A 57069-nucleotide genomic window follows, 5' to 3' on the forward strand; every position below is an offset into this window, starting at 1 on the left:
GAGACTGCAGAGTCGCGTGAACCCGGCAACGATATCCACATTGCACAGTCTAGGGTTTTGGCGGCTTCGCGCGGGTTGTGCACCGTATTCACGTTTTCCACAAGAAGGGTGCCCCACGATCTTGTGGTTGACACCAGTGGCAGCGCTACAGATAGTGCTCAGTACAGTTTGTGCCGCTGTGAAGGGATACGGGTGATGGCGACGAACCCACCGAAAGGCGACGGTAAGCGCAACGGTGCGGTGCGCGGACGCTCGCAGGTTCAACATCCCGATGGACGGTGGACAAAGCGAGACACAGAGACTGGCCGGTTCATGGACCGGAAGTCCGACAACAAGCCTTTCAAAGGTGTCCGGCGCGAGAAATAGGCCGACACCAACAATGGACAATCTGACTTCCTAACCGGCGGGAAATGGGTTTTCCGCGGCACGGGTGGAGTCTGTCTTTTAGACCGGGGGTACAGGAGCAATGAGGATCCAGCGCCGCTTCACCGAGGCCGGGCAGGATGTCTACGAGTCGATCGGTTTCCGCGAGACGTCGAGCGAGATTCGGAACCCGGACGGCTCGGTCGTGTTCCAGGCCGAACGTGTCGAGGTGCCCGAGCACTGGAGCCAGGTCGCCAGCGACATCCTGGCCCAGAAGTATTTCCGCAAGGCCGGCGTGCCGGCAGCCACCAAGGCGGTCGAGGAAACCTCGGTGCCGTCCTGGCTGTGGCGCCGCGTGCCGGACGAGCAGGCGCTGGAGTCCGTCCCGGCCGAGCAGCGCTACGGCGGGGAGACGAGCGCCCGCCAGGTGTTCGACCGGCTGGCCGGCACCTGGACCTACTGGGGCTGGCAGGGCGGCTATTTCGACGGCGAGGAGGACGCGCGCGCCTTCTTCGACGAGATGCGCTTCATGCTGGCCAACCAGATGGCCGCGCCGAACAGCCCGCAGTGGTTCAACACCGGTCTGCACTGGGCCTACGGCATCGACGGGCCGAGCCAGGGCCACTACTACGTCGACTACAAGACCGGTCAGGTGAAGCCCTCGGACAGCGCCTACGAGCGTCCGCAGCCGCACGCCTGCTTCATCCAGTCGGTCAACGACGATCTGGTGAACGACAACGGCATCATGGACCTGTGGGTCCGTGAGGCGCGCCTGTTCAAGTATGGCTCCGGCACCGGCACGAACTTCTCCAAGCTGCGCGGTTCCGGCGAGCGGCTGGCCGGTGGCGGCAAGTCGTCCGGTCTGATGTCCTTCCTGAAGATCGGCGACCGGGCGGCCGGCGCGATCAAGTCCGGCGGCACCACGCGCCGGGCGGCCAAGATGGTCACGGTCGACATCGATCACCCGGACATCGAGGAGTACATCGACTGGAAGGTCGTCGAGGAGCAGAAGGTCGCTGCCCTGGTCGCTGGCTCCAAGGCCGCGCGCAAGCACATGAGCGAGGTCATGGAGGCGATCAACGTCGCCCGCGACCACGGCGAGGCGGCGTTCGATCCCAAGCGCAATCCCGACCTCAAGAAGGCGATCAAGGACGCGCGCAAGTCGCACGTGCCGGAGAACTACGTCCAGCGCGTGATCCAGTTCGCGCGCCAGGGCTATACCCAGATCGCGTTCAAGACCTACGACACCGACTGGGACAGCGAGGCCTACCTGACGGTCTCCGGCCAGAACTCCAACAACTCGGTGCGCCTGACCAACGGCTTCCTGGAGGCGGTCGCGAACGACGACGACTGGCACCTGACCAACCGGGTCGACGGCTCGGTCGTGAAGACCGTCAAGGCGCGCGAGCTGTGGGAGAAGATCGGGTATAGCGCCTGGGCCTGCGCCGATCCGGGGCTGCAGTACGACAGCACGATCAACGAGTGGCACACCTGCCCGAACTCCGGGCGGATCAACGCCTCCAACCCGTGCTCGGAATACATGTTCCTGGACGATACGGCGTGCAACCTGGCGTCGCTAAACCTGATGCAGTTCCGCCACGCCGACGGCTCGTTCGACGTCGAGAGCTACGAGCATGCCGTGCGGCTGTGGACCATGGTGCTCGAGATCTCGGTGCTGATGGCGCAGTTCCCCTCCGAGGAGATCGCGCGCCTGTCCTACGAGTACCGCACCCTGGGCCTCGGCTTCGCCAACCTGGGCGGGCTGCTGATGGCCAACGGCCTGTCCTACGACAGTGACGAAGGCCGGGCGTTCGCCGGCGCGCTGTCGGCGGTGATGACCGGCGTCGCTTACCGCACCAGCGCGGAGATGGCGGGCGAGCTGGGTGCCTTCCCGGGCTATGCCCAGAACCGCGAGCCGATGCTGCGGGTGATGCGCAACCACCGCCGGGCCGCCCATGGCGAGAGCCAGGGCTACGAAGGCCTGTCGATGGCCCCGGTCGCGCTCGACCTGGCGAACGTGCCGACCGCCGATCTGGCCGAGGCGGCCAAGCGTTCCTGGGACGCGGCGGTGCAACTCGGCGAGCAGTACGGCTACCGCAACGCCCAGGCGACCGTGGTCGCGCCGACCGGCACGATCGGCCTGGTGATGGACTGCGACACCACCGGCATCGAGCCCGACTTCGCGCTGGTGAAGTTCAAGAAGCTGGCCGGCGGGGGCTACTTCAAGATCATCAACCGCACCGTGCCGGAGGCGCTGCAGACGCTGGGCTACGACGACGGCCAGGTGGAAGACATCATCCGCTACGCGGTCGGCCACGGCACGCTGCAGGACGCGCCCTACGTCAACCACGAGAGCCTGAAGCAGCTCGGCTTCACCCAGGCCGCGCTGGAGGCGGTGGAGAGCGCGCTTGCGAGCGCGTTCGACATCAAGTTCGCCTTCAACAAGTGGACCCTGGGCGAGGAGTTCTGCACCAAGGTGCTGGGCTTCGAGCAGGCGCAGCTGAACGACTTCAGCTTCGACATGCTGCAGGCGCTCGGCTTCACACGCGATCAGGTCGACGCCGCTAACACCTACTGCTGTGGCGCCATGACGCTGGAGGGTGCGCCACACCTGAAGGTCAGCCACTATTCCGTGTTCGACTGCGCCAACCCCTGTGGGCGCAAGGGCACCCGGGCGCTGTCGGTTGAGAGCCACATCCGGATGATGGCGGCGTCGCAACCGTTCATCTCGGGCGCGATCTCCAAGACGATCAACATGCCTCACAAGGCCGGCGTGGAGGATTGCAAGGACGCCTACATGCTGTCCTGGCGCCTGGGGCTGAAGGCGAACGCGCTGTACCGCGACGGCTCCAAGCTGTCGCAGCCGCTGTCCAGCGTGATGGCTGACACCGACCTCGACGACGTCGACGAGGAAGTCGAGGAGATCGCCGAGGCGCCGACCGCGCAGAAGGCCGAGCAGGTCGCCGAGCGCGTGGTCGAGCGGATCGTCGAGAAGCGCGCCCAGCGCGAGCGTCTGCCCGACCGGCGCAAGGGCTACATCCAGAAGGCGGTGGTCGGCGGCCACAAGCTCTACCTGCACACCGGCGAGTACGACGATGGCAGCCTGGGCGAGGTGTTCATCGACATGCACAAGGAGGGCGCGGCCTTCCGCTCACTGATGAACAATTTCGCGATCGCGATCTCGATCGGCCTGCAGTACGGCGTGCCACTGGAGGAGTACGTCGACGCCTACACCTTCACCCGCTTCGAGCCGGCCGGCGGCGTGCAGGGCAACGACCGGATCAAGTTCGCCACCTCGCTGCTCGACTACATCTTCCGCGAACTGGCGATCTCCTATCTGGGCCGCGACGACCTGGCCCACGTGGGCGGCGACCAGACGGCGCCGGACGAGCTCGGCCGGGGCGAGGCGGAAAGCCAGCGCGAGCAGGTGGCGGAGACGGTTCGCCGCTACGCCTCGACCGGCTACGTCCGCTCCTCGCTGCTGGTCTACGACGGCGGCCGCGGGGCCCAGGCAACCGGCACCGACGGGGCCGTGGCCGAGGCTCAGGGCGCCACGACCTACGCCGCGACCCGCGAGACGGTGAGCGCCAGCACCCAGACGGTCACCACCGCCAGCCGTGGCGCCGCCAATGCGGCACTCGTCGAGGAGCCGGTCAGCGAAGCCGGGGAGAAGAACCGCGAGCGTGCCATGCAGGCCCGCCTCAAGGGCTACGAAGGCGACGCCTGCGGTTCCTGCGGCAACTTCACCCTGGTGCGCAACGGCACCTGCATGAAGTGCGACACCTGCGGCTCGACGAGCGGGTGTAGCTGAGGCCGCTTTCGCTAGGTCCGCAACGGCGCGAGGTTTGTCCTCAAGCGGCGTTGCGGACTGCCTCACTTCACAAGTGGCGCGAGGTTTATCCGCAGCGGCATCTGAAATGTCGTCAACCGAATCTGCGGTACGGCCTAGGTCACAATCCCCCGGACATCGGCTGGTTGCTGGCCCGCTACCGCGAAGCGCGCGCGGCGTTGGAGGCGGCGGGCGTGGGCCACGTTCCCTGCATGAACGACACGTTGGCCGGCAACTTCATGCTGAACGACCGCCAGGAGATCATGCTGGTCGATTTCGAGTACGCCTCCAACAATGATCCCTTTTACGAGCTTGGGCTTTGGTTCGGCGAGATGTTCTTCCCGCCGGAGATCGAGGCGGAGCTGTTGGAGGAGTATTTCGGACGTCTCGACCCGCAGATCGAGGCGCGGGTCTGGATCGGCAAGGCGCTGGCCGACATGAAGTGGTCGACCTGGGCGATGGTGCAGAGCTGCGTCTCCAAGCTGGACTTCGATTTCCACAAGTACGGCGTCTGGAAGCACATGCGCGCCCGGCAGGTCATGCACGATCCGCGCTGGGAGAGTTGGCTGCGCGCGGTCTGAGCATGACCGGGCAAGAGGCCGCGACGCCCGTGGCCGGACTCTCTTCCGCTGCGGTCGGCAACATGCGCGGCGGCCTGAACATGGTGACCGTTGCCTCCTAGACGCTGTTCGTCGGCTGTGGGATCGGTGGTCTCGGCATTGAGCAGGCGTACGCACCATCTGGCCGTTCTATTGCGCCATCCTGGTAGCTCTGATGCTGGTCACCGACGTACCGGCAGTCTCGATGTGGTTGCTAGGTCTGATCGAATAGGGGAAAGCGATATCCGATGCTGAGCAAGCTGTTGATGACCGGCGCTGCGGGCGGCGTGGGCGCGGCGTTGCGCCCGCTGCTGGCAGAGTTCGCGACGTCCGTCGTGCTGTCGGACGTGACCGAGATCACCGACTTGGCAGCGCATGAGTCTTTTCAGCTCTGCGACTTGGGCGACAGCGGGGCCGTGGCGGCGCTGTTTGATGGGGGCGTGGATGGTGTGATCCATCTGGGCGGCGTCTCGGTCGAGAAGACGTTCGACCTGATCCTCAATGCCAACCTCGTTGGCGCCTACAACCTGTTCGAGGCTGCCCGCCATCACGGCCAGCCGCGGATCATCTTCGCCAGTTCCAACCACACGGTCGGCTACTACCGGCGCGACGAGCAGCTGGATAACACGGTGCTGCCGAAGCCGGACTCGCTCTACGGCGTTTCCAAGGTGTTCGGCGAGAGCCTCGCCAGCATGTATTTCAACAAGTTCGGTCAGGAATGCCTGTCGGTGCGCATCGGCTCCTGCTTTCCGAAGCCGGCGGACCCGCGGATGCTGGCGACCTGGCTGGCGGTCGAGGATCTGGCCGACCTGTGTGCGTGCGCCTTTGCCGCGCCCCGGCTCGGCCACACCATCGTCTATGGCGCGTCCGACAACGCCGAAAGCTGGTGGGACAACCGGAACGCCGATTTCCTGGGCTGGCGGCCGAAGCATAGTTCCGCGAAATGGCGCGCCGAAGTCCTTGCGTCGGCCAGCCGCCAGGACGCGCGCGATCCGGCGGTGATCTATCAGGGCGGTGGGTTCGTGGCTGCCGGACATCCATCCGACAAAAGTTAGAGCCGCGAGCAAGGGTATCCACCTTGCCCGCGGCTCTTACTCTCAGGTTTATCGGATAGGGCGCGTCCGCACCGCCTGGGTGGTCGGAAGGGCGCCGGTCCGGCCGCTTATCCCTGCAGCTTCTTCGCTTCTTCCAAGACCTTCTCGACGTGGCCGTCGACCTTGACCTTGCGCCAGGCCTTGCGGACCACCCCTTCGGAATCCAGCAGGAAGGTCGAGCGCTCCACGCCCATGGTCTTCTTGCCGTACATGTTCTTCTCCTTCCATACGCCGAACGCCTGGGCGAGCTCCTTGTCCTCATCGGCGATCAGCGGGAAGGGCAGCTCGTGCTTGGCCTTGAACTTGTCGTGGCTCGCAGCCGTGTCCTTGGACACGCCGACCACGTTGATTCCGGCGTCCGTGACGTCTTCCCAGGCGTCGCGGAAGCCGCAAGCCTCCTTGGTGCAGCCGGGCGTGTCGTCCTTGGGGTAGAAGTAGATCACGGTCGGCCGGCCCTTCAGGTCGGCCAGCGACAGCGTGCCGCCGCCATCGCGGGGCTTCGAGAAGTCCGGGGCGGGATCACCGACGTCGATGGTCATGGTGAGGCGTAACTCCTTGTTATTGAATGACTGATATGAACGTCTCAGGCGGGCTCGGAAGAAACGCCGGAGGGCGTCTCGACGATCTCGGCGAAGATATGGCGCACCCGTTCGGCCGTGGCCACGAGCTTGTCGCGCAAATCCGCGAAGTCGGATGCGCCGACCGCCTGGGCCAGGCGCTGACGTACGCCTTCCGGGGCGGTGTCCTCGTCCACCGCCTGGCCGGCGGTCAGGCGCTGGATGCCCTGAATCTGGCGCATGAAGCGGGTGGCGGCGATCAACTCGTCGGCCAGGTCGCGGTCGAGCTTGCCGGCCTGGGCGAGCTTGTCGAAGGCGGCTTGGGTGTTGCCGTCGATCACCTCGGCCGTGTCCTGGGCGTGGGTGAGTTGTAACGCTTGGGCGGTGAACTCCAGATCCACGATCCCGCCGCGCAGATGCTTGACCTGCCAGATCGTGCTGGCCTTGTGCTCCTGGGCGATCCGCCGGCGCATGTCGGCGGCGTCCGCCAGCAGCTTGGTGCGGTCGCGCGGGGCGGTCAGGACGCCCGTGATCGTTTCCCGCAGCCGTGCGCAGAGCGCCGGGTCGCCCAGGATCGGGCGCGCGCGGGTCAGGGCCATGTGCTCGAACGTCCAGGCCTGTTCCTGCTGGTAGCGCTGGAAGCCGTTGAAGGTGACCGCGATCGGCCCCGAGGCGCCGGACGGGCGCAGGCGCATGTCGACCTCGTACAGTTTGCCCTCGCCGGTTGGCGCGGAGATCGCGTTGATCAGCCGCTGCGCCAGACGGGCGTAATAGCGCGTCGGTTCCAGCGGCTTCGGGCCGTCGGATTCCTGGTCCTTATCCTCGGCCTCATAGACAAAGATCAGGTCCAGGTCGCTGGAGATCGTCATCTCCCGGCCGCCCAGCTTGCCCATTGCGACCACCGCCATGCCGGGGCCGGGCAGGCGGCCATGCTTCTCCGCGAAGTCCGCCTGCACATGCGGCCAGACGCCTTCCAGCGCGACCTCCGCGATCTCGCTCATCGCCCGGCCGACCTCGTCGACGTCGGCGGCGTGCTCCAGCAGGTGCACGCCGACTTGGAAGCGCCGGTCGTTCGCCCAGCGCCGGCAGATGTCGAGCACATCCTGAAAGTCGCGCGCGTCCGACAGCAGGCCGGTCAACTCGTCTGACAGGGCGTCGCGTTCCGGGATGCTCTCGAAGAAACCCGGCTGCAGCACAGCTTCCAAGAGGCCCGGATGGCGACTCAGATGGTCGGCCAGGGCCGGCGCGGCGCCCACGATCGAGGCCAGCAGTTGCAACAGCCGCGGGTTGGCGTAGAGCATCGAGAACAGCTGCACGCCGGCCGGCAGGCCCGCCAGGAACTCATCGAACTTGGTGAGCGCGCTGTCGGGATGCGACGTCTTGCCGAGTTCCTCCAACAACGCCGGGATCAACTCGGTCAGGAACTCTCGCGAGCGGCGCGAGCGGGTCGCCTTGTAGCGGCCGCGATGCCAGGTGGCGACGACGTGGAACACCTTCTCGCCGTCCTGGAAACCCAGGGTGGCGAGCGTTTTGAGCGTTTCCGGGTCAGGCTCGCCGCCGGTGAATACCAGGTTGCCCGGCCCGGACAGCGACGGCTCCTCCTCGAACAGGGCGGCGTAGCGGTCCTCCACCGTATGCAGGTGGCCCAGCAGTTCCCGTCGGAAGGAGTCGCTCTCGGGATAGTTCATGAACCCTGCGATCTCGTCCAAACCCGCATCGTCCTCGGGCAGGCTTTGCGTCTGCTGGTCTTCGACCATCTGCAGCCGGTGTTCCAGCCGGCGCAGGTAGGCGTAGGCATCGGATAGCGCACGGGCGTCGTCGGGATCGATGTGCCCGGCCTTGGCCAGCGCCGCCAACGCCTCCTGCGTGCGGGGGCTGCGCAGGCGCTGTTCCCGTCCGCCCCAGATCAGCTGCTGGGTCTGGGCGTAGAACTCGATCTCCCGAATGCCGCCCCGGCCGAGCTTCACGTTGTGGCCGGCGACCGTGACCGTGCTGCCGCCCTTGTGCGCGTAGATCTGCCGCTTGATCGAATGGACGTCCTGGATCGCCCAGAAGTCGAGGTGTTTGCGCCAGACGAACGGGCGCAGCACCTGCAGGAACTGTTGTCCGAGCGCGATGTCACCGGCGTGGGCGCGCGCCTTGATCATCGCCGCGCGTTCCCAGTTCTGGCCCAGGCTTTCGTAGTAGGTCTCCGCCGCGTCGAACGACAGCGCCAGCGGCGTCGCCGACGGGTCGGGGCGCAGCCGCAGATCGCAGCGGAAGACGAAGCCATCCTTGGTCCGCTCCTCGAGCAGACGCACCAGTTCGCGCGTGATGCGCACTGCGACGTCGTGGAAATCCTTACTCCCAGTATAGGGCGCGCGGTCGGGATCGTGGATCACGATCAAGTCGATGTCGGAGGAGTAGTTGAGCTCTCCCGCGCCCAGTTTGCCCATCGCCAGCACTGCGATGCCGCAGCCCTGCGTCGGATTGTCCGGGTCGGCGATCTCCCATTGGCCGCGTTCGGCGTACTTGCGTATCTGGCTGGCAAGCGCGGTGTCGACGGCCGCGTCCGCGAAAGCGCTCAGCGCCGCCGTCACCTGGTCCAGATCCCACAGCCCGGCGATGTCGGCCAGGGCCACACCCAGCGCGGTCAGGCGCCGGCACTGGCGTAGCACACGCATGCAGGTTGCGGGGTCGTCGGTATCCGCTTCCGTGCGCACGCGCGTTAGCTGCTCGGCGAGCACCGCGTCCGGTCCCCGTTGCAGCAGGTCGCGGAAGCCCGCGAGGTCCGCCATGGCACAGTCGCTCAGGAAGGGCGAGTTGGAGAAGATGCCCTCCAGGAGCGCGCGGCCGTCCGGGTCGTTGGCAAGTGCGCGACAGAACTCTGCGAGTTCGGTGTCGTCCAGCCGGGCGACACGCTCCTGCCAGTGCTGGAAGCCGAGGTCGACCTGCTGCTGGTTGGTGGCGCGGGGCAGGTTGTCGGCGCGGTAAGGAAGGGGGTGGCCAGCGGTCATCTGGGGGTCCGGCGTGTGGCATCGTAAGGGGAGAGCGTGCGAAGGCCGTGACGTGGGGTCAAGGCATCTAGGCGACGATGTATGCGTCATGCGAACCTAAGAGGGATGGTTAAGCGTACGACCCGCATTTTTCTCGACCTCATCGGCGGCCTGGCCGCGCTCACCCTGATCGTGGGCGGCGTATTGGTGTGGCGTTTGGCGCAGGGCCCGGTGCAGCTTGATTTTCTGACCCCCCGCATCGAGACGGCGCTGAGCGAGGGCAGCGGCGATTTCGACATCGACGTCGGCACCACGGTTCTGGCGTGGGAGGGCTGGCCCGAGACGTTCGTTTTGCGGGTGCGTGACGTACAGGCGAGTCGCGATGGGCAGCCGGTGGCCAGCCTGCCGGCATTGGACCTACGGCTCAGCCTGCCGGCCCTGGCCCAGGGGACGGTGGCGCCGACGGCCGTGACCGGCCGCGGGGCGACTCTCACGATCGTGCGCGATGCCGAGGGGGTGCGCTTCGGCGGGGATGCGCCGACGGCGGAACGGCGTTCGACAGGTCAGGGTGTTTCAGCCGTCGTGCCGGCGCTGCTGACCGACCTGATGGCGGAGCCGGGCCCGGACCGGCCGCTCAGCTATCTGCAAAGCCTGCGCGTCGTGGGCACGCGAATTATCCTGCGCGACGAGACTCTGGGCGTGGTCTGGGTTGCGCCCGATGCGTCCGTGCAACTGCGCCGGACGGAGGCCGGACTCGACGGACAAGCCGATCTCGCGGTGGCGCTTGGTCGCGAGGACCTGCACGCGCAGGCAGAGATCGCTTACGTGCGCGGTAGTGGTCGGCTGGACGTTTCCGCGGGCTTCGATGGCTTGCGCCTGGACGCCTTGGCCGCACGCCTGCCGCAGCTGGCCAAGGCGCGGGAAATCGCACTTCCGCTCTCAGGTCGGGCGGAGGCGACGCTGGCGCTATCGGGCGAAATCCGCGCGGCCGCGGCTGAGGTGACCGGCGGCGAAGGCACGCTGGCCGTGCCGGAGCTGCTGCCGGAACCGCGACCGGTTCGCAACCTGCGCGCCAAGGTCAGCTATGATGCGGTGGCCCGGCAAGGCAGTCTGGAGACCTTCGAGGTCGCCTTCGGCGACGCTCCGGACGGCGGTCCGACCATCACGGCCAGCGCGTCGGCCCAGATGACGCCGGCGGGCGCCGGCGTGGCCAACGTCATGCTGTCCGCGACAGGTTTGAACCTGGACCGGTTGGGCGACTACTGGCCGGTCGGGATGGCGGCCAACGCGCGCGACTGGGTGGTTCCCAACATCCGGACCGGCACGGCGGAACGCGCCGAACTGACCGCGGATCTGCGCATGCCGGCGGAAGGCGGGCTGGAATCGATCGAGCTGGCGGAGCTGAACGGGCAGATCGATTACACGGGCCTGGACGTGCACTACCTGCGCCCGATGCCGCCCGTGACCGACGTGGCCGGCACAGCCAGCTTCACTGCGGACCGTTTCGACCTGCAGATCGCAGGCGGCCGGTTGGGGGATCTGACGATCCCCTCGGGCGATATTGCCATCACCGGCATGCAGGACAGTGACCAGTTCATCGACATCGCCTTCGGTCTTCAGGGTCAATTGCGCCAGGCGCTGCAGTTGCTCGACCACCCGCGGCTCGACCTGCTGGATCGGCTCGACCTTAACCCCGACAGCGTTTCGGGTCAGATCGACCAGGGGAAGGTGACCTTCGCCTTCCCGCTGATCGACGCGCTGACGTTCGAGCAGACGGAGGTCCAGGCCGATGCCGAGCTGTCCGATGTCGGCGTGGCGGACTTCGTGCTGGGCCAGGACGCGAGCGATGGCGATCTCGATCTGTCGGTCAATAAGACAGGCATGACGGTGACCGGGCCGGTGCGCCTGGGCGGCGTTCAGGTTGAGGAGATGACCTGGCGGGAACGCTTCGAGGCCGATGCCGAGGTGGTCACCCAGATCGACGCCGAGGTTCCGGCGTTGTCGGCGCCTGCGCGCGCCCGCCTGGGCGTCGAGACGCGGCCCTACCTGGACGGTCCGGTCGGGCTCGACGTCACCTACCGGTCGTTCCGGGGCGCGCGCTCCAGCGTGCGGCTTGGCGCCGATCTAAGCCCCGCGCGCGTTGCGCTGGAAGCTGCACAGTGGGTGAAGCCGCCGGGCAATCCCGGGCGCCTTGACGCCACGCTTAATCTTGAGGACGGCGCCCCGGTTGCGCTTACCGAGGTCGAGGCTTCAGCGGTCGCGCAGGATGGCAAAGAACTGCGCGCGACAAGCGGCAGCGCGCGGCTCTCGGACGGCGGCCGGCGGCTGCAGCGCGTTCAGCTCGCAGAACTACGTCTGGGCCGGAACGATCTGCAGGAGCTAAAACTGTCGCGCACCGAGACCGGCTGGTCGGCGGAGATTGGTGGTGGTGTGTTGGATCTGGCGCCCTATCTGGAGACCGCGCTGGCAGGCGCGCGGGATTCCGGCGCCGACGTCGACCGCCCCCCGACGCTTGAGTTGCGGCCATCAGACCTGCGGCGTGTTCACTTTGCCCGGGATCGCTATGTCGAGAACGTCACGCTGTCGGCCCGGCGCGGATCGGAAGGCTGGTGGCGGGCGATCCGGATCGCGGGAGAAGCGCCTGCGCGTTTCGCCCACAAGGACGCGGGACGCGCCGGTGGCGCGCGTCCGTTCGATCTGAGCTACGGCCCGGGCCCGAATGATGGTCCACGGCAATTGAAGGTTCATGCCGCCGACAGTGGCGCCATGCTGCGGGCGCTCAACATCTATGACAGCATCGAGGGCGGAACGATGCGCATCGACGGGACCGCCCGCAGCTCGTCGCCATCCAGCCCGCTCGACGTCCAGGTACGGATCAGCGACTTCCGTCTGGTCGATGCGCCGACCATGGCGCGGATCCTCACTCTCGGCTCCTTCACCGGTATTCGCAACGTCATGCAGGGAGAAGGCATCACCTTCCAATCCCTGACCGGGAAGGTTGTGTACGATCGCGGCCAGCTCACCACGGATCTGCTGCACGCTTATGGTTCCGCGTTGGGTGTAACGCTTCAGGGCGCGGTTAATCTGGATTCAGAAGAACTCGATCTGAGCGGCGTGGTCGTGCCGGCCGCCTCGACGAACAGGGTCTTGGGCAACATCCCGGTGTTGGGCACGCTGCTGACCGGTGGGGAGGGGCAGGGGCTGTTCGCCGTATCCTATGCGGTTACGGGAGCGCTCGGAGAGCCGAACGTGTCGGTGAACCCGCTGTCCGCCCTCGCGCCCGGCTTTTTGCGTGGCCTGTTCGGGCGACTGGGCGACCTCAAGCAGAGCGAGCCCAACCCCGATTGGCCGCCCAAGCGCCCGAACAATTAGCCTGGGGGATGCGACAAAAAGGCGGTTGCATAGTTCGCAAATTCACTGCCGTTTGGTAGTATAAAGCCCTTCGTGGTCACCTCAAACGGAGGGAAGAATGGCTGACAACACCATGAACCACATTATAGAGAACTCACCAGAGCAGGTTGTCTACAAGAAACCCAGGCTCACTTACCCGGGGGGTCCTTCTTTGGCTTCTGCTGCGTTACCTTTCATAACTTGCGCTCGAACTCATCTTCGTCTTCCGCGCAGCCGTGTTCGCGGGCGGTTTTGACGAATTTCTCTCGTTGCCTTTCGCTAGTGCTTTTCGGCTTGCTATTTGATGTCTTCTTCGCCCGAACGCCCTGAATATGGCTTTGTCGCCTATATTGATGAGTCTGGCGACGACGGCTTGGCCAAGGTGAAGCCTATTGACGAGAACGGCTCGAGCGAATGGCTCGTCCTCGCAGCGGTTGTCGTTGATGCGGAGAACGAGCGGGAGACGATCCAATGGGTACGAAAGATCATTGGTAACTTCCGAAACCACCAACGATGCGATCTTCATTTCTCTGGCTTGAACCCTGCAAAAAAATTAGTCACGTGCAAATCGATCGCTGATCTGCCTGTCCGGTGCTTCGCAGTCGCCTCGAACAAGAAGAACATGAGGGGATACACGAACCCTAATGCCGCAAAAATTCCATCCAAAAACTGGTTCTACTGTTGGATGACTCGTATCTTACTCGAACGGGTAACACACTTCGTTGAAAGTAAGTCTATTGATAAGTATGGCAGCGTCAAGAAGTTGAAAATTGAATACAGCGAGCGGGGCGGGCTCTCTTACTCCCAGATGACTGCCTATTATGAATGGCTGAAGATGAAAAGTTCAGCCAATAACCTCTATCTACCGCTAGGTGACCTTGCTTGGAGCGTCATGCACCGAGACTTGCTCGACGTCTACAACCACACAGAACGTGCAGGGCTACAACTCGCTGATGCAGTGGCGGGCTCCGTGTTCAAGGGATGTGATGTCTACGATACAGGTGCATGCGATCCGCAGTTTGCAATGGCATTGGGTAAAAGAATGGGCCGAGCACCAGACACAGCAACTGGCCAAATTTCGGGCTACGGACTTAAACTCATGCCGAACATGCGAAAGGCCCAACTCCGGCCAGAGCAAGAAGCCATATTTCGCCATTATGGCTACCCGAAAGAATGGTGGGCCCCGGCCCCGTCTAATCCATCGGCCTTTTAGCCCAGCGGTCTCCTAAGTACCGAGCGTCCTATGGACGCCGTGGGACTGGCTACCCACAGCCCGGGAGCATTCCGGCGTTCCCACCATGACTATAGTGTAGGATTCAGTCTTTGGAATCAATGGTTTGATGCAAATCATTGTTTCGATTCACTTTTTGCGTCGTCGGCTGATCAGCCCTCTGATAGGTTAGCCGCTTGCCTTTGGCGCTTCACGTTTTTATGGATGATGGTGCCAGCGTGGCAGCCTTCAGAGCATTCACCAGCATCGTATGGGCTTGGCCGGTGTTGCGGTCAACCAACGCCAGCACTTTGTGTTTGTGATGGTAGCCCCGACCTTTCTTCCCGTCCTTCGGCTTGATGCTTCGGTCTTGACCGATGAACGTTTTGTTCACCTCGACCGCACCGCTATGCTCACCGAACGGCTCCAGGTCCCCGAGCCGCATTACCTCACGCAGTCGATGCACCATGAGCCATGCGGACTTGTACGTGATCTTCAGCTAGCTTGTGGGCGCTCATGCCCTTCTTGTCTTGTTGGATCGGAGAAGGTAAGCCGCTTGGAACCACTTGTGCAGCAGGTGTGGCTGGACTCGAGGACCGTTCCGACCTTTACCGTGAACTGCTTGTGGCCGTGACCGTATTTGTGTAGGCCCATCCGAACCATCCGAACCTTCTTCTCCGGGGTCGGGTCGATTTTGTAGATATTCTCCATGCTGTCGCAGTGAGGGCAGACCGGACCCTTGGGCCACATGATCGCCTCTAAGTTCGCGAATGCGACGATGTCGTCATGGAAGTAGGGGGTGATCAGAACGCTCAACGCGACTCTCCGATCCTTATAGAAGGTCATAGCGAATCGGCTGGGTTTGTCAGGTATGTAGTCGCCAAAAAAAGAAGCCGGGCCAGGGTGTTGCTCCCTGGCCCGGCCCGCAAGCCGCGTCGCCCGCGCCGCGCAGAATACGCCTTAGGCGTAGCGCGCGATGTCGAAGGCGCCGTGCGGCTTGGTCTTGAAATAGGGCGTGTCGGTTGCTTCGACTCCCCCCTTCGGCGGTACGGCAAGCTCCGCCTTCTCCTTCGCGACGCGGCGGATTTCGGTTCGGGTGATCCCGACATCACGCAACATCTCAGGCGATAGCTCGCCGAGTTCGCGGCGGACGCGGGCCCGCACACGCGCGCGGGCGAGGGCCGGCAATGCGCGTGTCAGGGCGTGTTGCAGCCGGCTGCGTAGGCTGCGCACCGTGTCTGCCCGGGCCGCGTGCGTGCGACGCGCCAAGCGGTTCGCATCGACATCGGTGGCCTGCTCGCGCTGGGCAATCTGCTCGACTGCGTGTACGCGCGCGTGGACCAGTTGGTCCTGTTCGCTTTGGGTGAATCGCGCCATGGTGTTTCCCCATCTTGGAAGATCGTGATGAACGGTTTCCAGACGGGCACCCACGTCCCGAGACGCAATCATCACAAGCCGTCGATATCTCATCCGCGGCTCAATCGATCGCGCCCAGCCCCGTGAACCGTGGCCTTCGGTGCGCGGGCGTCCTTCCTTCATCCTGCTAGCCGTATAGATGGCCCTACTGATTATAGGGACACAGCGCAGTTTTCGCAGCGCAGTAATGACTGTGCTGCAGAGCCACATCGTCGCAGGATAGGCGCGTTATGGGTCTGCTTTGAAATAACGGGTCGAACTGCCGCAGGGCTTGGCTCGGATTACAGCACCCGGCGCGGGAACCGTCTAAAGAGTGGCGCTTCGAAGTCCTGACGGCCTTGAACGGTGGGACAAGGCCCGATCGCCCAGAACGGGGAGAGCTGCTTACCCGAACGCCTTGAAGCCAATCAGGGTAAAGGTGTCGGCAATCCCCGGAAGGGTCTGGACCTTCTTGTTCACGAAATGGCCGATGTCCGCCTCATCCGGGAGGTAACACTTCACCATCAGGTCGAACTGGCCGGAGATCGAGTGCACCTCAGACACCTCCTCGACCTGCTGGATCAGATCGTCGGCGACCTCATAGGCCTTGCCCAGGTCGCACTTCACCTGGATGAAGATGGTCTTCATGAACGGGCCCTCGTGGCCGGTTGAAAGACACGGCACGCCGCAAGACTAGCCAACGGATCGCCGGTCCCCAAGAGGATAGTTGACACCGCCAATCCGTTGGATCTCCGCGATTAGGCGGTGGCGCGCTGTGGCACGGGTTTCAGCAGGAAGGCCGGCGTGTGGTCGCCAAACGGCTTGGACTGCCGGCCGTTGGACGCTTGATCGGTCCGTTCGCCCCGCTTGTCCTTGCCGCCACCCTTCTGTTGGCCGTTCTTGTCGTCCGTCTTTGCAGGCGCCGTCTGCTGCGCCTCGCCTGTGCTCTCAGGCGCGTCAGCATTCGCGGCGACCGGCTTGTCGGCCTGTTTGGTCTTCCGTCCGCCGCGCTTGCTACGGCTGCGCCCCTTGCTTTTGCCGCCATCGGCCGGGGCGGCCTCGGGCGACTGTTGGGTGTCGGCACTTTCGACGGTTTCCGGTTGCGCGTCGTCGTTCGCGGCAGCCGGTTGCGCTGGTGACTCGGGGTCGCCCTGCGCACTGTCCGTTTCGGCCGTCGACGGCTGCGCCTCGGCATCTTGCGGGGCGGCTTGATCGGCGGTCTTGCGGGACTTGCTGCGCCCGCCACGGCGCCGACGCTTGCCGTTCTTGCTCTTGCCGCTGTCCTGCTGCTGTCCGCCGTCCTGTTGCCCAGCGTTCTGGTCCGCTTCGGCGGCTGGGGACTCGCTGCTATCGGCCGACGTCTCCTCGGGCACCGGGAGCTCGCCCTCGACCTCTTCCGGCTTCAGGATACGAACCTGCGGTACGTCGACCGTCGGGATGGCACGTTTCATTGCCCGTTCGATCGCAGCCAGCGACTTGCCGTCGGCCGGGGTGGCCAGCATGAACGCCTTGCCGGAGCGTCCCGCCCGACCGGTGCGGCCGATCCGGTGGACGTAGTCCTCCGCGTGGTTCGGGACGTCGTAGTTGAAGACGTGGGAAACCTTGGGCATGTCCAGCCCGCGCGCGGCCACGTCGGAGCAGACCAGAATGGCGATCTCGCCGTTCTTGAACTTCTCCAACGTCTCCATGCGCGAGGATTGCGCCATGTCCCCATGCAACTCAGCGGAGGCGAGGTCGCGCTTCTGCAGCGCCTTGTTGAGCGCGCTCACGTCGCGCTTGCGGTTGCAGAACACCAGCGCGCTCTGCACGTCCTCCTGATCCAGCAGCGCGTTCAGGGCCTTGCGCTTGTCGTGACCGGGGATGCGGAGCAGCCCCTGCGTCACCGTCTCCGCCGGGGAGGCGGGCGGGGCCACCGAAACTTCCTTCGGATTCATCAGAAACTGATCGGCCAGTCGCCGGATCTCCTTGGGCATCGTGGCGGAGAAGAACAGCGTCTGCCGAATCTTGGGCAGGCGGCCCACGATCTTCTCGACATCCGGGATGAAGCCCATGTCGAGCATCCGGTCGGCCTCATCGATCACCAGGATCTTGACGTCGGCCAACAGGATCTTGCCGCGCTCGAACAGGTCGAGCAGGCGGCCCGGGGTGGCGATCAGGACATCGACGCCGCGGTCGAGCTTCGCTTCCTGCTCGCTCATCGAGGAGCCGCCGATCAGCAGCGCCTTGGACAGCTTGTGGTACTTGCCGTAGCGCTCAAAACTCTCGCCCACCTGGGCAGCCAGTTCGCGCGTCGGTGCCAGGATCAGCGAGCGCGGCATGCGCGCCTTGGCACGGCCTTCCGCCAGAATGTCGATCATGGGCAGCACGAAACCGGCGGTCTTGCCGGTGCCCGTCTGGGCGCAGCCCAGAACGTCGCGGCCCATCAGGACGTAGGGGATGGCCTTTTCTTGGATTGGCGTCGGGCTCGAGTAGCCGCTGTCGGACAGGGCGTCGAGAACTTCGGAACTAAGACCGAGGTCTTTAAAACTCATGCAGATTTTTCTTTAAACCGGATGGAACCGGGCACGATTGCCCGTGTGCTTGATCCGCCTTTCAGGTGGCCGCTGTGTATCGGAAATCAAGCCGTACTGTCAATCGAAAGGCTAGCAGTGCCGCGCGTTCCAGGACCGTGATGGCCTTGGCCGGGGGCGTGTTGTGCCCTAGCATTGCAGAACTTGCTTGCCGTTCGTTGATCCCGAACGGTTCTTTCCCGTTCGGATTGGAGTGACAATGCTTTTAAGTGCCCGCGACGGACTGCTCGTGGTCGTTGATATGCAGGCGCGGTTGGTTCCGGTTCTGAGCGACCCGGATCACGTGCAGGCCCGGGTGCAGTTCCTGTTGCGCGCCGCGGGCCAGCTGCAGGTTCCGGTCGTCGCCAGCGAACAGTATCCAAAGGGGCTGGGGCCTACGGTGCCGGAGGTTGCGGACTATTTGCCGGAAGGCGCGGTGGTCGAGAAGATGACCTTCTCGGCGATGCGTGAGCCGGCGTTTCGCGAGGCGCTGGAAGCGCGTGCGGCTGGGCGCCGACAAGCGGTCGTCTGCGGCGCTGAGACGCACGTCTGCGTGCTGCAGACCGCCGCCGAGTTGCAGGCGGCGGGCTATGCGACGACCTTGGTGGCCGATGCCGTGGGCTCGCGCCGCGAGAATGACCGCATCGCCGGGTTGGATCGGCTGCGCGACCTGGGCTGTCAGATCGCGACCAGCGAGATGGTGGTGTTCGAGTGGTTGGAACGGGCGGGTACCGATGCCTTCCGCCGACTGGCGCCGCTGATCAAATAGTCTTATCTGATCGAGCCATGACCGACTCTCAAGTTGAGACGCCAGCGCGCGATCTGATCGCGCGCGCCGAAGCTTTCGCCATGCAGGCCCACGCCGGCCAGACCCGCAAGGGCGCAGCAGGGGAACCCTATGTCGTGCACCTGGCCGAGGTTGCGAGCCTGACGCGCGCATTCGGCGGCAGTGATGCCACGGTGGCCGCTGCTTGGCTGCACGACTGCATCGAGGATTGTGCGGTGGTCGACGCGGAGATTCGCGCGGCTTTCGGCGATACGGTGGCCGAGCTGGTCGGCGAGCTGACCGATCCGCCGCGCACGCCGCGGGCGGAGCGTCGGCGCTTGCAGGTCCAGGAAGCCCCAGAGAAGAGCCCGCAGGCGACTTTGATCAAGATTGCCGATAAGACCAGCAATCTACGCTCGGTTGCGATGTCGCCGCCCCGGGGATGGGACGCGGCACGCAAGTTGGCCTACGTGCGTTGGGGGGTCGCTGTGGTCGCCGAGTTGCCGGACCTGCCGGGGCCGGCGCTGGCCACCTTCCTGGATGTGGTTGAAACCGCCCGGCGGGCGTGCGCCGGCCCGCAAGACGCGGACGCCTGGGCGACCCGTCGTCGGGCGGTTGGCGACCGCGCGGTGCTGAGCGAACTCGCGGAGGACGCTCAGGGCGGCTACTGATCTGGGGCGCGGCTGGCCGCCTGTGCCGGGCCGCCTTTACGCGTGTTCGTCCATGAAGCTGCGAATGCGCGGCAGGATCGAGTTGTGGAAGCGCTTGCCGGCGAAAGAGCCGTAGTGGCCGGCGCCTTCTTCTAGATGGTGTGCCTTTTTGGAGTCCGGCAGGCCGCGCAGCAGGTCGAGGGCGGCTACCGTCTGGCCGGGGGCGGAGATGTCGTCGCGGCCGCCCTCGACCGTCAGGGTCGCGGTCTCGGTTACGTAGGACGGGTCGACCGGTTGATCGTGCCAGGTCATGTTGCCGCACGCGAGTTCGCGGCGCTTAAACACGCGGTCGATCGTTTCGAGATAGAATGCGCTGTCCATGTCCAGCACCGACAGGTACTCGTCGTAGAAGTCGGTCAGACGCTGGGCCGAGGCATGGTCGCCACGTAACCGGTCGTAGAACAGGTTGGCATGCTGTTCCAGGTGACGGTCCGGGTTCATCGCCATGAACCCCGCGAGCTGCAGATAGCCGGGGTAGACGCCGCGACCGGCGCCGGGGTGCGAGAACGGGACCTTGTGGATGACGTTACGTTCGAACCACTCCATGGAATGGCGCCCGGCAAGCTCGGTCACTTCGGTCGGGGCGGCCGCGGGATCGATCGGTCCGCTCATCAGGGTCATGCTACGCGGCTGGTGCGGCAGGCCCTGTTGCGCGATCAGCGACACGGCCGCCAGCAGCGGCACGGTGGGCTGACACACCGCGACGGTGTGGAAGCCCTGCTCGCCGGCCAGTTCGTGCGTCTGGCGCAGGAAATCCATCAGGTAGGCGGTGTATTCGTCGAGGCCGAAGCTGCCCTGGCTGAGCGGTACCTGACTGGCACAGGTCCAGTCGGTGATCAGCACTTCGTCCTCTTCGATGAACGCGTCGACCGTGTCGCGCAGTAGCGTGGCGTGGTGCCCGGACAAAGGAGCCACCAGCAGGATCTTGCGCCCATCGGTCCTGCCGTAGCGGTTGGCGAAGTGCAGCAGCTGGCAGAACGGCTTCTCGTCGACGACCGTTTCCTCGATATCCAGACCGAAGTCCGGCTTGGCGTAGGTTCGGGTGACCCGGCCCACCATCTCCAACGAGGCCTGCGCGAAGCGCGCCGGCGCGAAGAAGTTTGCGGCCGGCTGCAGCATCATTTGGCCGGTTTCGGCGGCGAGGTTGAGAGGCTCCAGCATGCGTTGGCGCATGTGGTGCAGGGTGTAGATCATCGAGCCGCACCTTTCTTCGTGCAGGCAGTCCCGGTCGTTGCAGGTGGCGGAGAAACCGTTCCGGGACCGCGAGATCGCACCGCTTGCGAATGGAGCAGTGCGACGCGTTGATTAGGGCTCAAGGCATCGCCGTTCGACCCAATTGCGACGCATTGCACGTTCGCAGGTGCACAGCGACGGAACGGCCACGACCGGCTGGCCCGGCGCGCCGCCCCAAGGCCGCACGCATTAGCGTAGGGCCACAAGGAAGACTCGCATAGCATGCGCCGAATTCCACGTCACCCATTGTGCGCTGCCGAACGAGAGCCCGATCGAGCTCGGAAAGCGCCGACCCTTAAAGCCGGCCCCGTTTCATCAGCGACGATCCCTATGTTGGGCGGGGTCGGAAAACGGAGGCGATTCCGTGTTCGGGCCATTCCGGTCTCCTTCACGACGCATGATCTGATTGCCTCAGATGTGCGTGTCGTTCGAGGGTAGGTTGAAGATCAAACTCTAATAAAATTTTAAAGCAGCCCGAGCCGGGTCCACCGCGCGCGACAGCCGCCGCAACAGCTGGCGCGCTGCGGGATGACAGACGCTGTGCTTCGGCCATCGCGCCAAATCGTAGGCGCTGTCTGCTGGTGCGTACCGGTGAGCGGAACGCGCGCGCCGTTCGTCTGCGGCAGGTCCGCTTACCAACCTCATGGCGATACTTGACCCGCGGTCGTAGCAGGAAAGTGTAGGAGGTAAGCAAAGCGTGCGCGCGCCAGGTCAGTGAGAGAGCAAGAAAGGCTAATGTCGTTTCGGTTAATCTAAAGCTCTGCGGCAGAATTTAAAAAAAATTTTAGCAAAATTTCTCACTGAGGATGGGCTCTTGGTTGTACACAACCATTGTGTCTAAGCCTTTTGGGGCACTAAACGTTTTTCGTGTACGCCTAATTGGCGAGTAGATGTGTTTTTTGTCATCGCCGGGTCGTGGTTCGGCGGATGAGTGGCGTTTGAATTTTTTATCCTGCGACAAGGTTGCGAGTTGTAACTTCTTCGCCGTTTGCCGCTGAGCGCGCATGCGAGTGTCACTGGTCAGTCCACTGTGTTTTGAGTTTATTTATATATCTCTCATGAGGAATTAAATATTAACCAAATTATGACCGGAAGCATGAGGGGTTGACCTTTTATGCAGGGGGGAGATCATTGATACATATAGTACGAGATTGGAGAGGCGTCTTGGAAACCCGGATTGACGAGCAGGAATTATTGGATGGGCTGCCGGTGCCGCTCGTTATAACGGGGCCAGATGGTCGTGTGTTATCTGAGAACACTGCCGCGCAGCAGATCGATCTTGGCCGCCACGTTACGGATGGATGTGCCATTCAGCGAGCGGAGCTTGTCAGTCCGCCGAGCAACCTGCTGCGCGAGGTGCATCGTCGGGGCCGGGAGTTTGCCCAGCTCGTCCAACGCGACGGTACCGTGGTGGAGGTCTTCCTGAGGCGCTGCGACGTCAGCCTCGGCGGTCGTCAGGTCACGGCTGTGATGGCCGAAGACGCGGGGTGGTACATCTGGGAAAAGCGCCGGACGGAGCGCGAGCATAACCTGCTGGTCGGCGTTTTCGACACGATTGACGACATGCTGCTTGTGCTCGACGACAAGCTCACGGTGCTAAGAGCCAGCCAGGCTTATCTCTCGGCTTTCCAGGTCGAGGAGGCAGACGTCGTCGGCAATCCGCTGGCGTTTATTCACAATGGCCTGTGGGATCAACGGGCGCTGTTGTCCAAGCTGGCGAGCGTTGTGCCCGCGGAAGGGGAGGTGCTGGATTATGAATGCAGCGCCAGTTTGCCCGACCGTGGCCCCCGGGACTTGCAGATCAGCGCGCGCAAGATCCATCGCGCCGGCAACGGGACGCGTACGCTGCTGATGACCGTGCGCGACGTGACCGGCGTTCAGCAGCGTCAGGACGAAGTGCTGCGACGCGCCAAGCTGGATGCGATGGGGAACTTAGCCGGCGGATTGGCGCACGACATCAACAACCGGTTGCAGCCGGTGATGACCTACGCCCAGCTGGCGGCAAGAAATCCCGATACGCCCAAGCTCGCGCAGTGGATGCGCCAGATCGAGACGAACGCCCGCAAGGCGCGCAACGTGGTGCGCAACGTCCTGGCGTTCGCGCGGAAGTCTCCGGTGGAAGGCACGCTCATCAGTCTGGCAGCCGCCACAATGCGGGAGGTCGAGGAAATCCGGGACGAGATGCCCGACACGATCTGCATCCGCACTTCTATCGACCCGGACGTTCCCGCGGTCGAGAGCGATACCGGGGAGCTTGAGCAGATCCTCGATAACTTAACGAGTAATGCGCGCCACGCCATGCCGTCCGGCGGCATTCTCACGATTGGGGTCGCGCATGTGAGTATCGACCAGGGCGTGGCCGAGCGCGAGTCCTTGGCGCCGGGGGAGTATGTACGCCTCAGCGTCGAGGATCAGGGCTGCGGTATTTCTGCAGAACACCAGGGGCGTATTTTCGACCCCTTCTTTACGACCAAGGAAGTCGGTCGCGGGACGGGTCTTGGCCTGTCCATCGTGCACGGACTCGTGACCGGGCGTGGCGGGCAGGTCCGCGTGCGTTCCGAGCAGGACCGTGGCACCCGCTTCGACCTGTACTTCCCTGTTGCCGATGCCGACGGGCGATAAACCACCACTGTCTTGGCGAGGGAGTCGAACCGTGGCGAATATATTGTTGATCGAAGACCACCGCGTCGTGCGCGATGCGTTGAGCGACGCTTTGGAAAGCGTGGGGCACACCGTCGTCCCAGCTGAAAATGGCGACATCGGCCTGGAAGAGATCGCGCATCGCGATGTCGACATCGTTGTCACCGACCTGCTGATGCCCGAACGCGATGGGTTCGAGGTGTTGAAGCAACTGCACGGGCACAAGCCGGAACTGCCGGTGGTCGTGCTGTCCGGTGGCGGGTCGATGCGTGGGCCGGATCTTCTCGAGATGGCTCGTGCGCTCAAAGCCGACGTCACGCTGGCCAAGCCCGTTGACAGCGACGAATTGCTGGCAGCGGTGGATTACTTGATGAAGCGGGGGGCTGCGCCGGCGGTGACCGCGCAGCTTCGCTAGCCGACGCGTCTTTCTGGAACCTGCAATGTCCATAACTCCTTCTGAGGATTGGAGCGTCAGTCCCATGTCGTACCTGCTGTATGCGCCGAAACCCTTCTGTTTCGGTGAGAAGGTGCGGGAAATTGCTGCGCGGCGCGGCCGCGCGGTGCATACCGTGCGCAGTTCCGACAACCTGTTCCGGAAGCTTGATGCCGACTATGCGAAGGTCCTGCTGATCAGTCCCGAGGGCCTGCGCCAGGCGCCGATAGGATTCTCGGAAGTGCTGACCCGGATCAGCGACAACCTGATCGTGGTCGTTTTCGTTGACCCCGGCCAGTTGCAGGCGCCGGGGGCGCCAGATCTGGACTTCGCAGCGGCCATCTTGACGACCACCGATGCCGTCGAGCATGTGGCCTGGATCCTGGAGCGGCTGTTCGACCAGCCGATGCTGGCGGCGGGGGAAGTGGCGACTGGCCACTTGCAGCAGAACAGCATCCTTGCCCCCGAGGGCCTGGACGACTCGTTGTCCAGCGATCCGATCGACGATCAACTGATGGCGCTCGAACTGGCACGCAAGCAGACCGCCGCCGGCGTGCCCACGGCGGCCTTGCGGCTCAGTGCTTATCGGGACACCTATCCGGTCACCTACATTTCCGCCGGGATCCGAGATATCACGGGGCTGCTGCCGCATACGCTCATCGGCCGGTCGCTCTACAGCCTGGCCGATTCCGCCCGGACACCGGGGGCGGAGATCGGAAGGCTGCGGGATGCGTTGGAGCAACGGCGGGCCGTTGCGGTCACGCTCGCGATGGCCGAGGACAACCGGCAGCCGACAAGCGTTCGCCTTCAGATGCGTCCCTATTACAGCACCTGGGGCATCTTGCAGAGCTTTGTCGGACTGCTCTGGGCTCGGCAGGGAAATTCGGACGTCACGGATATGGTTGGCGGGTCTTGGTGGGGGACGTCGTGCGCCTGCGCGTCGAATGATCGCTAAGGCCCGGATGATGGCAAACAGGATCGTGTCAGGACTCAGTTTCCGGGCACGAGGATGAGGGATGGTATGATGAGTGATGCCGAGGGGAAGGCGCAGGCTGTGGCCCCAGACACCCGTTGTGAAGTGCCATCGCGCTTCACGCAGCAGGCGGATGTGTGCAGTGCCTTGCCCGTGGCGAATAGCGATGCGCTCGCCCGACTGGAGGCCGAGAACGATATGCTGCGCCAGCTGCTCGCGGCGATCGTCGAGTCCGCTGGGCATCCGACCCCGGGCGGTCGGGACGGCCAGCAATATGTCGCCCCGGTTCCGACCGACCTGCTCGAACGGGCCGCCGCCGCAGGTGCCCATGAAACCACCGGGCACGGAGCGGACATTACCGCGTCGCTGAACCGGGATGAGCTGCGGCACCTGCTTGCGCAGTTGCTTTAGGCGACGATGTCGATCTACCGCTCCCGCATATGTCTGGGGGCGCCGCGCTGGCGGTATGGGACCGACGGTGTGGGAGCGTGCGGGCGGCGGCCGTGGTCAGCTGTCCTGGGATCAATGCGGGCATGTCTCGAGCCGATCGGACGTGCACAGCTGGTTGAGTAGCGTTTGGGTTGCTGCTTGTTATCCCGAAAGGGATGTAACCCGTATTAGGTATTCATTTCATTTCAAGCAGATCTTTGGTCAAAAAGCGTCGTATTGTGCTCTAATAATAAATGGTTGCTTGCCGTTTCATTTATAAGCGGGTTAGGCTTAACGGTCAGGTTCTCCTGAAATTTGGTCGGATCGGCAGGTCGGGAGCCGGTCCGCAAGATTGCAATAAAGAACGGGCGACAGCCCGCGCCAGGGGGAGACGGAGACAGGGAGGGTGGCGTGCGTGTTCGGTTCGCCGGCCTGTTCATCGCCATCGGGCTTGCGTTCGCGGCTTGCGGCGCGGTGCCGCCCGCGGCGCCCTACGACCCGATCATTCAGGACACGGCAACAAAGTTCGACAGGGCCTTTCAGACGTTCGTCATCAAGCTGAATCGCACCGCCGGGACGCCAGCCGGCGCATACGCAAGCCACCAGGACTTTTACGACACGTGGCGCGGGGAGCTTGCGCATCTGCGTAATCGCGCGGTCGCGACCGACCCAGCGGATGCCTGCCCTTTGTCCGGCGCCACGGCGGAGGCGTTCGCGGATCTGGCGCAAACCTCCGGGGCGCTCGGTGGACAGGCGCTGGGGGCAGGCGGCGACCTTGCGGAGCTGATCGAGGTTGCGCTGAGCCGGGTCGCGGCCAGGCTCGATGCGCTGTCGGCAGAGCTGAACCAACCCCCCGGAACCCTGACGCCCAGCCAGATCGAGACCCTGCGTGCCAAGCGCGCGGCATGGACAGCGAAGCGCGCCCGATTGCAGGGCGTCGCGAACGCCATGGCGGTATCGCAGGTGTCGGCGCCCGAAGGCGGCTGTTCGACCATCGTGGTCGCCAAACTCGATCAGCAGTTCACCGATTTCGAGCGCTTTCACCAGGCGCAGGGCGCGATCGGCGTACCCGCACGGGCGCAGGCCCCGGTTATTCTGATGAACGTGACCATCCAGAACGTGCTCAAGGTGCAGGCCGTCAAGCAGCAGAAGGCGGCGGCCGGGCTGCTGTAGTCCGGTCGCAACACGGTGCGGTGGCCCGGGAGGTGCCGGTCGATGTCCGAACTCACCTTCGAGGAGGTGTTCGATCCGATTGCTCAAGCAGCTGTCGGGGCGTTCAACGAGCTGCGCGATGGCGTGTGGGCTACGGTGAAGAACGTCGTCCTGTTGCAGCTGAAACAGATCGCGACCGCGATCGTCGACGTGGCCGCCGGCCTGACCGTCGAGCCGCCTTACTACACGGTCGCGGGGGCTCAGGTGCTGGTGCAGATGTGCGTGACCGCGGCCACTCAGACCATCGCGGCGGCGACCGAGCTGGTGATCACGGAAGTACAGGTTGCGATCAGGAAGATTCTGGATGCCGTGCGGGACACGATCACGCAGGCCGTTCAGGTGGTGCTGTTCTAAGGGAACGTTGGCCTGCCTCATAGGGCGCAACGGCAGTCATGGGGGATGCACGATGGCAGACACGATAATCGACCAGTTGGCGAAAGGGCTGAAGGCCGCAACCAGCTTGCAGATCACCACGGTAGTGGGGGACTTCATGGTCACCGTTCCGGAAAACGGGGCCTTCAAGGTGACGACCCAGTCGCCGCAGGACGTGAAGGGCATCCACACCCGCATCGATTTGTTGCAGGGCGACATCGGCACGATCGTCGATGGGAGTTTTTACGATCCCAACCAGCCAAGCCCGCTGCAGGCCCTGCATAGCGAGCAGGTCGCCAACGCCCAGAAGATCGTTCAGTCCAACGTCGAGTTGTTGGGCGAGCTGGCCGAATGGCTCGGCAATTCGGTCAACGCCGCCCTGACCAAAGAAACGTAGGCGGATCAGGCGATGCGTGTGCGAATGGTGGAGCGGATCAGATGAGCGAACGCAAGCTGTTCGCCGATAGCCTGCGGGATACGTTGTACGACGTGTTCAGCTTGGAGACGAACACGATCGTCTGTCGGGAGATCACGGCGCGCAGCATGCCCCCCACGCTCCATGCCGTGCTCGACATTGCGCAGGCCTACGCTGACTTCCTGGGGAAACGTGGGGTGCCGTGTGACAGCCTACCGGGACCGATCACGACGGCCCCGCGCACCTTCAACACTTTGGCCAAGGCCGCCCAGGAGCTGATTGAAGCCGACCGGCAGGGCGCGCTTGCCAAGCCGTTGGAGACAGCTGACCGGGGTGTTGTCCACCGGATCCGGCGCAGCTCCATCCACCTGTGCTTTGTACTGCTCCGGATCGCTGGCGTACTGGATCTGGCGCGCGGACAGGAAGCGGCCGCGCTCGACGATCTGGTGGGCTTGGTCGATGATAATTGTCCGCTTTGGAATGCCGACCGGGCACAGCTTTACGCCTTGCAGGTGCGTGGAAAGCTGCAGGAGATGGTGCTGCGCCCGCAGGATCGGGCAACGATCCGGAAGATCTGGGAGGTGCGTTGCGAGTACGTGACGATGCAAAGCGTCATTCAACTCGATGGGGACGTGGTCACCCGAGTGCAGGAAAGCTACGCAGGGCGCGAAAGCGATTGGTTGCATGACCTGCATCGCCGCGGTGTGGGCAGTTCGATCGGTATGTGGAGCCAGTTGGTGGCGACCGTTCGCGCGTTGGCCGAGGGGATCGGCCGCGGTTTGACGGCCGTTTTGAGGTCTTAGCCGGCCGCATCGTCACGGAGGTCAGGTCGATGGACGAGGCGGGTAGCGCGGTCTTTGCCGAGCGTGACGAGACGCCGGGTATCTGGCTGGTGCGCGACCTGCTGTTGGCAGGTGGGTTGACCATCGAGTCCGAGCTTCTGCGCGACGGGCAGCCGGTGCGCTACGCCCGGACGGTGGTAACGCTGGACGCCGACGTGGTCACCACTTTCCGTGCCGATGCGGCACGCGACGATGCCTTGGTCGCCGCGCATTTCGAACGCGTTCAACAGAAAGTGGACCGCTTGGGCGAGATGCCGAAGGCGATCCGTCTGGCCGCTACCTATGCCGCGTTCATTGCCGGGGTGGGGGCGTTCCTGCTCTCGGACGATCTGCCGGGCCTGTGGGCGGGGGACTTCGGCTGGCTACGGAACCTGGTGGTTGGCGGTGTGGCCGCCGCCATCGCACCGTTCGCGGTGCGTGCGTTGCTGCACTGGCTGGTACGTCGGCTGACGCGCGCACCGCGATGGTAATGCCTTGGGTTGGGATGTCACGACGCGTCGGACGGCTGGAGGAAGCCGTCCGCCCACAGCCGTAAAGCGCCCAGCACGCTTATAGCGCTGCTGCCAGCAGGGCGCGCATCTCCGTTGGCAACTTGATCAAATCATCACGGGTTTCTTTGAGTTTTGCGACCGCCGCGTGGAGGTTTTGCGTGTCCGTGCGCAGACGCACGGTTGCCTGCTCGAGATCGGCGGCGCCAGTGAGCAGGGTCGACATGGCGTGTCGGGTCTGGGCAGGCGTACCGATTGCGTTCGAAACGTTAGCCCGGTGGTAGGCGCTGTGAGCGGTGACTGGGTGTGAGGGGTGGTTCGACGGGGCGACCATCGCGTCCTGCGGATCCACCTCGGCCGGGGTGAAGTTGGTCATCGGGTCGGCGTCTTGATGGGCGGCGAATTGCGGAACGACCTTACCCGCATTGAAGTCGATGGCGATGAGCTGGCCCATGGTTGGGGTCCTTGAACGACGTTGCGATGTCGACAGTAATGCCCGCAGACCGCTTCATCGGGTAGCTGTTTGAGGGTTAGGGGCACCGCGCCAAGGCATAGGCGCGAGACCGCGCATCTATCCTTTTGGTCTCTTCCGAACATACGGGCGCATTTTAATGCGACCGAACATTTGGGCGTGAAGGTTCTGCGGCGAGCCCGCCGGTCTCAAAACCGCACAGCATCACCTGTCTTGCCGTCTGCTTCGCACAACTGGTCTGTCGATCGATCCGTTTTTGGGCGTGTCGGCTTGACTCGTATGCGGGCTGTAGTGAAAAATAATGCGCGAGATCAAAAAAATTGCGCATGGATGTGCGCAGGAGTTTGCCGTGGCGAATGACATGTCGAACGGCTTGGACTCGATCAGCGATGCTGATCTCGCGGCGCGTGCGGCGTGGCTGCACTACGCCGGCGGGTTGACGCAGAGTGTGATCGCCCAGCGTTTCGGCATTTCCACGACGCGTGCGCACCGCATGATTGCCCGGGCGACCCGGGACGGGCTGATCCGCGTGTTCGTCGACGCCTCGGTGTCGAGTTGTATCGCGTTGGAGGACCGGCTTTGCGCCCGCTATGGCTTGGCGCACTGCACGGTAGCCCCCGACCTGGCGGAGACGACACCGACCCCGATGCGGGCGTTGGGGCAGGCGGGCGCCTCGCTGCTGATGCGGCTGATCGCCCAACATCCGGGCGAGGCGATTGGAATCGGCCACGGCACCACGCTGGCGGCGGCGGTTGAATACCTGCCTGGGTGCGAGGGCGGGGAGACCCGTTTTGTCTCGCTGCTCGGCGGGCTGACGCGCAAGTTCGCCGCCAACCCGTTCGACGTCATTCACAAGCTGGCCGAGAAGACCGGCGCCGAGGCGTTTTTGATGCCCGCCCCCCTGTTTGCCAATTCGGCCGACGACCGGCGCGTGATGATGGCGCAGGATGGCCTGCGCGAGATCATGAAGACGATCGAAAGCGTCCAGGTGAGCGTGGTCGGCATCGGCTCGGTCCAGCTGCCGGGCTCGCTTGCCCGGGCCAACGTCTTCGATCCCGATACCCCGCTCGACAAGCTGCAGGCCGAAGGGGCGCGCGCGGAAGTGCTCGGTCAGTTCCTGGATGCCAACGGGGCGCGAGTCCCTACCCCTTATGATGGGCGGGTGATGGCGGTCGACCTCGACGATCTGCGGGGCCGGGAGGTCTATGCGCTCGCAGGTGGCAGCAACAAAACGGAGGCGATCGATGCCGCGATGCTGAGCGGCGTCTTTACGGGATTGATCACGGACGAGGCGACAGCACGTCGGCTCGTCGACGATGTCGGCGCCAGAAATGACCCTGCCGGCCAATAAAAAAGAAAAAAGGATAAATAAAACAATGTGGGAGGAGAATCATGTACGAGAAAGAGAAGGATCTGGTCGACGCCTTCATGCGCGGCCAGATGAGCCGGCGGAGCCTGTTACGGGGTCTGGCGGCGATGGGCGTTACCGCCGTTACGGCCGATACCCTGATCGGAATGGCCACGTCGAAGGCGCTGGCCGCTGACTTCGACTGGCAGAAGCACAAGGGGACCGGCATCAAGCTGCTGCTGAACAAGCACCCCTATACCGACGCGATGCTGGCCAATCTGCAATCCTTCAAGGATATGACCGGCATCGAGGTCGAATACGACGTGTTTCCGGAGGACGTCTATTTCGACAAGGTCACGGCGGCGCTGGCGTCCGGCTCATCGACCTACGACGCCTTCATGACCGGCGCCTATATGACCTGGACCTACGGGCCCGCCGGCTGGGTTACCGACCTACAGGAGTGGATCGGCGATTCCGAGAAGACGGCGCCAGGGTACAACTGGAACGACATGCTGCCGGGCCTGCGGGCTTCCACCGCCTGGAGCGGCCGGCCGGGCGAGGCGCTGGGCGGGGACAACGCCAAGCAGTGGTGCATCCCCTGGGGTTTCGAGCTCAACAATCTGTCGTACAACCGCCGGATGTTCGATCAGGCCGGTGTGACTCCACCGCAGGACCTGGACGGGCTGGTCGAGACGGCGGCGAAGCTGAATAGCGATATCGACGGGGCCTATGGCATCGGCGTGCGTGGGTCGCGCTCCTGGGCGACCATCCACCCGGGGTTCCTGTCCGGCTACGCCAACTTCGGGCAGCGCGACCTGAAGGTGAAGGACGGCGGTGGCCTGGAAGCGGCGATGAACACCGAGGTGTCCAAGGAGTTCCATCGCAAGTGGGTCAAGATGATCCAGGACAGCGGCCCGACCAACTGGTCGAACTACACCTGGTATCAGGTGGGGACCGATCTTGGGGCCGGCGCCTCGGCGATGATCTTCGACGCCGACATTCTGGGCTTCTTCATGAACGGCGGCGACAACAAGGAAGCCGGCAACCTCGGCTACGCCCCGTTCGCCGCCAATCCGGACGCCGACGCCCCGACGCCGAACGTGTGGATCTGGTCGCTGGCGATGTCGGAGTTCTCGCGCAACAAGGACGCGGCCTGGTACTTCCTGCAGTGGGCGAGCGGGGTTGAGCATGCCCTGTTCGGTGCGCGCGAGAAGGACTTCGTGAACCCGGTGCGTCAGTCCGTCTGGCAGGACGAGCAGTTCCGCGACCGGATGACCTCCGCCTATCCGGGCTACGTCGAGCAGTACGAAGCATCTTCGCCCGGGGCGCAGATCTATTTCACCCCGCAGCCGCTGTTCTTCGACGTCACCACCCAGTGGGCCGCCACTCTGCAGAAAATGGTGGCCGATCAGGTGCCGGTCGACGAAGGCCTCGACCAGCTGGCCGACAGCATCAATCGTCAGCTGTCCGACGCCGGCTTGGGCTGACCGCTTAGACGGCCGGCCGGCATCGTAAAGGCGTACGCGGGACCGGACCGCGTTTGGTCCCCGGTCCCGCGCCGCCAGCCTGTTTTCGCATGTCTGCCAAGGTCGGCCGCGCACGCTAGCCAACGGGTGCGCCTATGACTGTCACTACGCCAGAGGCTGCGGCTGCGCCGCGTCGACGCCGACGCGTCGGACCGAAGCTGCTGCCCTATCTGCTCAGCTTGCCGGCGCTCCTGGTGTGCATCGGCATTCTGATCCCGTTCTTCACCTCGGTGTTCTATTCCCTGCAGCGCTACCGGCTGAGCCAGCCGTGGGCGCGGCAGATGAACTGGGGCGAGAACTATCTCAATCTGCTCAGCGATCCGTCCTTCTGGAACACCTTGAAGGTCTCGCTCAGCTATACCGTGCTGACGGTGGGGGTCGAGTTGGTTCTCGGCCTCGGGATCGCGCTCTTGCTGCAAAAGCGCACGAAGCTAAACAACTTCCTGTCGATCACGCTGCTGCTGCCGCTGATGACCGCGCCGGCGCTGGCGGCGTTGATGTGGAAGCTGATGACCAACCCGAACTTCGGTGTCCTGAGCTATTTCGCCGGGGTGGTCGGGTTGGAGAACTTCAAGTGGGCGTCGTCGCCGGACACGGCGCTGTTCACCGTCGTGCTGGTCGACGTGTGGGTCTACACGCCGTTCATCATGATCCTGCTGCTTGCCGGGTTGCGTAGCCTGCCGCGCCAGCCTTTCGAGGCGGCGGCGCTGGACGGAGTGCCGCGCACCTTCGTGTTCTGGCGCATCACGCTGCCGATGCTGATGCCTTATATCCTGACCGCCTCGCTGTTCCGGATGCTGGAGTCCATCCAGCAGTTCGACATCCTCTACGCGATGACCCAGGGCGGCCCCGGCGACACGCTGACGGTGTTCCAGGTCGAGGCGTACCTGAACTTCTTCCAGTCGACGAACGTGGGCCGGTCGGCAGCGCTGCTGCTGATCCTCTGGGCGATCACGTTCGTGATCTCCAACAGCTTCATCAAGAACTGGCTACGGCTGCGCGAGAAAGCGCGCGGGGAGACCTGAGGCCATGGAACACACAAGCATCCTGGAACGCCTGCTGCGGGCCGCCGCGCTCACCGTGATCGTCGTGTTCTTCATGTTCCCGATCGTCTGGATCCTGCTGATGAGTGTGCAGACCAACGCGACGATCCTGAGCGACCCACCGACCCTGGCGTTCACGCCGACCCTATCGAACTACACGGCCCTGATTACGGGCCAGCTCGACACCCAGGCCGGCTCGCTGAACATCGAATTCATGCAGAACCTGGGCAACTCCGCGATCCTGTCGGTCTGCTCGGTCGTGGTCGCCTTGCTGCTGGGCGTGCCGGCGGCCTACGCCTTCGCCCGGCACCGTTTCCGCGGCAGCGAGGATATCGCCTTCACGCTGCTGTCCTTCCGTTTCGCGCCGCCGCTTCTGGTGGTGCTGCCGCTGTCGCTTTACTTCCAAGACATCGGTCTGGCGGACACCTATATCGGCCTGATCTGGGTCTACCAACTGATTTGCCTGCCGCTGATCCTCTGGATTGTTCGGGGCTACTTCGAGGACATCTCCCCGGACATCGAGCACGCCTACCGGATTTCCGGGCACAGTTGGCTGGCGACCTTCCGCAAGATTGCCCTGCCGTTGGCGGGACCGGGAATCGCGGCCGCGGGCCTGCTCGCGTTCATCTTCGCCTGGAACAACTTCGTGTTCGCGCTGGTGCTCGCCTCCGCCGACAAGCAGCCGGTGACGGTCGGCGCGCTCGCCTTCGTCACCGCCTCCGGCATCCAGTACGGGCAGATCGCCGCGGCCATCGTGCTCGCGATCGCGCCGACGCTGGCCCTGGCGATCTACGCACAACGCTATCTCGTCGAGGGGCTCTCCCTCGGCGCCGTGAAAGGCTGAGACATGGCAAGCATCGAACTCGACCGGATCACGAAGCGCTTCAAGGACACCGTCGTCCTCGACGATGTCTCGCTCAGCGTGGAAGACGGCGAAACGCTGGCCCTGTTCGGGCCCTCGGGTGCCGGCAAGACGATCCTGCTGCGCCTGCTCGCCGGCGTGATCGAGCCGGACGCCGGGCGCGTGCTGATCGGCGGCCACGACATGGCCGACGTCGCACCGGAGCACCGGCGTATCGGGATGGCCTTCCAGAACTTCGCGCTGTTCCCGCACATGAGCGCGTTCGAGAACATCGCGAGCCCGTTGAAGGCCCGGCGGACGGCCGGCGCGGCGCTAAGCGAGGGCGTCGACAAGATCGCACGGCTACTGAAGATCGATCACGTGCTGACCCATTCACCGCGCGCCCTGTCGAACGGCCAGAAACAGCGTACCGCGCTGGCCCGTGCATTGGCGGGGGAGCCGGACGTGCTGCTGCTCGACGATCCGCTGCGCAACGTCGATGCCAAGCTGCGTTTCGAGATGCGTCTGGAACTGCCGCAGGTCCTGGCGCGCCAGCAGGCGACGGCGATCTACGTGACGCAGGACTACAAGGAGGCGATGGCGCTCGGCGACCGGATCGCGGTGCTGTCGGGCGGGCGGATCGTGCAGGTCGGCAAGCCGGAAGACATCTATCTGACCCCGGCGGACGTGGAAACCGCCCAGCTATTCGGCGACCCCACCATCAACCTGTTGGACGTGACGCCCGAACTGGACGACCGCGGCCCGTTCGTTTGCTTGTCCGATCGGCGCATGCCGCTCGATCCCGGCCTGCGCCACGCCGTTGGGCGGAAGTGCCGGATCGGCATGCGGGCGGAGGCGATCCGCTTTGTCGGGCCGGACGACCCCGGCGCCATCGCGGTCACGGTCGAGGCGGAGACCCCGTTGAATGAGAAGGCGGTCACCCTGACCGTTACCAAGCGTGGTCGGGAAATTCTCGTCTCGCGCCCCTCCGAAACGCAGGGCCCGAGTGACACGGCCACGCACATCGCGATCGATACGGCCCACGCGCTCCTGTTCGATCGCGACAGCGGTCAGCGGATCGCGCCCGGTGCGGCGGCAGATCAGCAGGCGGGGGCGGCGGCATGAGCGATCCGATCCTTTCCATCGCGCAGGTCGACAAGGTCTACAACCCCGGCAGCGCGCGCGCCGTCCACGCGGTTCAGGCGCTCGACATGGAGGTCGCGGCGGGCGAGATCGTGGCGCTGCTGGGGTCTTCCGGCTGCGGCAAGACCTCGACCCTGCGCATGATCGCCGGCTTCGAGGAGGTCAGTGCCGGGACGATCATGCTGAATGGTCGCGCGATCCATCGTCTGCCGCCGGCCAAGCGCGGCGTCGCGATGGCATTCGAAGGCTATTCGCTCTATCCGCCGCTGACGGTACGCGAGAACATCGCCTTCGCGCTCAAGTCCAGCCGTTTCAAGCGCGAAGAGGTGAGCCGCCGGGTCGAGGAGGTGGCGGACATTCTGGAGCTGTCCGACGTGCTGGATCGCTATCCGGCCGCGATCTCCGGCGGTCAGCAGCAGCGCGCCAGCCTGGGACGGGCTTTGATCCGCGATGCCGACCTGCACCTGCTGGACGAACCGATGGGCCAGTTGGAACCGCGGTTGCGCGCGCTGCTGCGCGGTCGGATCAAGCACTTCATCAAGGAACGCGGCCTGACCGCGATCCTGGTGACCCACGACCAGACCGAGGCCAATGCGCTCGCGGACCGGATCGCGGTGATGGAGGGCGGGTGCCTGCAGCAGTTCGCCAGTCCGGCAGAGCTCAAGGATCAGCCCGCGAACCTGTTCACCGGCACGTTCATCGGCGAGCCACCGATGAACGTGCTGCCCGCGCGGGCCACGGCGGCGGATGGCGAGGTCCGGTTGCGCCTTCAGGACGGGACGGAACTGCGTTACGCCGAGGCCGATTTCGCCCCGGGGGTGCATGCGCGCATCGCGTCTTGCGATCGGGTGACGTTGGGCGTTCGGCCGCACGCGGTGCACTTGACCGGGGCCGGGGCACCGGCGCGTGTGGTTGCCAACCAATGGCTGGGCGATCAGTCGCACATCGTGGCCGACTTCGCCGGTGACACGCTGGTGATGGTCGAGCATGACCGGCAGCCGGTTAGCCACGGTGATGAGATCGCGGTGACGATCCAGGCCAAGGACCTGCATCTGTTCGATGCCGAGACGGGGGCCGCCTTGATGCACGGCGGGGGTCAGGCATGAGCGGCCCGATCCTGATCGGTCTCGACGCCGGGACGTCCGTGATCAAGGCGGTCGCATTCACCGCGGACGGCCAGCAGCTCGCGGTCGCCAGCCAGCCGAACGATTACCGTATCGGCCCTGATGGTGCGGCCGAACAGGACATGCACCGCACGTGGCGCAACGTCGTGGCCGTGCTGCAGGACCTGCTGGCCGACGCGCCAGAAGTGGCGGCGCGGGCTGCCGTGCTTGCGGTGACGGGGCAGGGCGACGGCTGCTGGCTGATCGATGGGGACGGTGAGCCGGTGCATGACGGGTTGCTTTGGCTCGATGCGCGTGCGGCCGGGGAAGCGCGGGCGGTCGATACGGGCCCGGGTGCGGAGACCGTCTACCGAACGACCGGCACCGGGATGAACGGCTGTCAGATGCGGGCGCAGCTACGGTGGTTGCGCCGGCACATGCCGGATCAGGTCCAGCGTGCGGCGACCGCCCTGCATCCCAAGGACTGGCTCTACTATCGCCTCACCGGCGAGCGGGCGACCTGTCCGAGCGAGGGGGTGTTTACCTTTGGCGATTTCCGGACCCGCGATTATTCGCCCGATGTGCTGGCGGCACTGGAGCTGACGGATCTGGGCCATCTTCTCCCGCCGATAGTTGACGGGACATGTCAGTCGGCATCGCTGGCCGGCGCGGCGGCGGCGGAAACCGGCCTACCGCAGGGGCTACCGGTGGTCCTGGGGTATGTCGATGTGGTCTGCGCGGCGCTCGGCGGCGGGCTCTACGAACCCACGACACGACCGGGTCTGACCATCCTTGGCTCGACCGGCGTGCACATCGATTTTGCGGCGACGGCCGAGGATGTGCATCTGAACGCGCGGCGCTGCGGCTATACCATGGCGCTGCCCGGGACGGCGTGCGCGCAGATGCAGACCAACATGGCGGCGACCCTGAACATCTGCTGGCTGCGCGACCTCGCCGCGGAGGTCCTGTCGTTGGCAGAAAAGGCCCCGGAGCCGGAGGAGTTGCTGACCGCCCTCGACGGCCAGGTTATCAACGCGCGGCCTGGGGCGGCCCTGTTCCACCCCTACATCTCGACCGCGGGTGAGCGGGGCCCGTTTACCGATCCGCACGCCCGGGCCAGCTTCACCGGGTTGGATCATACCATCGGTTTCGCCGATCTGATGCGTAGCGTTTACGAGGGGCTCGCGCTGTCGGCGCGCGACTGCTACGTGGCGATGGGGCCGATCCCATCCGAAATCCGATTGACCGGCGGGGCGGCGCGATCGGCGGCCATGCGGGCCATCCTGGCGGCGGTGCTGGACCGGCCGGTGCGCGTGGCCGATCGGGCGGAAAGCGGCGCGGCCGGCGCCTGCATGATCGCCGCCGTGCAACAGGGCCTCTATCCCGACATGTCGGCCTGCGCGGCGGCTTGGGTGACGCCTTATCTCGGCGCGCCCGAGATGCCCGATGCGCAGCTTGCTGGCACCTACGAGCCCTTGTTCCAGGGCTACCTCGAGACCCGGCAGGCGTTGGCCCCCGTATGGCCGCGCATGGCCGAACTGCGGAGCATGTCATGAGCGTGGACGTCGCGATCATCGGCGATCGCTTCATGTTGTCTGAACTGTTCGCCGAGGCCCTGACCAAGGCATGCGGAACCGCGGTGCGATGCCGCGGCCTTGACCTCGAGTGGCCGGACGCGCCGATGCAGCACGGCTACGCGGAGCCGGGGATGGGCGGTCTGAAGGAGTATCTGGGCGATCCCGAGCAGGTGATCGACCACATCGGTACTGCCCCGATCCTGGTCACCCATCTGGCGCCCCTGTCGCAGGAGATGTTTGCCCGTCTGAACGGTCTGGAGCTGGTGGCGGTCTCGCGCGGCGGGCCGGTCAACATCGATATGGCGGCCGCGCGGGCCCGCGGCGTGAAGGTGGTCAACGCCCCCGGCCGCAACGCCTCCGCTGTGGCAGAGTTTACGATCGGTGCGATTCTGGCCGAAACCCGCAAGATCACGCGTGGTCACGATGCGCTGCGCGCGGGCACCTGGCGTGGTGACCTGTATCGCGCCGACACGACCGGGGAGGAGCTGTCGGCCCTGACGGTCGGGGTGATCGGCTATGGCGCGATCGGCACGCGGGTCGTCCGGCTGCTGCGCGCGTTCGGGGCCCGGGTTCTGGTCGCCGACCCCTACGTTCAGTTGGACCCGGTCGACGTCGCAGATGGCGTGGAACTGGTCGACCGGGCGCGGCTGCTGTCGGAGTCCGACGTGGTCACGCTGCATGCGCGCGTGACCGAGGAAACGACCGGGTTCATCGATGCCGCGGCTTTCGCCGCGATGAAGCCCGGTGCGGTCTTCGTCAACACCGCGCGCGGGCCGATGGTCGACTACGACGCGCTGCACGATGCCTTGGCACGTGGGCATCTGGGGGGCGCGATGCTGGAAACCTTCGCGGTCGAGCCCGCGCCGGCCGATTGGCCGCTGCTGCGGCTGCCCAACGTCACCCTGACCCCGCACATCGCCGGGGCATCCCTGACCACCGTTAAACGCGCGGCCAGCATGGCAGCCGAGGAGGTGCGCCGGCACCTTGCCGGCGAGCCGCCGCGCAACCCGTGCTAACCGAGAGGAGCTATCGATGAAACAGGAAGAACGCGAGCTACGCCAGGCGATCTGCGAGCAGGCGCGCTGGATGAACGACAGCGGCCTGAACCAGGGCACTTCGGGCAATATCTCCGCCCGGTTCGAGGATCGGATGCTGATCACGCCTTCGGCCACACCTTATGCCGAAATGCAGCCGGAGATGATCACTGCCATGCCCTTGGAAGGCGACTACGGTGCCTGGGAGGGGCCGCTGAAGCCCTCGACCGAATGGCGCTTCCACCTCGACATTCTGCGCGCCCGACCCGATACCGGGGCGGTCGTGCACACCCACTCCACCTATGCCACCACGCTGGCGATCACCGGGCGCGAGATCCCGGCCTGCCACTACATGATGGCAGCCTTCGGCGGCATGACCATCCGCTGCGCCCCCTATGCCACCTTCGGGACCAAGGAACTATCGGAAAACGCGATCCAGGCGCTGGAAGGCCGTACCGGTTGCCTGCTCGCCAACCATGGCATGATCGCCACGGGCGCAAATCTGGCCAAGGCGATGTGGCTGGCCGTCGAGCTGGAGACGATCGCCAAGCAGTATTACCTCAGCCTGCTGATCGGTGGCCCGAACCTGCTGAACGAAGACCAGATCGCCGAAACGGCGAAATCCTTCGGCTCCTACGGCGTGCAGGATGATTACAAGCGTATTCAGTCGGACGCCGACCAAGCCGCGCGCGTCGAGTAGGGGAGGGCGCGATGCCTGCGCACGCGGGGGACAAAAGCGACGTCGATTTGCTGGTCATCGGCGGCGGCGTCAACGGCGCGGGCGTTGCCCGCGATGCGGCCGGACGTGGGCTGCGTGTGCTGCTGTGCGAGAAGGGCGATCTTGCCGAAGGCACCTCGTCGCGCTCCGGCAAGTATATCCATGGCGGCCTGCGTTACCTGGAATATTACGAGTTCCGTCTGGTGCGCGAGGCGCTGATCGAGCGGGAAGTCCTGTTGGCCGCCGCGCCGCATATCGTCTGGCCGATCCCGCTGGTCTTGCCGCACAGCCCCGAGCAGCGGCCGCGCTGGCTGATCCGCCTCGGGCTGTTCCTGTACGACCATCTGGGCGGACGCAAGAAGCTCCCCGCGACCCGGGCGCTCGACCTGCGGACGGCGCCCGAGGGCAAGCCGTTGCGGGCCCAGTTCACCAAGGGGTTTGAATACGCGGATTGCTGGGTCGACGACGCCCGGCTGGTGATCCTGAACGCGGTCGATGCCGCCCGTCATGGGGCGGAGGTGGTGACCCGGACGGCCTGTACTTCTGCCCGCCGCGAGGAGGGGGGCTGGCGCGCGGAGCTGCGGGACGAGACCAGCGGTGCGACGCGGGAGGTGCGGGCGCGCGCGATCGTGAACACAGCCGGTCCGTGGGTCGAGAAGGTGTTGACCTCGGTCGCGGGGATCAACACCAGCTATCGCGTCCGGCTGGTCAAGGGCAGCCACATCGTTACCAAGCGCTGGTGGGAGGGGGACCACGGTTACGTCCTGCAGAACACCGACCGGCGGATCATCTTCGTCAATCCCTACCAGGACGATCTGGCGTTGATCGGCACGACCGACATTCCCTTCGATGGTCAGCCGGAGGACGTTGCGATCGATGCCGACGAGATCAGCTACCTGCTGGGCATTCTCAACCGCTATTTCGAGGTCGAGCTGACGCCGGCGGACGTGCTCAGCAGCTTTTCCGGCGTGCGTCCGCTGTTCGACGACGGCACGGAGAACGCGTCCGCGGTGACGCGTGACTATTCGTTCGAGCTGGACGGCGGTCACGGCGCGCGCGCGCCGATCCTGTCCGCTTTCGGCGGCAAGATTACCACTTACCGCAAGCTCTCCGAGCATGCCCTGGACCGCCTGGCGCACGTCTTCCCCGAGATGGGCGATGCCTGGACGGAACGGGCCCCGCTGCCCGGCGGGGAGATGGCGGATGCGGACTTCGACAGCTGGTTCGCGGGGTTCAAGCAGCGTCATCCCTGGCTGCCGCACGACCTCGCGCTGCACTACGCCCGGCTGTACGGCAGCGATGCCGAGCAATTACTGTCCGGGGCAGGGTCCACCGAGGAGTTGGGGCAGCATTTCGGCCACCTGTTCTATGAACGGGAGGCCCGCTGGCTGGTCGAGCGTGAGTGGGCGCGCACGCCCGACGACATCCTGGACCGACGGACCAAGCATGGGCTGTTCCTGAGCGAGAACGAGCGTGCCCGCTTTGCCGACTGGCTGGATCGGAGGGCGGCGGCGTGAGCGGACGCGACCTTTCGGACACTGCCGAACTGCTGCGTGCGTCGCCCGCGTTCGCGGCGCTGTGCCAGGTTTCCGCCCGGTTGGGGGCGGATCCGCTGCAGGTGCAGGGCCCGGGTGGCAACACCTCGCTGAAGCGCGACGGGGTCATGTGGATCAAGGCTTCGGGCACCTGGTTGGCCGATGCGACGGACAGCGATGTCATGGTGCCGGTCGACCTGGACTCCCTGATCCAGGCGGTCGCGGCCGGGGAGGACAGTGCCGAGCGGCCGGTCGAGCACGCGATTGCCGCCGCCAACCGCCGTGGCCTGCGCCCCTCGATCGAGACGGCCGTTCACGCGGTTCTGTCCCACCCCGTGGTGTTGCACACGCACTGCGTGGCGACGATCGCCGTGGCCTTGCGCCAGGATGCGGCGGAGGTGGTCGCCGAGTGTCTGGGGGATCTGGGTGCGGTGTTCGTGCCCTACGTTCAGCCTGGGCTTGATCTGGCGCATGCGATCCAACAGCGGATCGGGCCCGAAACCAGGTTGATCGTGCTCGGCAACCACGGACTGGTCGCGGCTGGTGCGGACGCCGCCGACGCCGAAGCACTGCTGCGTACGGCGAGCGCCCGGCTCGACCGTCGGCCAGCGGCAGGTGATGCGCCGCACCCGGATCTCGAAGTGCGGCTTGCGGGATCGGACTATGTCGCTGCCGACGCGCCGCGCCTGCACGCGCTTGCCCGGGATCCAGACTGCCTCGAGGTCATGGCAGCGGGGTCTTACTACCCCGATCACGTCGTCTTTTTGGGCCCACGCGTGGCGTGTGCCGGATCGGAGGAAACGGCGCCTACAGCCGCCGCGCGCTTGGCCGAGACGGGGAACGCACCGCCGCCGCTATTGATCTTTCCCGGGCTTGGGGCGGCGATCCGGCAAGACGCTTCGGCCAGCACGCGGGCGCTCGCGGCTTGCTTGGGCGAGGTTGCCGCGCGCTTGGATCCGGGGGCACCCTGCCGGGCCCTGACCACCGACGAGGAGGCCGCGCTGATGGGCTGGGAAGCCGAAGCTTACCGGCGCAAGCTCGACGCGGCGCGCGACGGATGACGGCCTATCCGACAGCACTTGGGGTCGATGTCGGCACTGGTGGCGTGCGTGCTGGGGTGCTCGACGCGCGCGAGAACGTGGTCGCGACGGCGAGCGCGGCGTATTGCGACCATGGCGGCGATCCGGCCGATCCGGGCACTTGGGCGGCCGCGTTTCAGGCCGCGGTGTCCGATCTGGGGATGGACGCCGATCTGGCGTCCGTTGGTGCCGTATCGGTGGACGGCACGTCGGCACGCTGTTGGCTGTGGACGCGGACGGGGTGCCGGTCGGTCCGCCCCTGATGTACGATCATGTGGTGAGCGATCCCACGATCCCGGAGGCGATCGCCGCTGCGGCACCGCATGACAGCGCGGCCCACGGCGCTGCGTCCGCGTTGGCGCGTGCGCTGGAGATGCAGGACCGCCCTGGGGTGCGCGGGCTGCTGCACCAGGCGGACTGGATCGCGAGCCTGCTGTCCGGGCGCACCGATGTCAGTGACGAGAGTAACGCGCTTAAGACCGGCTACGACCCGGTCGCCCGGCACTGGCCGGATTGGCTCGCGCAGACCCCGTTGCGCCGCGAACTGCTGCCGGACGTGGTGCCTTGCGGCCACGTCACCGGCCGGATCGGGGCGGAAGCCGCGCAGCGCACGGGCCTGCCGTCGGGCGCGCGGGTGGTTGCGGGCTGCACCGATGGCTGTGCTTCCTTCCTGGCGACCGGTGCGGACCGGCCGGGCGACGGGGTCAGCGCGCTGGGGACGACGCTGACGATCAAGCTGCTCTCCCACACGCCAGTGTTCGCCCCGGAGTACGGCATCTACAGCCACCGCATCGGCGACGTCTGGCTCGCCGGTGGGGCGTCCAACGTTGGCGGCGGGGTGCTGGCCGACTACTTCGACGGGGATCGCCTCGCGGATTTATCGCGGCGGATCGATCCGGAGCAGGACAGCGGCCTCGACTATTACCCGCTGCGTCGGCCGGGCGAACGCTTCCCGATTGCCGATCCGGCGCTGGCTCCCCGATTGAGCCCCCGGCCGGACGACGATGGGGTGTTTTTGCATGGGCTTCTGGAAGGCATTGCGCGGGTCGAGGCGCTTGGATATCAGCGGCTGCGCGAACTGGGTGCGCCTGTCTTGACGCGCCTGCGCAGCGTTGGTGGCGGGGCTCGCAACCCGGTGTGGCGGCGGCTGCGCGAACGCATGCTGGGCGTCGACAGCGCGTCGGTGCTCTCGGAGGAAGCGGCCGTCGGGACGGCCCGATTGGCGGTGCGGTCTCTGCGTGGTGAGGAGGTGTGACGTGGTCGATCAGCTGAGCGGGGTGCGCGCGCTTGCGGGCGTTTATCAGGCCATCCTGATCGACCAGTTCGGCGTGCTGCACGACGGGAAAACCGCATTGCCGGGCGCGCGGGAAGCCGTCCTGGGGCTGCGGGATCAAGGCGCCCGTTTGGCCGTGATCTCGAATTCCGGCAAGCGCGCGGCCGTCAATCAGGAGCGGTTGCGCGCGCTCGGTTTCGAGGAGGCGCTGTTCGATGGGGTGATGACCTCGGGCGAGCTGGCGCGCCAGTTCTTCACGGACTGGCTGCGTGAGGGGCGACTGGAAGGCGGCACCGGCGTTCACTTCGTGTCGGCCGACGACGATCGGGCTGTGATCGCGGGGTTGCCGCTCACCGAGGTCGAGCGTGCTGCCGACAGTGGACTTCTGCTGATTGCTGGGGCGGGTGCAAGCACGACGGATAATCCGGAAATCGAGACGGCGCTGCGGGCGCATGCGGATCAAGGCACGCCGTGCGTGTGCATCAATCCGGATGTCCGTATGTACGTCGATGGCTGCATCGTTCCAGGGCCGGGCGCGGTTGCCGAGCGGTATGCCGAGCTTGGCGGTCGCGTCATTTGGATCGGCAAGCCAGACCCCAGCATTTTCCAGGCTGCCCGCGAGACGCTCGGCGTTCCGGCGGAGGCCCGCACGCTGGTAATCGGCGACAGCCCGTACCACGACGTCGCGGGCGCTCAACGGGCCGGCTATGACTGGTTGTTCGTCTCCGGCGGCATCTATGCGGACGAGACCGCCCCCGCCGCTCTGGAAGCGGATCTTGGGAAGAGCCGGGGCTACGCGATCGAGCGGCTGGTTTGGTAGCGCGATACATGCCGGCGATGTGACCGGTTAGAAGCTCGATGCTTCGGGCGGCGCATTGGGCGCGGCGATGGCGTGCAGCACGAAGTCCACGATCTGGGCGCGGCGTCTGGACACTTCTTCCGGGGCTCCGAGGTCGCGTGCGAAGACCGCACCGAGGGTGTGGCGGTTCGCGACATAGTGGTAGCTCATGCCGGCGATCGAGAGATAGAGCGCGAGTGCGTCCACTTCGGGCCGGAACAGGCCGTGGGCGACCCCGCGTTCCAGGATCAGTTCGAGGGAGTCCCGTAGTGGGTTGTAGGCCTTCACGGAGGCCGTCGACTGGCGCATGTGCTCACCGCCCAGCCGGTTTTCGATGTTCAGGAAAGTGATGATGCTCGGGTTGTTCAGGAAGTAGTCGAACGTCGATTCCACGAGCTGCCGGATCGCCGTTCGCGGCTCCAGATCACGCAGGTCGAGGTCCTGCTGGTAGCGTCGCAATGCCAGGACTTCGGCTTCTAGCGCTTCCGCGAACAGGGCGTTCTTGCTGCCGAAGTGGTGGAAGACGGATGCCTTCGCGACGCCCGAGCGTTCGGCGATTTCATCCATCCGCGCGCCCTTGAAGCCGCTGGTCGCGAACACCGCGCGGGCGCCCTCCACGATGCGCGCCCGTGTCCGCGTGCGGTCCCGCTGTTTCTCGTCCGGATCCTTGGGTCGGGTCATCGTGCCTTCAGTACCGATTCGAAACGGTGCCTTGCCTTCGCTACAGGATTGCTATACACACCCCGTAACTGACCCACTAGTCAATTATAGGTCAGATGGAGGGGAGGAACATGCCAAGTAGCGCTGCCTTGGTTCAGATTGGGCCCCTGGATGCGCGTCGCGTCGGTGGCCGCACCGTGCGACCCGCCTGGGCCCCATGATCGAACCGCTCATTGCACTTGGAACCCTGCTCGGTCTGATCGCGCTCGGCGCGCCGGTTTTCCTGGCGCTGGGGGGTGCCGGGTTGCTCGGGCTGTACATGGCGCGTGGCGAAATGGCGCTGTTTCTGGCGCCGACATCCGTGTTCGGCCAGTTGAACAGCTTCGAGATGATCGCCCTGCCGCTGTTCATCTTGATGGGGTTCCTGCTGTCCGAGACGCCGGTCGGCCGCGACATCTTTCATGTGGCCTCGGTATGGCTCAACCGCATCCGCGGCGGTCTGGCGATCTCCTCGGTTGGGGCCTGCACGCTGTTCGGCGCGGTCAGCGGCGTGTCGATCGCCGGCGTGGCGTCGGTTGGCAAGCTGGCCGTGCCGGAAATGATGAAACGCGGGTACTCCGCGAACTTGGCTGCCGGCAGTGTGGCTACGGCCGGGGCGATCGCCATGCTGATCCCACCCTCGGTGCCGTTCATCGTCTACAGTGCGATGAGCGGCGTCTCGGTCTCGTCGCTGTTCATCGGCGGCCTGATTCCTGGTCTCGCCATTGCCTTCGCGCTGTCTTTCTACATCTACCTGCGCTGCCGGTTGCGGCCGGACGAAGCGCCCTCGGTCGAACAGACGGTGGATTGGCGCGCCCGGCTGCTCAGCCTTGGCCGTATCTGGCATGTGGTGTTCCTGGTCGTGCTGGTGGTGGGCACCATCTACTCGGGTTTGGCGACCCCCACCGAGGCGTCCTCCTTTGGCGTCATCGGTGCGGCAGCGATCGCCGGGGTCGTTTATCGCGTGCTGACGCTGGAGAAGTTGATCGAGATCGTGTGGAACAGCCTTCGGGTCAGCGCGACGATCCTGCTGATCATCGGCTGTGCCAAGATTTTCGGCGACTACCTGAACCTGATCCGGATTCCACAAATGCTGGCTTCGACGGCGACCTCGGTCGCGCTGCCGCCGGAGCTGGTCATGCTGCTGGTGATGCTCGTGCTGATCGCGCTGGGGACGGTGATCGACGGTTTCTCGCTGATCGTGGTCACCACGCCGTTCCTGCTGCCGATCGTGACCACGCTGGGATACGACCCGTTGTGGTTCGGCATCGTGCTGGTGATGAACCTGGAGATTGCCGTGGTCACGCCCCCGGTTGGCCTGAATCTCTACACCCTGAAAGGGGTCGTGCCCGAACTCTCGATGGAGCAGGTGATCGCCTCTGCGCTGCCGTTCGTCGCGATCCAGTTTTTGGTTCTGTTGGTGTTCGTGCTGTTCCCGGGCCTGAGCCTCTGGTTGCCGGGACTGCTCTGAGCCGTGCCAAGAAGAAGACCAGTTCAAGGGAGGTTTGATATGACGACGCATAGCCGACGCGACATGATGAAGTACGGTCTCGCGGCCGGTCTGGCCGCGGGCACGATGGGCCTGCCGTGCTTGTCGAACGCGGCCTCGACCTACACCGGCGTGACCTACATGCCGCCCAGTTACACGGCGCTGATGTGGGGCATCGACGGCTTTAACAAGCGGTTGAACGAAGGCATGGGCGATGCCGGCAAGGCCGAATTCTACGACAGCGCCACGCTGCTGAAGGCCGACGAGCAGATCGCTGGCCTGCGGTCGCGCAGCATCGACTACATGTTCCACACCTCGACCTACATCAGCCGTTCGTTCAAGGCGGTTGGCCTGCTGGGCCTACCCAGCCTGGTTGGCGAACTGTATGAAAACGGCGACCGTATTAGCCGTGGCACGCCGTTGTTCAACCTGATGCGTGACCACTTGCGTCAGGATAACATCGAGATGCTCAGCCTGGGTGGCGGCGTGATCGAGCCGCAATACGTATGGTCCGCCAAGGAGCCGATCACCTCGCTGGAGCAGTTGCGTGGCCGCAAGGTTCGCGTGGTCGGCTACGAAGCCTCGACGGCCCTGGAGAGCATTGGGGTGGTGCCGGTGCGTATCCCCTCCTCGGAGACCTACCTGGCGCTGCAGCGCGGTACGGTCGACGCGGCGGTGGCGAACATTTCCACGGTGATCGCCCGGAACCTGCAGGAGCAGCTGAAGTACGTCTACAAGCTGCCGATCACCGCCTACACCATCGGCCTTTATATGCGCGCCGACCGTTACCAGAACCTGGACCCGGTTGCGCGCGAAGCGTTCGACAACGCCACCGCCTGGTACGACGCCAACAGCGCGGATCAGGTCAATAACGTGCTTTATAAGCGCGACCACTGGCCGAAAATCGACGAGGCCGGCATCGAGACGGTCGAGCCCGACCAGGCCGCGCGCGAGCAGTTCACCGAGATCTCCAAGGAGGTCTGGGAGTGGTGGAAGGACCAAGCCGGCCGCGAGTTCGGCGAGAAGGCGATCGCGCTCGCCCGCGGCGAGTCCGCTTAGCCGACATGGCTGTGATCCGCATCGCCGTCATTCGCATCATAGATGTGTGCGCCTGGGGACTACGGTTCCTGGGCGCAGCGGCCCTGGTGTTCATGGCGCTGTCGGTCTTCTACGACACGATGATGCGCTACCTGTTTCTGGCGCCGACCTCCTGGAGCCTGGAGATCAACTCCATCCTGGTCGCGGCCATCGCCTTCATCCCCGCCGCCCACGTGCTGCGGGAGCGTCAGCAGCTGCGCATCGGTCTGATCCAGGATCAGCTCACCGGCATCCCGGCGCGTGTGGTGGCCACGCTGATCGGCCTGTGCGGCATGGCCTTCTGCGTCGTGCTGACCTGGCGCGGCGGCATGATCGCCTACGACGCCTGGCTGTACGGCGAGCGCATGTCGACCGTGCTGGGCACGCCAAAGGTACTGCCCTACAGCTTGATCCCGATCGGTTTCGGCGCGCTTGGGCTGGCCTTCCTCGCGAACACTCTGGAAGTGCTGGCCGGCGTCGAGCGGCGGGAGGACGGGGCGCCGCTGTAGGCGGTTTCTTGCCCCGTCTCCCTGCGGCCCGCTTCCCGCAGGCCGCGCTTGTCTTCACGTCATATACGGGAGCTTTCCGGAATGTCTCTTCCTCTCCTGCCGACCTCGCTGGTCGGGAGCTACGCCCAGTCCGATTGGCTGATCGATCGCGCCTCGCTGGGCAAGCGCTTCCCGCCGCGCACCCGGGCCGCCGAACTCTGGCGCATCCCCGAGGCCAACCTCAAGGAGGCCCAGGATGACGCCACGCTGTTGGCGATCCGGGAACAGGAGGAAGCCGGGCTCGACATCATTACCGACGGTGAAATCCGGCGCGAAAGCTATTCCAACCGCTTCGCGACGGCGCTGGAGGGGATCGATATCGACACGCCCGGTACCGCGCTGGACCGCTCCGGTCACCCCAACCCGGTGCCGCGCATCGCCGGCCCGATCCGCCGCACCGAGACGATCATGGTGGAGGATGTCCGCTTCCTGCGCCGGCATACGGACCGCACGGCGAAGATTACCGTGCCGGGTCCCTTCACGATGTCGCAGCAGGCGCAGAACGACCACTATCCGACCCTGGCCGACGCGGCGATGGACTACGCCGCCGCGATCAACGCCGAGATCAAGGATCTGTTCGCCGCCGGCGCCGACATCGTGCAGATCGACGAGCCTTACATGCAGGCCCGTCCCGAACAGGCCGAGGAGTATGGCCTGACCGCGCTCAACCGCGCGCTGGAGGGTGTCAGCGGGACCACCGCGGTGCATATCTGCTTCGGCTACGCCGCGCTGATCCACGAGCGGCCGGAAGGCTATTCCTTCCTGCCGCAGCTCAATGGCTGCAGCTGCAACCAGATCTCGATCGAGACGGCGCAGTCGAACCTCGACTGCTCGGTGCTGAAGGAACTGGAAAACAAGACGGTCATCCTGGGAGTGATCGACCTCAGCGATCATGCGGTCGAGACCCCGGAGACGGTCGCTGCCCGCATCCGTCGCGGTCTCGAGTATGTGCCGGCCGAGCGGATCGTGGTGGCGCCGGATTGCGGCATGAAGTACCTGCCGCGTGAGTCCGCCTTCGGCAAACTGCAGGCGATGGTCGAAGGAGCCCGCATCGTCCGCGCCGAACAGCAAGGCGGGCGCTAACACACCAGTCGGCTCACGACGCTGCCGGTGGGCTGCGGCCTTAGCGGGGCCGCACGGCGTCGGAGACGAGAACGCCCGGGTCAGTTCGATCGGACCGACCCGGGCGCACTTGCCTAAAAAAACCGAGCCGGTCTATCCCTGCGTGACCGCGGCGCGGACCGCTTCGATGGCCGGTTTCCCGTTGCGGGCTTCGACTCCCTCGAGGAATTCCGAGACGCGGTCCATGTTGTTGCGGATCCACTCGGCGGCGACCTCTTCCTGATCGCGGTCCTTGTAGCTGTATTCGTACACCCACTTGGACTGCTCGTCCTTGCGCACCTGATACTGGCTGAAGAACTTCGCGACCATCGGGTGATCCTCGACCATCCTGACGTTAGCGACCGTCAGCACGTCGGACTTCGTTTCCGCGATCTTCGGCTCGCCCTTTGCCGAGAGGTACTTGATGTCGTAGGCGATGTTCATCCAGTGCGGTTCCCAGCCCAGGAAAACGATCCATTGATCGCGGTCCACCAGGCGGCCGACCTGAGCCAGCATCGCCGAGGTACTCGAGGGCACCAGTTCCCAATCGCCGAGCCCGTGGCGGTTGTTAGCGATGGCATCCCTGATCGATTTGTTGAATCCGGTGCCCGCCTCGATGCCGTAGATTTTGTAATCGAACTTGTCGGCGTGGGCGGCGAGGTCGGCCTCGCTCTTGACGCCGGCTTCCCAGACGTAGGTCGGCACCGCGATGCCCATGGTCGCGTTCGCGATGTTGGTGGTCAGGGTCTTGACCTCACCTTGCTCGACCAGCGGATCGATCATGTCCTTTTCCGTCGGCATCCAGCCGCCGAGGTAGATGTCCAGATCGTCGGTCTTGAGCGAGTTCAGGATCACCGAGGGGCTGCCATTCACGTTAGACGTCTGGTAGCCCATGTGTACGAGCAACTGTTCGGCGATTTCGCTCTTCACCGTGACGCCCGGCCAGGTTGGCGTCCCGAACCGGATGGTTGGCGCCTCATCCGCTGCCGCCGGATGCGGGCCCGCTAGGCCCAGGGCGCACACCGCCAGGCCCGTCGCCAGGACGGTGCGGCGGAAGATGCCCGTCGCGCGGGCAGGTTCGGTGGTATGGTTGCTGTTTGTCATCAGTCCTCCCTCGGGAATATGCCCGGTTCGCTGATGGTTCGAGGGCCCGGATGCAGAGTGTCGCGAACCGGTGCCTGCCGATTGGTTTATGGGCAGGCTGAACATCTGCAGGCATCGTCGGGCCGGGCCCCTCCGGCGCGTACGCGCTAGGCCGGATCGACAGGCGAGTTGGACGTTGTCGTTTGCGCGGATCCCGTATTATCAGCCTCGCCCGCCGCGTGATCGGGACCAACACGCAGAACGATACGGGGACTGTTGCAGTTTTATCGCGCCGTTTTCGACAAGAACCGTTCTGAATTCGTCCAATTCATCCGATGAGGCGGTTTTAGGGTCGATTAGAGGCGCCTATTCGGGAAGGCCGGGTTAAAGCGCCCACGAACCGCATGGCCTGTGCGGGCGAAAATCGCGGAAGGTGCGGACACCTTCCGCGATTTCATCTCACGCGGCCAGCCGGCGCACCGGCGTGATGGCGCGCCCGGCGCTTTCCGGCTGGGGCAGGGTCGCGTGGGCGGCGGCCAGGCGGCGTACGTTCGCCTGGATCGCGGCGCTGGCGGGGCAGACCCGATCGGTCGTCGTGTCCACGTGCAGATACATCTGCTCGGCGGTTGCCGCGAGGGTGTGATCGTCGGCACGGCGCAGCCGGTGGAAGGCGTGGATGCGTTTCTCATCGGCCCCGAGGATCTGGGTCGTCAGATAAACCTGATCGCCCAGCCGTAGCTGGCCCAGATGGCGTAGATGCGATTCCGCCGTGAAGTAGCTGTGGCCGGCCGCCAGCGCGTCGGCGTCGAGCCCGATCGCCGCCAACAGCGCATCGGCGGTTTGACCGAACAGCGCCAGGTAATGGCTTTCGGTCATATGGCGGTTGTAGTCCACCGCTTCGGGCGGGACCACGGCATCCAGCAGATGCAACGGAAGCTGCGCATCGAGGTCGACGGGCGGATGCGGGGCCCAACGGCTTTGGTGTTCGGCCAGCGTGCCGCCGGCGGCCAACCCCTCTGGCTTCAGCGCACGCAGCATGGCGATCAGTCCCATGTCGCGTTCGCGCTCCAGTTCGGCCGTGTCCCGGCCCATCGCCTGCGCATCCGACTGCGCGCCGATCTTGTCCAGAAAGGCGTCGGTCAGGTCCGGAACGTCCATCAGCTTGGTCCAAGGCCATTTCAGGGCTGGACCGAACTGCGCCATGAAGTGACGCATGCCGTCCTCGCCGCCAGCGATCCGGTAGGTCTGGAAGCTGCCCATCAAGGCCCAGCGCAGGCCCGCGCCGAACCGCACGGCATCGTCCACTTCCGCGACCGTGGCGACGTCGTCGTGTACCAGCCACAGGGCCTCGCGCCAGAGCGCTTCCAGCAGCCGGTCGGCGACGAAGCCATCGATTTCCTTGCGTACCGTCAGTGGGCGCATGCCCAAATCCCGGTAGATCGCGTCCGCTGCCTGTACCGTCGCCGGGTCGGTCTGTTCCCCCGCGCATAGCTCGACCAGCGGCAGCAGGTAGACCGGGTTGAACGGATGGCTCACCAGGAAGCGCTCGGGGTGCCGCATATCGGCTTGCAGGCGGCTCGGCAGCAGGCCGGAGGTGGAGGAGCCGATCGGTGCATGGGCCGGGGCGGAGGCGTCGATCTCCGCCAGGACGGCACGCTTGGTGTCCTCACGCTCCGGCGCGCTCTCCTGGACGATGTCGGCTCCCGACACCGCGCTCGCCAAATCGGGCGCGAAGCTGACGTTACCGCGCTGGTGCGGCGGGCGACCGTACAGATATTGCAGGCTGCGGTCGGCGGCCTCCAGGACCTCGCGGCATCGCCGTTCGGTCTCCGGGCCGGGATCGTAGATCGCGACGTCGATCCCGTTCCAAAGGTAGCGGGCGGCCCAGCCGGCGCCGATGACACCGGCGCCGACGACGGCGGCTTTGCGGACTTCGGTCATGTTGCGACTTTCGTTGGGGCAGGCGGGCTTTTAGGCCGCCTTGTTCAGGGCGAGCTTCGCGCGCACGTCCTGCGGGCTCAGCACGCGGGCGTTCATGTTGGTCAGGATATTGACCGCGCGCTCGACCAGGTCGCCGTTGGACGCCAGGACGCCCTTCGACAGGTAGATGTTGTCCTCCAGGCCAACGCGCACGTTGCCGCCCGCCAGCGCCGCCTGCGCGACGTAAGGCAACTGCATGCGCCCGATCGAGAACGCGGAGAACGTCCAGTCGCTGGGCATCTGGTCGACAAGGTTCAGCAGGGTGCGCGGGTCGTCCGGCGCGCCGTAGGGAATGCCCATGCACAGCTGCACCAGGACCGGGTCGTCGAGCAGCCCTTCCTGATAGAGCTGCTTCGCCATCACCATCTGGCCGAAGTCGAACACCTCGATCTCGGGGCGGACGCCGAGTTCCTGGATGCGCGCGGCCATCGCGCGCAGGGTCGCCGGCGTGTTGGTCATGATGTAGTCGCCGGTGGCGAAGTTCATCGTGCCGCAGTCAAGCGTGCAGATCTCCGGCCGGAGCTCGGCGACATGCTCCAGGCGCGCGCTGGCGCCCAGCATATCGGTCTCCGCCTCGTTGAGCGGCAACGGCTGTTCCGCCGAGCCGAGGACGATGTCGCCGCCCATGCCGGCGGTCAGGTTGAGCACCACGTCGGTATCGGACTCGCGCACCCGCTCGACGACCTCGCGGTAGTGCGCGAGGTTGCGCGAGGCTGCGCCGGTTTCGGGATCGCGGACGTGGATGTGGGCGACGGCGGCGCCGGCCTTCGCGGCTTCGATCGCGGTGTCGGCGATCTGTTTGGGCGTGATCGGGACCCGGTCGCTCTTCTCATGACTCGGCCCGGCCCCGGTGACGGCACAGGTGATGAAGACGTCGGTGTTCATGGCGGGTTGGTCTCCACGGCCTTTGGCGCGTGGCTGCAAACGGCGGTGCAGCCAGTTGATCTGGCAACACGCTAGGTGACAAGACCCCGGCGCATCGTGCATAGATCGTCAATGTTCGCGCGTGATCCGACAGATGGGCGACGGCATTTCGGCTTCCTGCTGTTGCCGGGGTTCAGCACCTTGTGTCTCGCCAACTCGGTCGAGCCGCTGCGTGCTGCGAACGAGATCGCGGGCGCGCAGCGCTATGTGCACCGCTTGCTGTCGCTCGACGGCGCTCCCGTATCGAGTTCCAGCGGGATCGAGGTGACGGTGGATGCCCCGCTCGACGAGGCTGGCCGGCTCGACGTTTTCTTCCTGGTGGCGGGCTATGGGTTCCGCGATGTGCCGCACGCGCAGCTCATGCCGGCGCTACGCCGTGCTGCGGGCCTGTCGGATGTTGTCGGCGGCATGGATACCGCGCCCTGGCTATTGGCGGCGGCCGGTCTCCTGGACGGTCGGACCGCGACCATCCACTGGCAGGAGCAGGAGCGTCTTCAGACGGATTTCCCCGAGGTGACGTTCAGCCGCGCGCGCTACGTAATCGATGGCAACCGGATCACCTGCGGCGGGGCCACAACGGTTCTGGACATGATGCTCGGGCTCTTGCGGGCGCACGGCGGCGACGTCTTGGCGCTCGATATCATGCGGCTGTTCATCTACGACGCCGAACGGCCGGCCGAGGGCGAGCAGCAAGCGCTCGTGCAGGCCCCATTCGTCGGGCGGGCACCGATCGTTGCCGCGGCGATCGCCGAAATGGAACAGGCGATCGAGACGCCGCGACCGGTCGCTGAGATCGCCGCGGCCTCCGGGTGTTCCCAGCGCAAGCTGGAGCGGGCCTTTGAGCGGGCGCTCGGGGTGACGCCGCAGCGTTATTACCAATATCTCCGGCTGGCGGCGGGCCGGCGCATGCTGATGGACGGGGCGCACAGCGTGACCATGGTTGCTGCGGCGACCGGCTTCGCCTCGGCCACGAGCTTTGCGCGGGCTTACCGGCGGATGTTCGGCCATGCCCCGAAACAGGAGCAGTTCCCGGGCAGTCACCTGTCCGCGTAACGAGCTATCTTTGAAAGTTGGCGGTCGCCTTGTCTCTCAGACCGTCAACTGCTTCTACCTATTGGGCGGAGATGTTTCTAACCCCTCCGCGTAGCTATCCGATCCGGCCGAAGTCACGGCATAATGTATGCCGCCTGCGTTGGCTTGCAGGCAGGGCGCGTCGACGTGCAAGTGGGCAGGGAAGGGTGGGGGATGACGGACGTCTATTTCGCGACCAACCGCACCGAACCGCGCGGCAACCGCAAGTCGTTTGGCGACCGCTTCAATTCCGAAGGTCCGCATTTCTACGAGGTCGGGCGCGCGACCGTGACTTGGGGAACGCTTGGACCGGACGGCCGGCCGAGTGATCCCGAGGACTTCAAGGTCGACTGGAAAAGACAGGAAGGGACCCGGCCGAAACCGGAGAAGATCGGCCAACAGGAAATTCCTGAGACCCACCGTAAGCAGGCGGAAGGGGAGGAACCCGGATCGTATGTCCTGTTCAAGGAACTGCAGGAAAAGATGCGGCCAAACGACAAGCCGCGACAGGCGCCCCTGAAGCGGCCGGACACACGCACGCGCGATGCGTTGGTGTTCATTCATGGTTTTGCCAACAGCTTCGAGAATGCGCTGGGCCGGGCGGCATGGCTGGGCGAGACGTACCTGATCCAGCGGGGCGACGGGTCGGCGCAAAGTCCCTATGTCTTCGCTTTCTCCTGGCCGTCCGACGGGATGACCCAGCCGCCGTGGAAATACGCCAGTGACCGCGACGATGCGGCGATGTCCGGTATTGCGATGGCGCGGGCGCTGCGGCGGTTCCTGGAGTTCCTGAGCACGCGCGAACGCTGTTCAGGACGGATCCATCTGGTCGCCCACTCCATGGGCAACTGGGCGCTGCGCCATGCGGTGCTTGGCCTGCACGCCTTGCAGGACGGCGGCCGTCTGGAGAAGATTTTCGACAACGCCTTCCTGATGGCCGCCGACGAGGATGAGGACTGCCTGGAAAGCACTGACAAGCTCGGCTTGTTGCCGCAGTTGGCCCGCCGGATCCACGTCTACCATTCCCGCAGCGATCTGGCGCTGGAGGTCAGTGACAGGACCAAGTTCAACGTCGACCGGTTGGGGACGGATGGGCCACGCACCCTGGACGGGCTTAGTCACCGGATCACCGCGATCGATTGCAGCGACGTCGACGCGACCGACCTGACCCACGGCAATCACCAGTATTATCGCCTGCGTCCGGAGGTGATCGCGGACGTCCGCCACGTGCTGGCCGGCCAGATGAACCCGGAGGATTACCCAACCCGCGAACCGATCGAACCGGGCCGTCGCTATCGGATCACACCGGGTCCGAGCTAGAACGGCAAGTGTGCATTTCGGGCCGCCTCGGCGTTTTGCACCTTCGCCTTAGCGCCGTCGCTTGCGTTGGCTGGTCGCGTTGCGGCCGCGGTATTCCGGGTCCTTCTTGCGCACGAAGCGGATGAACTTGGCGATCTCCGGATGCGCGCGCAGCTTGTCCAGCGTGTCGTAGTGGTCGCGCAGCTCTTGCTCGGTGAACAGCGAATGGATTTTGGAGTGGCAGATCCGGTGCATCTGCACCGTCTCCCGTCCGCCTTCCGAGCGTGGCACGAGATGGTGCGCATCGACCGACGGTCCGGGGACGAGCGGGCGTCCGCATAGGGGACAGGGTCCAAGATCTGGGCGATCGTCGCGCATCTGTGGCCGCTGAGCTCCCGTGATGCCGCCTACCAGTGGGGCAAAGCCAAAAGCGGTGCAAAGCTAGCATGCCCGCTGAGGCATTAAAGGTGGATGGCTTGCGTTCGGGCCATCAAGGGTTACATCTTGCGTGAGCCGAGATAACGGCCGGGGTGCCGTGCTGGACCGGGCGAAGGAGCCCGCACTGGCGCGGCTGAGAGCACACCCGCTGAACCTGATCGGGGTCGTCCCCGCGAAGGGAGCCGTGGAGGACATGACCAGCTTACTTGACGACATCGCCATTCAGCAGCGCCCGCACACCGCGATCGTCGGGGCGGGCGTCAATGGTTTGTGCATCGCCTGGAATTTGGCCCGCAACGGCTGCGCGGTCGACGTTTACGAACGCGGCCGGATCGGGCGGGGCGCCAGCTGGGCCGCCGCCGGCATGCTGGCCCCCGGCGCGGAGGCCGAACCCGGCGAGAATGCCGTGACCGCCGCCGGCCGACAGGCGCTGACCCTTTGGCCCGCCTTCGCCCGCGATCTGCAGGCGGCAAGCGGGATCGATCCCGAACTGCGCACCGATGGTCTCCTGATCGCCGCGACCAACCGTGACGAGGTGGAGCAGCTACGTCACGATCACGCCTTCCTGCAACGGCAAGGCGTGCCGGCCGAGTGGCTGTCCGGCGCGGAGGCCCGGCGGCGCGAGCCCTATCTGCGCGCCGGTCTGCCGGGCGCGCTGTTCAGCCCGAACGACGGACAGGCCAATAACCGCGCGCTGGTGCAGGCGCTGGCCGAAGCCGCGCGGGCGGCGGGCGCGCGGATCCATGAGCAGACGCCCGTCGACGCTTTGGAAACGCGCCAGGGCCGGGCGGTCGGACTGATCGTCAACGGGGCACAGGTCCAGGCTGATGCGGTCGTGCTGTGTGCCGGTGCCTGGGGACGGGAGATTGACGGTGTCCCGGACAGCGCGCAGGCCCCGATCCGTCCGATCAAGGGACAGATGCTGTCGCTGCAAATGAACCCCGATCAGCCCTTGGTGCGCCACGTCCTGTGGGCACCCAAGGTCTATCTGGTGCCGCGGCGCGACGGCACGCTCCTGATCGGCGCGACGGTCGAGGAGAAGGGCTTCGAGGACGCGATGACCGCCGGAGGCGTGTTCGCCCTGCTGGAGGCTGCCTGGCGGGCACTGCCAGCGATCGAGGAGTTGGCGATCAAGGAAATGTGGGCCGGCCATCGGCCGGGCTCGCGCGACGACGCACCGGTGTTGGGCGCAACACCGGTGGAAGGTTTGTACCTTGCGAACGGTCATCACCGGAACGGCATCCTGATGACGCCGCTGTCCGGCCAGGCGGTCGCTGCCGAGATCCTGACAGGGCAGCGACACGACAGCTTGGCGGCCTTCCGGGTCGAGCGCTTCCACAATCAGGATCGAGCACG

General features: G+C 65.2%; 51 protein-coding genes and 1 riboswitch (1 of these 52 running past the window's edge). Of the genes, 37 read left to right on the forward strand and 14 right to left on the reverse strand.

The features are described 5' to 3' along the window. The first annotated feature begins 466 nt into the window (after positions 1–466). The 3 genes from RHOSA_RS0109615 to RHOSA_RS0109630 all read left to right on the forward strand — a co-directional run bounded on the left by RHOSA_RS0109615 (position 467) and on the right by RHOSA_RS0109630 (position 5846). The gene (locus tag RHOSA_RS0109615; protein WP_027288495.1) at positions 467–4174 is read left to right on the forward strand and encodes a vitamin B12-dependent ribonucleotide reductase; all 3708 of its coding nucleotides are present in this window, start codon (positions 467–469) and stop codon (positions 4172–4174) included. Then, on the forward strand, positions 4171–4773 hold the full coding sequence (locus tag RHOSA_RS21660; RefSeq protein ID WP_081728621.1) for a phosphotransferase: 603 nt from the start codon (positions 4171–4173) through the stop codon (positions 4771–4773). Before RHOSA_RS0109615 ends, RHOSA_RS21660 begins: the two co-directional genes overlap by 4 nt. A gap of 266 nt (positions 4774–5039) precedes the next feature. After that, entirely contained in the window at positions 5040–5846 is an 807-nt protein-coding gene (locus RHOSA_RS0109630) for an NAD-dependent epimerase/dehydratase family protein (protein WP_027288496.1), read from the forward strand. 107 nt (positions 5847–5953) lie between these two features. Here the strand turns inward: RHOSA_RS0109630 and bcp are convergent, their stop codons facing one another. Further along, the gene (bcp, locus tag RHOSA_RS25095) at positions 5954–6424 is read right to left on the reverse strand and encodes a thioredoxin-dependent thiol peroxidase (RefSeq protein ID WP_027288497.1); all 471 of its coding nucleotides are present in this window, start codon (positions 6422–6424) and stop codon (positions 5954–5956) included. Positions 6425–6468: 44 nt separating this feature from the next. Further along, entirely contained in the window at positions 6469–9438 is a 2970-nt protein-coding gene (locus tag RHOSA_RS0109640) for a bifunctional [glutamine synthetase] adenylyltransferase/[glutamine synthetase]-adenylyl-L-tyrosine phosphorylase (RefSeq protein WP_037256013.1), read from the reverse strand. Between the two features lie 105 nt (positions 9439–9543). Here RHOSA_RS0109640 and RHOSA_RS0109645 point away from each other — a divergent pair, with 105 nt between their 5' ends. Next, complete coding sequence (locus RHOSA_RS0109645) at positions 9544–12789, forward strand: YhdP family protein (RefSeq protein WP_027288499.1); 3246 nt, start codon at positions 9544–9546, stop codon at positions 12787–12789. Positions 12790–13111: 322 nt separating this feature from the next. Further along, complete coding sequence (locus RHOSA_RS24700; protein ID WP_081728622.1) at positions 13112–14020, forward strand: DUF3800 domain-containing protein; 909 nt, start codon at positions 13112–13114, stop codon at positions 14018–14020. A gap of 208 nt (positions 14021–14228) precedes the next feature. On the opposite strand, the gene RHOSA_RS24205 is transcribed toward RHOSA_RS24700, so the two are convergent. From RHOSA_RS24205 to RHOSA_RS0109670, 5 genes are all read right to left on the reverse strand, one after another. Beyond that, on the reverse strand, positions 14229–14486 hold the full coding sequence (locus tag RHOSA_RS24205) for a transposase (RefSeq protein ID WP_156092646.1): 258 nt from the start codon (positions 14484–14486) through the stop codon (positions 14229–14231). A gap of 26 nt (positions 14487–14512) precedes the next feature. Then, entirely contained in the window at positions 14513–14833 is a 321-nt protein-coding gene (locus tag RHOSA_RS24210) for a transposase (protein WP_169816620.1), read from the reverse strand. 144 nt (positions 14834–14977) lie between these two features. Then, positions 14978–15394, reverse strand: coding sequence for a YjiS-like domain-containing protein (locus tag RHOSA_RS25410; protein ID WP_027288502.1), 417 nt, complete (start codon positions 15392–15394; stop codon positions 14978–14980). Positions 15395–15817: 423 nt separating this feature from the next. Further along, positions 15818–16060 carry an Lrp/AsnC ligand binding domain-containing protein gene (locus tag RHOSA_RS0109665; RefSeq protein ID WP_027288503.1) on the reverse strand — a complete coding sequence of 81 codons (243 nt, stop codon included), beginning with the start codon at positions 16058–16060 and terminating at the stop codon, positions 15818–15820. Positions 16061–16170: 110 nt separating this feature from the next. Then, positions 16171–17943 carry a DEAD/DEAH box helicase gene (locus RHOSA_RS0109670; protein ID WP_027288504.1) on the reverse strand — a complete coding sequence of 591 codons (1773 nt, stop codon included), beginning with the start codon at positions 17941–17943 and terminating at the stop codon, positions 16171–16173. 238 nt (positions 17944–18181) lie between these two features. Here RHOSA_RS0109670 and RHOSA_RS0109675 point away from each other — a divergent pair, with 238 nt between their 5' ends. Further along, complete coding sequence (locus RHOSA_RS0109675) at positions 18182–18730, forward strand: hydrolase (protein WP_027288505.1); 549 nt, start codon at positions 18182–18184, stop codon at positions 18728–18730. 17 nt (positions 18731–18747) lie between these two features. Then, positions 18748–19398 carry an HD domain-containing protein gene (locus tag RHOSA_RS21670; RefSeq protein ID WP_051432006.1) on the forward strand — a complete coding sequence of 217 codons (651 nt, stop codon included), beginning with the start codon at positions 18748–18750 and terminating at the stop codon, positions 19396–19398. Between the two features lie 36 nt (positions 19399–19434). Here the strand turns inward: RHOSA_RS21670 and phaZ are convergent, their stop codons facing one another. Further along, the gene (gene phaZ, locus RHOSA_RS0109685; RefSeq protein WP_027288506.1) at positions 19435–20631 is read right to left on the reverse strand and encodes a polyhydroxyalkanoate depolymerase; all 1197 of its coding nucleotides are present in this window, start codon (positions 20629–20631) and stop codon (positions 19435–19437) included. A 1203-nt stretch (positions 20632–21834) separates the two neighbouring features. Here phaZ and RHOSA_RS24215 point away from each other — a divergent pair. The 9 genes from RHOSA_RS24215 to RHOSA_RS0109730 all read left to right on the forward strand — a co-directional run bounded on the left by RHOSA_RS24215 (position 21835) and on the right by RHOSA_RS0109730 (position 28456). After that, positions 21835–23292: a two-component system sensor histidine kinase NtrB gene (locus RHOSA_RS24215; RefSeq protein WP_027288507.1), complete on the forward strand. Its 1458-nt coding sequence runs from the start codon at positions 21835–21837 to the stop codon at positions 23290–23292. A 31-nt stretch (positions 23293–23323) separates the two neighbouring features. Further along, a complete protein-coding gene (locus RHOSA_RS21680) occupies positions 23324–23725 on the forward strand; it encodes a response regulator transcription factor (protein WP_169816621.1) in 402 nt (133 codons plus the stop codon). Positions 23726–23789: 64 nt separating this feature from the next. Then, positions 23790–24698: a hypothetical protein gene (locus RHOSA_RS0109700; RefSeq protein ID WP_027288508.1), complete on the forward strand. Its 909-nt coding sequence runs from the start codon at positions 23790–23792 to the stop codon at positions 24696–24698. Positions 24699–24764: 66 nt separating this feature from the next. Further along, positions 24765–25127: a hypothetical protein gene (locus tag RHOSA_RS0109705; RefSeq protein ID WP_027288509.1), complete on the forward strand. Its 363-nt coding sequence runs from the start codon at positions 24765–24767 to the stop codon at positions 25125–25127. Positions 25128–25460: 333 nt separating this feature from the next. Beyond that, positions 25461–26318, forward strand: a complete 858-nt coding sequence (locus RHOSA_RS0109710; protein ID WP_156092652.1) for a hypothetical protein — start codon at positions 25461–25463, stop codon at positions 26316–26318. Between the two features lie 42 nt (positions 26319–26360). Continuing rightward, positions 26361–26711, forward strand: a complete 351-nt coding sequence (locus tag RHOSA_RS0109715; protein ID WP_027288511.1) for a hypothetical protein — start codon at positions 26361–26363, stop codon at positions 26709–26711. A gap of 52 nt (positions 26712–26763) precedes the next feature. Beyond that, positions 26764–27126 carry a hypothetical protein gene (locus RHOSA_RS0109720; RefSeq protein ID WP_027288512.1) on the forward strand — a complete coding sequence of 121 codons (363 nt, stop codon included), beginning with the start codon at positions 26764–26766 and terminating at the stop codon, positions 27124–27126. Between the two features lie 41 nt (positions 27127–27167). After that, positions 27168–27947: a DUF8581 family protein gene (locus RHOSA_RS0109725; protein ID WP_027288513.1), complete on the forward strand. Its 780-nt coding sequence runs from the start codon at positions 27168–27170 to the stop codon at positions 27945–27947. 29 nt (positions 27948–27976) lie between these two features. Then, positions 27977–28456, forward strand: coding sequence for a hypothetical protein (locus tag RHOSA_RS0109730; protein ID WP_027288514.1), 480 nt, complete (start codon positions 27977–27979; stop codon positions 28454–28456). Between the two features lie 79 nt (positions 28457–28535). Here RHOSA_RS0109730 and RHOSA_RS0109735 read toward each other — a convergent pair whose 3' ends face one another. Further along, entirely contained in the window at positions 28536–28928 is a 393-nt protein-coding gene (locus RHOSA_RS0109735; protein ID WP_027288515.1) for a hypothetical protein, read from the reverse strand. Positions 28929–29295: 367 nt separating this feature from the next. Between RHOSA_RS0109735 and RHOSA_RS0109740 the strand changes: the two genes are divergently transcribed. The 14 genes from RHOSA_RS0109740 (at position 29296) to RHOSA_RS21695 (ending at position 43986) form a co-directional block, all read left to right on the forward strand. After that, positions 29296–30297, forward strand: coding sequence for a sugar-binding transcriptional regulator (locus RHOSA_RS0109740; RefSeq protein WP_200371928.1), 1002 nt, complete (start codon positions 29296–29298; stop codon positions 30295–30297). Positions 30298–30338: 41 nt separating this feature from the next. Then, a complete protein-coding gene (locus RHOSA_RS0109745; protein WP_027288517.1) occupies positions 30339–31781 on the forward strand; it encodes an extracellular solute-binding protein in 1443 nt (480 codons plus the stop codon). Between the two features lie 134 nt (positions 31782–31915). Further along, positions 31916–32845 (forward strand): carbohydrate ABC transporter permease, encoded by a 930-nt coding sequence (locus tag RHOSA_RS0109750; RefSeq protein WP_027288518.1) that lies wholly within the window; start codon positions 31916–31918, stop codon positions 32843–32845. Positions 32846–32849: 4 nt separating this feature from the next. Further along, on the forward strand, positions 32850–33707 hold the full coding sequence (locus tag RHOSA_RS0109755; RefSeq protein WP_027288519.1) for a carbohydrate ABC transporter permease: 858 nt from the start codon (positions 32850–32852) through the stop codon (positions 33705–33707). Positions 33708–33710: 3 nt separating this feature from the next. After that, positions 33711–34829 carry an ABC transporter ATP-binding protein gene (locus tag RHOSA_RS0109760; protein WP_027288520.1) on the forward strand — a complete coding sequence of 373 codons (1119 nt, stop codon included), beginning with the start codon at positions 33711–33713 and terminating at the stop codon, positions 34827–34829. After that, positions 34826–35953 carry an ABC transporter ATP-binding protein gene (locus RHOSA_RS0109765; RefSeq protein WP_027288521.1) on the forward strand — a complete coding sequence of 376 codons (1128 nt, stop codon included), beginning with the start codon at positions 34826–34828 and terminating at the stop codon, positions 35951–35953. Before RHOSA_RS0109760 ends, RHOSA_RS0109765 begins: the two co-directional genes overlap by 4 nt. Next, the gene (locus RHOSA_RS0109770) at positions 35950–37506 is read left to right on the forward strand and encodes an FGGY-family carbohydrate kinase (protein ID WP_027288522.1); all 1557 of its coding nucleotides are present in this window, start codon (positions 35950–35952) and stop codon (positions 37504–37506) included. Before RHOSA_RS0109765 ends, RHOSA_RS0109770 begins: the two co-directional genes overlap by 4 nt. Next, positions 37503–38543 (forward strand): 2-hydroxyacid dehydrogenase, encoded by a 1041-nt coding sequence (locus RHOSA_RS0109775; protein ID WP_027288523.1) that lies wholly within the window; start codon positions 37503–37505, stop codon positions 38541–38543. The genes RHOSA_RS0109770 and RHOSA_RS0109775 overlap by 4 nt, the downstream gene beginning before the upstream one ends. A gap of 16 nt (positions 38544–38559) precedes the next feature. Continuing rightward, on the forward strand, positions 38560–39261 hold the full coding sequence (locus RHOSA_RS21685) for a class II aldolase/adducin family protein (RefSeq protein ID WP_051432009.1): 702 nt from the start codon (positions 38560–38562) through the stop codon (positions 39259–39261). Positions 39262–39272: 11 nt separating this feature from the next. Next, on the forward strand, positions 39273–40796 hold the full coding sequence (locus RHOSA_RS0109785; protein WP_027288524.1) for a glycerol-3-phosphate dehydrogenase: 1524 nt from the start codon (positions 39273–39275) through the stop codon (positions 40794–40796). After that, the gene (locus tag RHOSA_RS0109790) at positions 40793–41875 is read left to right on the forward strand and encodes a class II aldolase/adducin family protein (protein WP_169816622.1); all 1083 of its coding nucleotides are present in this window, start codon (positions 40793–40795) and stop codon (positions 41873–41875) included. Before RHOSA_RS0109785 ends, RHOSA_RS0109790 begins: the two co-directional genes overlap by 4 nt. Beyond that, positions 41872–42156 carry a hypothetical protein gene (locus RHOSA_RS26065; RefSeq protein ID WP_437123664.1) on the forward strand — a complete coding sequence of 95 codons (285 nt, stop codon included), beginning with the start codon at positions 41872–41874 and terminating at the stop codon, positions 42154–42156. Before RHOSA_RS0109790 ends, RHOSA_RS26065 begins: the two co-directional genes overlap by 4 nt. Positions 42157–42170: 14 nt before the next feature. Next, entirely contained in the window at positions 42171–43148 is a 978-nt protein-coding gene (locus RHOSA_RS21690) for an FGGY-family carbohydrate kinase (protein WP_437123665.1), read from the forward strand. A 1-nt stretch (position 43149) separates the two neighbouring features. After that, positions 43150–43986: a TIGR01459 family HAD-type hydrolase gene (locus tag RHOSA_RS21695; RefSeq protein ID WP_051432010.1), complete on the forward strand. Its 837-nt coding sequence runs from the start codon at positions 43150–43152 to the stop codon at positions 43984–43986. Positions 43987–44013: 27 nt separating this feature from the next. On the opposite strand, the gene RHOSA_RS0109805 is transcribed toward RHOSA_RS21695, so the two are convergent. Continuing rightward, positions 44014–44685: a TetR/AcrR family transcriptional regulator gene (locus RHOSA_RS0109805; protein WP_027288526.1), complete on the reverse strand. Its 672-nt coding sequence runs from the start codon at positions 44683–44685 to the stop codon at positions 44014–44016. Positions 44686–44881: 196 nt separating this feature from the next. Between RHOSA_RS0109805 and RHOSA_RS0109810 the strand changes: the two genes are divergently transcribed. The 4 genes from RHOSA_RS0109810 (at position 44882) to RHOSA_RS0109825 (ending at position 48900) form a co-directional block, all read left to right on the forward strand. Beyond that, positions 44882–46174: a TRAP transporter large permease gene (locus RHOSA_RS0109810; protein WP_037256031.1), complete on the forward strand. Its 1293-nt coding sequence runs from the start codon at positions 44882–44884 to the stop codon at positions 46172–46174. A gap of 39 nt (positions 46175–46213) precedes the next feature. Further along, positions 46214–47251, forward strand: coding sequence for a TRAP transporter substrate-binding protein (locus RHOSA_RS0109815; protein WP_027288528.1), 1038 nt, complete (start codon positions 46214–46216; stop codon positions 47249–47251). A 5-nt stretch (positions 47252–47256) separates the two neighbouring features. Further along, a complete protein-coding gene (locus RHOSA_RS21700) occupies positions 47257–47778 on the forward strand; it encodes a TRAP transporter small permease (protein ID WP_051432011.1) in 522 nt (173 codons plus the stop codon). Between the two features lie 81 nt (positions 47779–47859). Then, entirely contained in the window at positions 47860–48900 is a 1041-nt protein-coding gene (locus RHOSA_RS0109825) for a uroporphyrinogen decarboxylase family protein (RefSeq protein ID WP_027288529.1), read from the forward strand. 132 nt (positions 48901–49032) lie between these two features. On the opposite strand, the gene RHOSA_RS21705 is transcribed toward RHOSA_RS0109825, so the two are convergent. The 3 genes from RHOSA_RS21705 to RHOSA_RS0109840 all read right to left on the reverse strand — a co-directional run bounded on the left by RHOSA_RS21705 (position 49033) and on the right by RHOSA_RS0109840 (position 52866). Then, positions 49033–50127: an ABC transporter substrate-binding protein gene (locus RHOSA_RS21705; protein ID WP_200371929.1), complete on the reverse strand. Its 1095-nt coding sequence runs from the start codon at positions 50125–50127 to the stop codon at positions 49033–49035. A 333-nt stretch (positions 50128–50460) separates the two neighbouring features. Beyond that, positions 50461–51942 carry a carnitine 3-dehydrogenase gene (locus tag RHOSA_RS0109835; protein WP_027288530.1) on the reverse strand — a complete coding sequence of 494 codons (1482 nt, stop codon included), beginning with the start codon at positions 51940–51942 and terminating at the stop codon, positions 50461–50463. Positions 51943–51972: 30 nt separating this feature from the next. Next, a complete protein-coding gene (locus RHOSA_RS0109840; RefSeq protein ID WP_027288531.1) occupies positions 51973–52866 on the reverse strand; it encodes a beta-keto acid cleavage family enzyme in 894 nt (297 codons plus the stop codon). 111 nt (positions 52867–52977) lie between these two features. On the opposite strand from RHOSA_RS0109840, the gene RHOSA_RS0109845 reads away from it, so the two are divergent. Further along, complete coding sequence (locus tag RHOSA_RS0109845) at positions 52978–53958, forward strand: GlxA family transcriptional regulator (protein ID WP_051432012.1); 981 nt, start codon at positions 52978–52980, stop codon at positions 53956–53958. A gap of 192 nt (positions 53959–54150) precedes the next feature. Beyond that, positions 54151–55296 (forward strand): alpha/beta hydrolase, encoded by a 1146-nt coding sequence (locus RHOSA_RS21710; protein ID WP_051432013.1) that lies wholly within the window; start codon positions 54151–54153, stop codon positions 55294–55296. 48 nt (positions 55297–55344) lie between these two features. Here the strand turns inward: RHOSA_RS21710 and RHOSA_RS25730 are convergent, their stop codons facing one another. After that, a complete protein-coding gene (locus tag RHOSA_RS25730) occupies positions 55345–55530 on the reverse strand; it encodes a hypothetical protein (protein WP_242468654.1) in 186 nt (61 codons plus the stop codon). A gap of 261 nt (positions 55531–55791) precedes the next feature. Further along, a riboswitch (TPP riboswitch) is annotated at positions 55792–55911 on the forward strand. Between RHOSA_RS25730 and thiO the strand changes: the two genes are divergently transcribed. Next, positions 55907–57069, forward strand: the 5' portion of a protein-coding gene (gene thiO / locus RHOSA_RS0109860) for a glycine oxidase ThiO (RefSeq protein WP_051432014.1). 13 nt of this gene lie beyond the right edge of the window; the window shows 1163 of its 1176 coding nt (coding positions 1–1163); the start codon lies at positions 55907–55909; the stop codon falls past the right edge of the window. It overlaps the preceding riboswitch by 5 nt.

The organism is Rhodovibrio salinarum DSM 9154 (assembly GCF_000515255.1).
Classification (GTDB): Bacteria; Pseudomonadota; Alphaproteobacteria; order Kiloniellales; family Rhodovibrionaceae; genus Rhodovibrio; species Rhodovibrio salinarum.

Coding starts and splice junctions, on each gene's coding strand:
- RHOSA_RS0109615 (WP_027288495.1), top strand. CDS start 467: ATGAGGATCCAGCGCCGCTTCACCGAGGCCGGGCAGGATGTCTACGAG.
- RHOSA_RS0109630 (WP_027288496.1), top strand. CDS start 5,040: ATGCTGAGCAAGCTGTTGATGACCGGCGCTGCGGGCGGCGTGGGCGCG.
- bcp (WP_027288497.1), bottom strand. CDS start 6,424: ATGACCATCGACGTCGGTGATCCCGCCCCGGACTTCTCGAAGCCCCGC.
- RHOSA_RS0109640 (WP_037256013.1), bottom strand. CDS start 9,438: ATGACCGCTGGCCACCCCCTTCCTTACCGCGCCGACAACCTGCCCCGC.
- RHOSA_RS0109645 (WP_027288499.1), top strand. CDS start 9,544: ATGGTTAAGCGTACGACCCGCATTTTTCTCGACCTCATCGGCGGCCTG.
- RHOSA_RS24700 (WP_081728622.1), top strand. CDS start 13,112: ATGTCTTCTTCGCCCGAACGCCCTGAATATGGCTTTGTCGCCTATATT.
- RHOSA_RS24205 (WP_156092646.1), bottom strand. CDS start 14,486: ATGGTGCATCGACTGCGTGAGGTAATGCGGCTCGGGGACCTGGAGCCG.
- RHOSA_RS25410 (WP_027288502.1), bottom strand. CDS start 15,394: ATGGCGCGATTCACCCAAAGCGAACAGGACCAACTGGTCCACGCGCGC.
- RHOSA_RS0109665 (WP_027288503.1), bottom strand. CDS start 16,060: ATGAAGACCATCTTCATCCAGGTGAAGTGCGACCTGGGCAAGGCCTAT.
- RHOSA_RS0109670 (WP_027288504.1), bottom strand. CDS start 17,943: ATGAGTTTTAAAGACCTCGGTCTTAGTTCCGAAGTTCTCGACGCCCTG.
- RHOSA_RS0109675 (WP_027288505.1), top strand. CDS start 18,182: ATGCTTTTAAGTGCCCGCGACGGACTGCTCGTGGTCGTTGATATGCAG.
- RHOSA_RS21670 (WP_051432006.1), top strand. CDS start 18,748: ATGACCGACTCTCAAGTTGAGACGCCAGCGCGCGATCTGATCGCGCGC.
- phaZ (WP_027288506.1), bottom strand. CDS start 20,631: ATGATCTACACCCTGCACCACATGCGCCAACGCATGCTGGAGCCTCTC.
- RHOSA_RS0109700 (WP_027288508.1), top strand. CDS start 23,790: ATGTCGTACCTGCTGTATGCGCCGAAACCCTTCTGTTTCGGTGAGAAG.
- RHOSA_RS0109705 (WP_027288509.1), top strand. CDS start 24,765: ATGATGAGTGATGCCGAGGGGAAGGCGCAGGCTGTGGCCCCAGACACC.
- RHOSA_RS0109715 (WP_027288511.1), top strand. CDS start 26,361: ATGTCCGAACTCACCTTCGAGGAGGTGTTCGATCCGATTGCTCAAGCA.
- RHOSA_RS0109720 (WP_027288512.1), top strand. CDS start 26,764: ATGGCAGACACGATAATCGACCAGTTGGCGAAAGGGCTGAAGGCCGCA.
- RHOSA_RS0109725 (WP_027288513.1), top strand. CDS start 27,168: ATGAGCGAACGCAAGCTGTTCGCCGATAGCCTGCGGGATACGTTGTAC.
- RHOSA_RS0109730 (WP_027288514.1), top strand. CDS start 27,977: ATGGACGAGGCGGGTAGCGCGGTCTTTGCCGAGCGTGACGAGACGCCG.
- RHOSA_RS0109735 (WP_027288515.1), bottom strand. CDS start 28,928: ATGGGCCAGCTCATCGCCATCGACTTCAATGCGGGTAAGGTCGTTCCG.
- RHOSA_RS0109745 (WP_027288517.1), top strand. CDS start 30,339: ATGTACGAGAAAGAGAAGGATCTGGTCGACGCCTTCATGCGCGGCCAG.
- RHOSA_RS0109750 (WP_027288518.1), top strand. CDS start 31,916: ATGACTGTCACTACGCCAGAGGCTGCGGCTGCGCCGCGTCGACGCCGA.
- RHOSA_RS0109755 (WP_027288519.1), top strand. CDS start 32,850: ATGGAACACACAAGCATCCTGGAACGCCTGCTGCGGGCCGCCGCGCTC.
- RHOSA_RS0109760 (WP_027288520.1), top strand. CDS start 33,711: ATGGCAAGCATCGAACTCGACCGGATCACGAAGCGCTTCAAGGACACC.
- RHOSA_RS0109765 (WP_027288521.1), top strand. CDS start 34,826: ATGAGCGATCCGATCCTTTCCATCGCGCAGGTCGACAAGGTCTACAAC.
- RHOSA_RS0109770 (WP_027288522.1), top strand. CDS start 35,950: ATGAGCGGCCCGATCCTGATCGGTCTCGACGCCGGGACGTCCGTGATC.
- RHOSA_RS0109775 (WP_027288523.1), top strand. CDS start 37,503: ATGAGCGTGGACGTCGCGATCATCGGCGATCGCTTCATGTTGTCTGAA.
- RHOSA_RS21685 (WP_051432009.1), top strand. CDS start 38,560: ATGAAACAGGAAGAACGCGAGCTACGCCAGGCGATCTGCGAGCAGGCG.
- RHOSA_RS0109785 (WP_027288524.1), top strand. CDS start 39,273: ATGCCTGCGCACGCGGGGGACAAAAGCGACGTCGATTTGCTGGTCATC.
- RHOSA_RS26065 (WP_437123664.1), top strand. CDS start 41,872: ATGACGGCCTATCCGACAGCACTTGGGGTCGATGTCGGCACTGGTGGC.
- RHOSA_RS0109805 (WP_027288526.1), bottom strand. CDS start 44,685: ATGACCCGACCCAAGGATCCGGACGAGAAACAGCGGGACCGCACGCGG.
- RHOSA_RS0109810 (WP_037256031.1), top strand. CDS start 44,882: ATGATCGAACCGCTCATTGCACTTGGAACCCTGCTCGGTCTGATCGCG.
- RHOSA_RS0109815 (WP_027288528.1), top strand. CDS start 46,214: ATGACGACGCATAGCCGACGCGACATGATGAAGTACGGTCTCGCGGCC.
- RHOSA_RS21700 (WP_051432011.1), top strand. CDS start 47,257: ATGGCTGTGATCCGCATCGCCGTCATTCGCATCATAGATGTGTGCGCC.
- RHOSA_RS0109825 (WP_027288529.1), top strand. CDS start 47,860: ATGTCTCTTCCTCTCCTGCCGACCTCGCTGGTCGGGAGCTACGCCCAG.
- RHOSA_RS21705 (WP_200371929.1), bottom strand. CDS start 50,127: ATGTTCAGCCTGCCCATAAACCAATCGGCAGGCACCGGTTCGCGACAC.
- RHOSA_RS0109835 (WP_027288530.1), bottom strand. CDS start 51,942: ATGACCGAAGTCCGCAAAGCCGCCGTCGTCGGCGCCGGTGTCATCGGC.
- RHOSA_RS0109840 (WP_027288531.1), bottom strand. CDS start 52,866: ATGAACACCGACGTCTTCATCACCTGTGCCGTCACCGGGGCCGGGCCG.
- RHOSA_RS0109845 (WP_051432012.1), top strand. CDS start 52,978: ATGTTCGCGCGTGATCCGACAGATGGGCGACGGCATTTCGGCTTCCTG.
- RHOSA_RS21710 (WP_051432013.1), top strand. CDS start 54,151: ATGACGGACGTCTATTTCGCGACCAACCGCACCGAACCGCGCGGCAAC.
- RHOSA_RS25730 (WP_242468654.1), bottom strand. CDS start 55,530: ATGCACCGGATCTGCCACTCCAAAATCCATTCGCTGTTCACCGAGCAA.